Source organism: Paracoccus mangrovi, assembly GCF_042648425.1.
GTDB classification, from domain to species: domain Bacteria; phylum Pseudomonadota; class Alphaproteobacteria; order Rhodobacterales; family Rhodobacteraceae; genus Paracoccus; species Paracoccus mangrovi.
This window is the reverse complement of sequence record NZ_JBHRXJ010000007.1, coordinates 110,840-166,245: the sequence shown is the minus strand read 5'-3', so window position 1 is coordinate 166,245 and position 55,406 is coordinate 110,840. Positions and strand designations below refer to the sequence as shown.

The window sequence follows — 55,406 nt, the reverse complement described above, 5'->3', positions numbered from 1 at the left end:
CCCATTCGAGGTCGATCACGGTGGCACGCCAGCTTTGGGGTTCCGCATCGGCGGGCTCGAGCAAAGCCTTGTCTACCTGCCCGATGTGCTCAGCATCCCCGAAGATGCCTGGCCCATGATCACCGGCTGCGACGTGTTCATCTGTGACGCGCTGCGCCGCGATCCGCATCCCAGCCACGCCCATCTGGCGCAGACGCTGGCATGGTTTTCGCGCGCGGAATGCGGGATGGGCGTGACCACGAACATGCATATCGATCTGGATTACGACGCGGTCCTGCGCGAGACGCCGGAAAATGTCACCCCCGCCCATGACGGCATGAGGATCGAGCTGATATGAGCGCGCTTTTCGACGTCATCCTTCCGGTTTTTCTGGTGGTGGGGTTCGGCTATCTGGTCTGTTGGCGGGGCATGCTGTCCGAGGTGGCGGTCGATGGCGTCATGCGCTTTGCGCAGAATTTCGCGGTGCCGGTCCTGTTGTTCAGCGCCATGGCCAAGCTGGATCTGGGGGCGAATTTCAACCCGCTCTTGCTGATCTCGTTCTATGCCGGGGCGTTCCTGTCCTTTGGTCTGGGCCTTTCGGCCGCCTATTACTGGCTCAAACGCCCGCTTGAGGATTCGATTGCCATCGGCTTTGTCTGCCTGTTCTCGAATTCGCTTCTTCTGGGCATTCCGATCACCGAGCGCGCCTATGGCCCCGACGCGCTTGAGGGCAATTTCACCATCATCGCGATCCATTCGCCGATGCTTTACACATTCGGCATCACGCTGATGGAATTCGCGCGGGCGCGGGGTCAGAACCTTTCGGTGGGCCGGGTCGCGCTGCGGGCGCTGTCGGGGGTGCTGCACACACCGCTGGTCATCGGCATTCTCAGCGGGTTGACCATGAACCTGCTGATTCAGGCCGGGCTGGTCATGCCCGAGGGGTTCTGGGGCGCGGTCGACATGATGGCGCGGGCGGCGCTGCCCTCGGCTCTGTTCGGGCTGGGCGGCGTCCTTTACCGATACCGCCCCGAAGGCGAGATGCGCGCCATCCTGATCTGTTGCGCGGCCTCGCTGATCGTGCATCCCGCGGTTGCCTTTGGGCTGGCCAAGCTCTTTGGGCTGAGCGTGGCGGAAATACGCTCGTCCGTGGTCACGGCCAGCATGGCTCCGGGGGTAAACGCCTATCTCTTCGCCGCGCTTTACGGCGTGGCCAAGCGGGTCGCGGCCTCGGCGGTGTTGCTGGCGACGGCGCTGTCGATCCTGACCATCTGGTTCTGGCTGAGCGTCCTGCCCTGATGCGAAAACGCCGCCCCCGGGGGGCGGCGTTCCGAGATTTCGGGGTCCGGGCCGGATCAGTGCGGGGTCACGCCGCGCAGGCGTTCGGACCGGCGGCGCAGAAACTCGACCGTGGTCAAAAGCGCGATGGAAAAGATCACCAGAAGCGTCGCCACCGCAAGGATTGCCGGGCTGATCTGTTCGCGGATGCCGTTCCACATCTGGCGCGGGATGGTCTGTTGATCGGGACCCGCAATAAAGAGCACGGCAACCACCTCGTCAAACGAGGTGACAAAGGCGAACAGCGCCCCCGAGATCACCCCCGGCAGGATCAGCGGCATGGTGATGCGGAAAAACGTCGTGCGCGGATTGGCCCCAAGGCTGGACGCCGCCCGGTTCAGCGACTGGTCGAACCCGACCAGCGTCGCCGTCACCGTGATGATGACAAAGGGAATGCCCAGCGTCGCATGGGCCAGGATGACCCCCAGATAGGTGCCCGCGAGCTTGCCGCATTCGATGCTGATCCCGAACCAGGTCAGTATTTCGCAGGGGTTCGAATAGAAAAAGAACATCCCCGTCGCGGTAATGATGATCGGCACGATCATCGGCGAAATCAGGATCGCCATGATCGCCCGCCGCCAGGGCATTTCCGGCCGCGACAGGCCAAGCGCGGCCAGCGTGCCCAGCACCGTCGCCAGAATGGTCGAAAACACCCCGATGATGATCGAGCTTTTCGCCGCGCTGATCCATTTGGCATTGTGCCAGGCATCCGACCACCAGCTGGCATCGCGCGCCGCATCGGGGTTGGTCATGCCAAAGGTCAGCAGGCTGTCATACCAGCGCAGGCTATAGCCATCCGGGTCAAAGGACAGCATCTTGTCGGTAAAGGTGAAATAGGGCTCGGCGTTGAAGCTGAGCGGGATCACCACGACGATCGGCGCGATCAGAAAGAAAAAGATCGCGCCACAGATCGTCAGATAGGCATAGTGCCAGATCTTTTCTCCGGTCGAGGCATAGGTCGGAAGCGCCATCTAGATCACCCCAGTTTCAGATTGTCGATGCCGACCAGCCGGTCATAGACCCAATACAGGATCAGAACCCCGCCCAAGAGCATCGCCGCCAGCGCCGCCGCCATGGACCAGTTCAGCGTCCGCGTCATGTGCATGGCGATCAGGTTGGAAATCAGCTGCCCGCTCGACCCGCCGACCAGCGCCGGCGTGATGTAATAGCCGACCGCAAGGATAAAGACCAAAAGCGCCCCCGCCCCCAGCCCCGGCAGCGTCTGCGGGAAATAGATGCGGCGGAACGCGGTCCAGCTTGTCGCGCCCAGGGACCGCGCGGCGCGGACATAGGACGGGTTGATCGTGCGCATTACCGAATAAAGCGGCAGGATCATGAAGGGCAAAAGGATATGCGTCATCGCGATGATCGTGCCGGTCTGGTTATAGATCATCTGCAAGCGCTGGTCGTCGCGGATGATGCCCAGCCAGACAAAGACGTCATTGACCACGCCCTGCTGTTGCAGCAGCACCATCCAGGCGGTCGTCCTGACCAGAAGCGAGGTCCAGAACGGCAACAGCACAAGGATCATCAAGAGGTTCGACTTGCGCATCGGCAGCGTCGCCAGAAGATGCGCGATCGGAAAGCCCAGCACGAAGGTCGTGAAGGTGATCACAAGCGACAGCCACAGCGTGCGCATGAACAGCATAAGATAGACCCGCTGCTGTTCGGCGACGCGCACGATATCGCCGTTCTCGTCGCGGGTCATGTCCATCGCCGCAAGATAGAAATTCGCGGTATAGGGCGACGAGGCCTGACGCATCACCGACCACAGCTGCGGATCGCCCCAATCCTTGTCCATCGCCAGAATGGCGTCGCGATAGGGCGGCTCGATCCCGCCGCGCGCCTTGCGGCCCGCCGCGGTGAACAACGAGCGCGTGCCCGGCATGTCATAGTTGATGCGGGTGCCGACGACGCCGATGCTGCGCGCCTCGGCCGAGCTTTGCAGATCGGCGGCCAGTGCGGCCCAAGCCGCGTCATCGGGCGCGGTGCCCGCCGGGTTTTCGTGAAACCACGCCGAAAGCTGCGGCATATGCGCGGAAAAGCCGTCATTCTTGACCGAGCGTTGCAGCATCTGTCCGATCGGCACCACGAATGTGATCAGCACGAACAAAAGCAACGGCAGCACCAGCAGAAAGGCGCGGCGCCGCGCGCGGCGCGAACTGCGCGCCAAAGCCTTGGCCAGCGGCTGTCCGTCGGCGGTTTTCAGCGTCCCGCCATCGTCAAGGCCGGTGGCCTCAAGCACGACGGCGGCATGTGGGTCGAGCGGGTTGGCCATCTTGATCCTTTACCGGACAAGCACTTGCATCATGCCGCCGCCCGGGATGCCGGGCGGCGGCCCGTGATCAGTTCGCCGCCAGCCAGGCGTTGAAGCGCTCGGCCATTTCGGCGTCGTGATCGGCCCACCATTCCGGGTCATCCATGACGGCGGTTTTCATATGGTCGGGATTGGTCGGCATATGCGGACCCATTTCGGTCTTGCCGTCCTGATAAAGGCCGACCAGCGCCGCCGAGGATTTGCGCGCCGGACCATAGGCGATGTATTTCGCCTGATCGGCCAGCCGCTGGGTGTCGGTGGCGAATTTCAGATATTGCATTGCAGCTTCGGGATTGGGCGAATCCTTGGGGATCGCGAACATGTCCAGATCCATGTACTGGCCGTCCCAGATGATTTCGAAGGGCTTGCCCTCGCCCACCATCGCGTCGAAGAAGCGGCCGTTATAGCCGGTGGCCATCGTCACCTCGCCATCCGCCAGAAGCTGCACCGGCTGGGCGCCGGCTTCCCACCAGACCACGTCCTTTTTGATGGTGTCGAGTTTCGCGAAGGCGCGGTCGACGCCCTCGGGCGTGTCCAGCGTTTCATAGATCGCGTCGGGCGCCACGCCATCGGCGATCAGCGCCAGATACAGCGTGCGCTTGGGGTTCTTGGGCAGGCCGCGCTTGCCGGGGAATTTCGCGGTGTCAAAGAAATCTGCCGCCGTCTTGGGCGGATTTTCGGCGAATTTGGTCGTGTCAAAGGCGATGACCGTGCCCCAGAAGATGTTCGCGACCGCGCATTCCCGCAAGGCGCCGGGGATAAAGTCGTCGGCGGCCGGGGTGCCGTCGGGCGCGGCCGGCAGGTCCTCGGGCTTGATTTCGACCAGCGCGCCCTCGTCGCACAGGCGGATCGCGTCCGACACCTCGATGTCAAAGACGTCGCCGGTGATGTTGCCGGCCTCGATCTGGGCCTTGAGCGGCGTCGCCGGGTTGTCGGCGGCCATCATGTTGACCTTGATCCCGGTCTCTTTCGAGAAGGGGATATTATAGGCCTCGACCTGCGATTTCTCATAGGCGCCGCCCCAGGAGACGACGTTGACTTCCTGGTTCTGGGCCTGCGCCGCGAACCCCAGACCGCACAGGGCCGACGTCAGGATGAGCGTTTTCTTCATGGTTTACTCCCGTTGGATTGTCCCGGCCTTTTGCGGCCGTATTCCTTGACCTGTTGGTATCCGGCCCGTTCGGGCCTTTCTTGGCCGCGGCGGGGCAGTCCCCGCCGCGACAATCGCATCAGTTCGCCGCAAGCCAGGCGTTGAAACGTTCCTGCAACTCGGCATCGTGATCGACCCAGAAATCCAGGTTCGATGCCAGCGCCTGTTTCATGTTCTCGGCGAATGTCGGCAGGTTCGGCCCCATCGGCACATCCGTGCCCTCGATATTGCCGACCAGGGCTGCGGCCGAAACGCGCGGCGGGCCATAGCTGATGAATTCGGCCGCGCGCGCCTGTTGTTCCGGCGCGGTCGAGAAGGCGATGAATTCCTTGGCGGCGTCCAGATCCGGGGCGCCCTTGGGAATGACCCAGCCTTCCATTTCATAGATCTGGCCGTCCCAGACGATCTTGAAGGGTTTGCCCTCGCCCTGCGCCGCGTTGAAGATCCGGCCGTTGAAGGCAAAGGCCATGCTGACCTCGCCATCGGCGAGAAGCTGCGGCGGCTGGGCGCCGGCTTCCCACCAGATCACGTCCTTCTTGATGCTGTCGAGTTTCGCAAAGGCGCGGTCGATGCCTTCGGGCGTGCCAAGCACCTTATAGACCTCGTCCGGGGCGACGCCGTCGGCCATGAGCGCGAATTCAAGATTGAACTTGGCGCCCTTGCGCATGGTGCGCTTGCCCGGAAACTTGGTCAGATCAAAGAAATCCGCCGGGCCGGCGGGTTTGGCATCCGCAAATTTGGTGTCGTCATAGGCCAGCACCATCGAATAGACATCGGTGCCCACAAAACAGTTGGTCACCGCGCCGGCGATGAAATCCTCGGTCGCGGGCAGGCCATCGGCGGTTGGCGTCAGGATCGCGGGGTCGATTTCCTCAAGCAGGCCCTCGTCGCACAGGCGCACCGCATCGGCATATTCGACCGAGGCGACATCGGTGGTGACGTTGCCCGCCTCGGCCTGGGCCTTGATCGGGGTCGCCGGGTTGTCGGCATCCGACACCACGACCTTGATGCCGGTCTTGGCCTCGAAGGGCTTGGCATAGGCTTCGACATGGCTGTTGCCATACGCACCGCCCCAGGACAGCAGATCGACCTGCTTGTCCTGCGCCTGTGCGGTGGCCGCGACGGCGACCAGGGCCGAGGTCAGTATGAGCATGCGTTTCATGGGATCTCCTTGCTTCAACGCGATTTCATTCGACGCGAGTCAGACCGGGTCCAGTGCCCGGGCATCCTCGGGGTGCCAGCCGATGCGGATCGTTTGTTGAGGCGAGAGTTTCACCTGACCCAGCGTGTTGCGATATTTCATCACGAAATCGTCCTGCCCCGCGACTTTCAGCCGGGCACGAAGGATATCGCCCATATAGACCACGTCCTGAACCTGCGCCTCGATGGTATGGGCGTCGCGGGGCATCAGCTCGGGCTTGAACTCGACCCGCTCGGGGCGGATCGAAACGGTCGTCGCCTGTCCGCCTTCGCGGATATTGACGGCGGTGGCGTCGATCAGATCGCCATTGCCCAGCCGCACAAGCGCCTTGTCGCCGTCCAGCTTTTCGATGGTGCCGTGCAGGGCGTTGTTTTCGCCGATGAACCCGGCGACAAAGCTGTTGCCGGGCTGTTCATAGAGGATGGGCGGCGGGGCCAGCTGCTGGATGCGGCCGTCATTGAAGACGGCGATGCGGTCCGACATGGTCAGCGCCTCGCCCTGATCATGGGTGACATAGACCACGGTGATGCCCAGCCGGTCATGCAGCGCCTTGATTTCGAACTGCATATGTTCGCGAAGCTGCTTGTCCAGCGCGCCCAGCGGCTCGTCCATCAGGACCAGCTTGGGATCAAAGACCAGCGCGCGGGCCAATGCGATCCGCTGCTGCTGACCGCCCGAAAGCTGGGCCGGACGGCGATTGACGAACTTGCCCATCTGCACCATGTCCAGCGCCCGGTTGATACGCTGCTCGCGCTCGGCCTTGGACATGCCCCGCACTTCCAGCGGGAAGGACAGATTCTCGCCCACGGTCATATGCGGAAACAGCGCATAGTTCTGAAACACCATGCCGATGCCGCGCTTGTGGGGCGGCACGTCGTTGATGTTCCGGCCGTCCAGCAGGATCTGGCCATGGGTCGCGGTTTCAAAGCCCGCAAGCATCATCAGACAGGTCGTCTTGCCCGAACCGGATGGCCCCAGCATGGTCAGAAATTCGCCCTTGCCGATCGAAAGATTGAGATCTTTGACGACAAGTGTTTGACCGTCATAACTTTTTTGAACGTGATCAAAGACAACGAACGCGTCGCTGCCAGGCTGCGATGTCACGATGCGGGCTCCCTGTTCTATGGTTTTTAGTTCCGCCATTTCAGACTAAGCGGGCGCCGCGACATATTGCAACTGACTTGTTTGGTGAGTGCATGGGACGCAGGCGACGTTTTTCAGGTGGCCTCGCGTCAAGGGCGGCGCCCCTCATGACCTAACGTCAGCCATTGCCGGCGGCAGGGGCCGCGGACGCCCGTCTTCGTCAAGCGCAACAAAGACAAAGGTCGCCTCGGTGACCTTGTGGCGTTCCTCGGCCTCGCGCGAACGGCGCCAGGCCTCGACATGCAGATGCATCGAGCTGCGCCCCTCGCGGATGATGTTGGCAAAGACCGAAACCTCGTCGCCAACCTTGACCGGCTGGTGAAAGGTGAACGAATCGACCGCCACCGTCGCACAGCGGCCGCGCGCGCGCCGGGCTGCGACATTGCCCGCCGCCAGATCCATCTGCGCCATCAGCCAGCCGCCAAAGATATCGCCCGCCGGGTTGGTGTCGGCCGGCATGGCCGTGGTGCGGATCGCCGCATTGCATGTCGGATAGTCGTCGTTCTGCATTCCGGCCGCATCCTTTTGTTGTCACCCGCCGGCCCGGAATGCCGGGCGCGCCGGGGATCAGGTTGGACGCAGGATGCCGCATCCGTCAATGCCCCAGCCGCGCCCTCAACTCGGACGTTGACGGCTGCTCAAGATCGGATCATCGAAGAGCAGCGGCGCCGGTGCGTTGCGCAGTCACGCCCTTCGCGCGTGCCTGTTGCAAGACGCGCGCCGCAGTTCTTGAGAATGAGGAAACTGTTCATCATGCAAAGACGACTTGCGGCCGAAGCACTCGGCACATTCTGGCTGGTCTTCGGTGGTTGCGGCAGCGCTGTGCTTGCCGCGGCCTTTCCCGATCTGGGGATCGGCTTTTTCGGCGTGGCCATGGCCTTTGGCCTGACCGTGCTGACCATGGCCTATGCCGTGGGCGGGATCTCGGGCGGGCATTTCAACCCCGCAGTCACCATCGGCCTGACCGTGGCCGGAAAATCCGACGGCAATGCGATGATCCCCTATATCATCGCGCAGCTGGCGGGGGCGATTCTGGCGGCCGCGGCGCTTTATGTCATCGCCTCGGGCAAGGCCGGCGTGGATCTGGGCGGGTTCGCCGCCAATGGCTATGGCGAGCATTCGCCGGGCGGCTATTCGATGATCTCGGGCTTTCTACTGGAAACCATCCTGACGGCGTTCTTCCTGATCGTCATTCTGGGTTCCATCCATGGCCGGGTGCCCAAGGGGTTCGCGCCCATCGCCATCGGTCTGGCGCTGACGCTGATCCACCTGATTGCGATTCCGGTGACCAATACCTCGGTCAACCCGGCGCGTTCGACCAGCCAGGCGCTGTTCGCGGGCGGTTGGGCCATCGGCCAGCTGTGGATGTTCTGGGTCGCACCGATTCTGGGCGCCGTCATTGGCGCGCTGATCTGGAAGGGCGTGGGCGAGGCGGACTGAATCCCGGTCCGAAAGACGTTGCCGGGCCATGTGGCCCGGCGACATCGGGGGGCTTTCCGCCCCCCGCACCCCCCGAGGATATTTGCGTGAAGAAGAATCCGCCTATCGCGTCAGGGTCCGGCCCGGCGGCTGGTCGCGCGCCGCGTCGACAAAAGCAGGTTGGTTTCCGAGGTCATCACCCCCTCCATGTTGCGGATGCGGCGGATCACCTCGTCAAGTTCCGCAAGTGATTCCGTCGCCAGTTCGACGATCAGATCCCATTTCCCATTGGTCGAATGCACCGCCATGACCGCCGGCAGGCCGGTCAGGCGCGCCGTGATGCGGTCGCCGCCCCGCCCCTCGATTCCGATCATCATCAATCCGCGCACCGGAGCTTCGGAAATATCGGCGCGGGTCAGCACGATGAAGCCGGCGATTTCGCCCGCCGCCTTGAGCCGTTCCAGCCGCAGCCGGACCGTCGCCCGGCTGACCTGTAGCCGGTCGGCCAGTTCCGAGATCGAGGCGCGGCCATCGCGGCGCAATTCCGCGATCAGCCCGTGATCAAGATCGTCCATAATGGCGGTTTATCTTTCCAGATTGGTTCATTGGATACCCAAACTAGTCAATAATTCGATTGAAGTCACCACATCCTGAAATGATCCTTCGGGAAAAGGAGACCAGAGATGACCCGAATTTCCCTTATCGGCGCCCCTGTCGATTCCGGTCAGCGCCGCCGCGGCTGTCTGATGGGGCCCGCCGCCTATCGCGTCGCGGGCATCGACCAGCTGCTGGGCGAGCTTGGCCATGAGGTCAAGGACCTAGGCGACCTGGCCCCCGGCGTGCTGCCCCATGCCAGTTGCGACAATCCCGCCGTCGACCAGCTTGAGGAGACGCTGGGCTGGACCAAGACGCTGCGCAGCCGGGTGTCCGAGGTGCTGGCCGGTGGCCGCATGCCGATCGTGCTGGGCGGGGATCATTCGCTGGCGCTGGGATCGGTTGCGGGGGCAGCCGAACATGCCAATCGCGCCGGCCGGCCGCAATTCGTGCTTTGGCTGGACGCGCATAGCGATTTTCACACGCCGCTGACCACCGTGTCGGGCAATCTGCATGGCACGCCCGTCGCCTATATCGCCGGGCGCAGCGGCTTTGACGCCTTTCCGCCCTTTCCCGCCCCGATCCCGGCCGAGCGCATCTGTCTGTTCGGAATCCGCAGCGTCGATCCGGCCGAACATGCCGCCCTGTTGCGGTATGACATCGCGATGAACGACATGCGCGTGCTGGACGAGCGCGGGATCGTCGCGCCCTTGCGCGAATTTCTGGACCGGGTGCGGGCCGCGAATGGCCTTTTGCATGTCAGTCTGGACGTCGATTTCCTGGATCCGTCGATCGCGCCCGCCGTCGGCACCACCGTCCCCGGCGGCGCCACCTTCCGCGAGGCGCATCTTGTCTGTGAGCTTTTGCATGAAAGCGGGCTGATGACCTCGCTCGATCTGGTCGAGTTGAACCCGTTTCTGGACGACCGTGGGCGGACCGCCAAGCTGATGGTCGATCTGGTCGGCTCACTCATGGGCAAGAAGGTCTTTGACCGCCCCACCCGCAGCTATCATTGAGTATTCCCATGCTGAAACCGTCAAAAACCGCCTTCGTGCCCTTTGTCAGCGTCGAGAACATGATGCGGCTGGTGCTGCATATCGGCATCGAAAAGGTGCTGACCGAGCTTGCCGCCGAGATCGAGGCCGATTTCGCCCGCTGGCCGCTCTTCGACAAGACCCCGCGCGTGGCCAGCCATTCCGATGTGGGCGTGATCGAGCTGATGCCGACCTCGGACGGGGAAACCTATGGGTTCAAATACGTCAACGGCCATCCCTCGAACATGAAGCGGGGTTTGCAGACCGTCACCGCCTTTGGCCTTTTGGCCGATGTGGCGACGGGCTATCCGCTGATGCTGTCGGAAATGACCATCCTGACCGCGCTGCGCACCGCCGCGACCAGCGCGATGGCTGCGAAATGGCTGGCACCCAAGGGGGCCACCACCATGGCGATGATCGGCAATGGCGCGCAGGCCGAATTCCAGGCGCTGGCCTTCAAGGCGATCTGCGGGTTGCGTGAGGTGCGGCTTTACGACATCGACCCGGCGGCCACCGAAAAGGCCGCGCGCAATCTGGCCGGTCAGGGGCTGACCGTCGTACCCTGCAAATCCGCCGAAGAGGCGATCATGGGCGCGCAGATCATCACCACCTGCACCGCCGACAAGCAATATGCCACCATCCTGACCGACAACATGGTCGGCAGCGGCGTGCATATCAACGGCGTCGGCGGCGATTGCCCCGGCAAGACGGAACTGCATCGCGATATCCTGCTGCGCTCGTCGATCTTTGTCGAATACCCGCCCCAGACCCGAATCGAGGGCGAAATCCAGCAGCTGGACCCCGATCACCCGGTGACCGAGCTGTGGCAGGTCATCACCGGTCAGGCCGAGGGGCGCCGCGACGCGCGCCAGATCACGCTGTTCGACAGCGTGGGCTTTGCCATCGAGGATTTCTCGGCCCTGCGCTATGTCCATTCGCGGCTCAAGGGGACCGGCCTTTATCAGGATCTGGACATGATCGCCGATCCCGACGATCCGCGCGACCTGTTCGGGATGATCCTGCGCGCAGAGGCGGCAAGCTCGACTGCGGCCTGACCGGCTTGCGGCGGGGCGCGCCTTGCCGCAATTACGGCCAAACTTCACGAGGTTCCCATGACGCCCATCTTTCCCGGACTGCGCATCGAATCGGCCGAGCTGCGCATCGTCCGCCTGCCGTTGCTGACGCCTTTTGTCATTTCGACCGGGACAATGACGGAAAAGGTGTTTCCGCTTTTGACCCTGAGGGCCGAGGGGCTGGAAGGCTATGGCGAGGGCGTCATGGACACGCTGCCCGACTATCTCGAAGAGACGCAGGCCGGCGCCCTGCCTTTCCTGCGCGAGGCGCTGTTGCCGCAGATCGTCGGCCGCCGTTTCGCCAGCCCGGCGGAACTGGGCGCGGTTCTCGATCCGTGGCGCGGCCACCGGATGAGCAAGGCGATGGTCGAAATGGCGGTCTGGGACCTCTGGACCAAGGCGCTTGGCCTGCCTTTGTCGGCGGCGCTTGGCGGCGTGCGCGACGCGGTCGAGGTCGGCGTCAGCCTTGGCATCGCCGATATCCCGACCACGCTGGACCGGGTGCGCAGCGCGGTCGAGGGCGGTTACCGGCGCATCAAGCTCAAGATCAAGCGCGGGCATGATCTGGACCTGCTGGCCGCCATCCGGGCCGAGTTTCCCAAAGTCAAGCTGACCGTTGACGCCAATACCGATTACCGGATGGCCGATCTGCCGCGGCTCAAGGCGATGGACGAATTCGCGCTGGACTATATCGAACAGCCTCTGGCCTTTGACGATATTCTGGACCACGCGAAAGTGCAGGCGCATCTTTTGACCGCGATCTGTCTGGACGAAAGCATCCGTTCCGCCACCGATGCGCGCCATGCGCTGGTGGCAGAGGCGGCGCGCGTCATCAACATCAAGGTCGGCCGCGTGGGCGGCTTTGGCGCGGCGCGCGCGATCCACGATCTTTGCGCCGCATTCGACGTGCCGGTCTGGTGCGGGGGCATGCTGGAATCCGGGATCGGCCGGGCGCAGAACATCCACCTGGCGACGCTGCCCAATTTCACCAAGCCGGGCGATACCTCATCCTCTAGCCGCTATTTCGCGCAGGATATCGTCAACGAACCGCTTGAGGCCGAGGCCGGGCTGATGGCGGTGCCGCGCCACGGGCCGGGGCTTGGCGTCACGCTGAACCCTGCGGTGCTGGACCGCGTCACCAGCCAGACCGAGGTATTCCGTCCATGAGCGCGATCACCTTTCGCGAGCTTGCCTCGATCGGGGAAATGAAGCGTGCCGAGGATCTGCAACGCGCGGTCTGGGGTCAGGACGACATGCCCGAGAATTCGGACCTGATGCTGGCCTTGCAGCACGAGGGCGGGTTGATCGCCGGTGCGTTCCGGGGTGACGAGATGCTGGGATTCCTGCTGGCCTTTCCCAGCGCCCTGCCCGGCATCCAGCATTCGCACCGTCTTGCGGTCCTGCCACAGGCGCGCGGGCTGCGGCTTGGGGTGGGGCTGAAATGGTTTCAGCGCGACTGGTGCCTTGCGCGCGGGATCACCCATGTGCGCTGGACCTATGATCCGATCCGCGCGGTCAATGCCGGGTTGAACGTGGCGGCGCTGGGGGGGACCTCGGACACCTATCTGAACGACTATTACGGGGTGATGACGGGCATCAATGCCGGGCTGCCCTCGGACCGGATCATGCTGGATTGGCATCTGGACCGCCCCGAGGTGACCGCCCGCGCGGCCGGGCCAGCGGCGGCATCGGCGGCGGGGTCCGGGACTGCGGCCATCATTCCGCCGGCCCGGACGGTCGCGATCCCGCGCGACATCGACGCGCTGTTGCGCAGCGATCCCGATGCGGCGCTGCGGGCGCGGATGGATCTGCGCCACGCGCTGAGCGAAAGTTTTGCCCAAGGGTTGCGCATCACCGGATTCGACACCGCAAGCGCCGCCTATCACCTGGGCTGAATGCGAATGGCGCCGGCAACAGGTCGACCAGCCGCCGCCAAACCCGCCTTACCGAAATCGACAAGCAGGCCGGCACCGCCGGAAATACCAAGGGAGAGAGGTTGAAATGCCAGACCGCGCGCCAAATCTGGGCCAGCGTCTTTTGCGCAGAAAGCCAATTGAAATGTTCCTCGCCCAGTCCCAGGCCCATGGCCAGGGCGGGGAACTGAGACGTTCGATCACGCTGTTTCAGCTGACCATGTTCGGCGTCGGCGCCACCATCGGCACCGGGATTTTCTTTGTGCTGGCCGAACAGGTGCCGGTCGCGGGGCCGGCGGTCCTGTTCGCGTTCCTGATCGCGGGTTTCGCCGCCGGGCTGACCGCGCTGTGCTATGCGGAAATGAGCTCGATGATCCCGGTTTCGGGGTCCAGCTATTCCTATGCCTATGCCACGCTGGGCGAAGGCCTTGCCTTTTTTGTCGCCGCCTGTCTGGTGATGGAATACGGCGTCTCGGCCGGGGCCGTCGCCGTGGGCTGGAGCGAATATCTCCACAACCTGCTTTTGATCACCACCGGCTATGAACTGCCGCGCGCGCTTTTGCACGCGCCGCTGGTGGCCGAGGGCTATTCGCTGAAGCTGGGGGGTGAGGGGTATATCAACCTGCCGGCGGCAATTCTGGTCGGCATGTGCTGTGTGCTGCTGGTGCGCGGCTCGCGGGAATCGGCGCGCGCGAATGCGATCATGGTGATCATCAAGCTGGCGGTGCTGGCGCTCTTTATCGCCATCGCTCTGACCGCGTTCCGGGCCGAGAATTTCACCCCCTTCGCGCCCCATGGCTTTGCCGGCGTCAGCGCCGCCGCCGGGTCGATCTTTTTCACCTTCGTCGGTCTCGACGCGGTTTCGACCGCCGGCGAAGAGGTCGAGAACCCGCGCCGCAACCTGCCGCTGGCGATCATTCTGGCACTGATCATCGTGGTGAGCTTTTATCTGCTGGTCACGCTGGCCGCCCTTGGCGCCCAGCCGCAGGACGCGTTCGAAGGACAAGAGGCCGGGCTTTCGGTCATCTTGCAAAACGTCACCGGCTCGACCATCCCCTCGGCGATCCTGTCGGCGGGGGCGGTGATTTCGGTCTTTTCGGTGACGCTGGTGGTGCTTTACGGCCAGACGCGGGTTCTGTTTGCGATGTCGCGCGATGGCATGCTGCCGCCGATCTTCAGCCGGGTGAACCCCCATACGCTGACGCCGACGGCGAACACGATCATCGTCGGCTGCGTGGTGGCGGCCATCGCGGCCTTCCTGCCCTCGGCGGTGCTGTGGGATCTGACCAGCATGGGGACGCTGGTCGCGTTCACGGTGGTTTCGGCGGGGGTGATCATCCTGCGCTATCGCCGCCCGGACGCGCCGCGCGGCTTCAAGGTGCCGTTCTTTCCGGTGCTTCCGATCCTCAGCATCATCTCGTGCCTTTACCTGATCTCCAGCCTGTCGCTGATCGTCTACAAGCTGACGGCGATCTGGGCGATCCTGGCGGGGATCATGTATATCTTTTACTCCTCGCGGAACTCGATCCTTGAACCGGGATCGGCCGCCAACCCGGATGCCGCCGAATGAAACGCTTTCTGGTCGGATATTCGGCGGACAAGGGCGGGTGCGAGGCGTTGCGCCTGGCCGCGATGCTGGCGCGTTCGGCCGGCGGCCAGGTGATCGTGGCGGTGATCCTGCCGGAAACATGGGACCACCCGTCGCCCGCCATGGTCGATGTGGAATATGCCCAGTTCCTGGAACGGCATGCCGAAAAGACATTGCAACAGGCGCGGGCCGAAATGCCCGCCGGGATCACGGCCGAATTCCTGCATCACCACGCAGCGACGGCCAGCGCCGGCCTGCTGGCGCTGGCCCGCGACATGGCGGCGGATGCGATCGTGCTGGGCTCGTCGCGCAAGGCGCCGATGGCGCGCTTTCAGGAAGGCACCGTCGCCAGCGAGATCCTGCGCAGCGCGCAGGTGCCGGTGGCGCTTGCGCCGCGCGGATATGTGGCCCCCGATGCCGGCCTGTCGCGCATCACCTGCGCCATCTCGGCATCCGGGCATTCGCTTGCGCTGGCGCATGAGGCGGGCCGGATCGCCGAGGGGTTTCACGTCCCGCTGCGGCTGGCGACCTTTATCGTGCGCGACCGCCAGATGTATCCCAGCGGCGCGGGCTATGATGTCGAGAACATGGTCTCGAACAAGTTCCGCGCCCAGGCGCTGGCGGTGCATGACCAGATCCGCGCCGCGTGGGACGGCCCGCTGCCGCCGCAATCCGGGCTGGGCGACGGGCGCACCTGGAAAGAGGCGGTCGCAGATCTGACCTGGCAACCCGACGAGATGCTGGTCATCGGATCAAGCCGGCTGGGCGGGCTGTTGCGGGTCTTTGTCGGTTCGAATTCAGGCAAGGTGCTGCGCCATGCGCCGGTGCCGCGCATGATCGTGCCGCGCATCACCGAATAGGCCTGCCCGAAACGCTTTCCGGCGGCGTTCAGACCGCCAGAAAGCCCCCATCCACGGGCAGGATCGCGCCCGAAATCATCGCGCTGTCATCCGACAGAAGCATGGCGATGCTTTGGGCGACCTCATCGGCCTCGGCAAAGCGGTTCAGGGGGTGGCGCACCATCATCGGCGCGCTTTTCGCCGGGTCCGACCATGCCTCGGCCGCCAGTTCGGTCAGGGTGATCGTGGGCGCGACGGCGTTCACGCGGATGCCATGGGGGCCAAGTTCCTTGGCCAGCACCCGCGTCGCACCGTCCAGCCCGGCCTTGGACGCGGCATAGCACAGATGATCCTGAAAGCCGCGATGCCCAGCAATCGAGGTGATGTTGACGATGGCGCCGCCGCCGCCCGCCGCCACGCGGGCGCGGGCAAATTCCTGACAGGTGATCAGCGCCGCGCGCAGGTTGATGCCAAGCACGGCCTCATAGCCGGCCTCGGTCATGTCGAGCACGCTTTCCAGCACGTTGATGCCGGCGCTGTTGATCAGATAATCGCAGGTCCCGGCCTTGGCCATCGCGGCGCGGGTGGCGGCGGGATCGGCCAGATCGACGGTGATGCTGCGCCCGCCGATTTCCGCCCGCAGGCTGTCAAGATCCGCTGCGGTGCGGCTAAGTGCTATGACCTCGGCGCCGCGCGCGGCCATGACGCGGGCACAGGCGCGGCCGATGCCCTTGCCCGCGCCGGTGATGATGACGGATTTGCCGGAAAACTGCATGGGTCCCTCGTGATATGGATCAGCCGGCAAGCCCGGCCATGGATTGACGGATTTCGCGCGCCGCCTGTTGCAGGCGCAGGAACGCGGCATAGCGCAGGTCATGAACCCGACGGCTGGCCACATCGGGCGCGCAGCTGGTTGCGATGCGCGACATGGCGGGCATGGCGGTCCGCAGGTCGGGATAGACCCCCGCCGCCACCGCGCCCAGCATGGCCGAACCCAGAAGCACCGGCTCGGCGCATTCGGTGATCTCGACCGGGCGGGCGGCCGCATCGGCCAGAAGCTGACGGGTCAGCGGATGCGCCCCCGCCCCGCCCGAAACGCTGATCGTGGCGATGGGTGCGCCATGTTCGGCCTGGGTCTCGATGATCTGGCGCAGCCCGTAACCCAGCCCGCAGATCCCCGCGACATAAAGCGCGACCAGCGAATCCGGGCCGCTTTCCATCCCCTGCCCCATGATGACGGCACGGGCATGGGGATCGGCAAAGGGCGCGCGGTTGCCCAGAAATTCCGGCACCACATGCAGGTCGTCCGCCAGCCGGGTGGCGGCGCTGGCCGAACCCGCAAGCTGCAAGGCCCGGTCGGCCAGCCATTGCGGCAGCGACTTTCCCGCCGCCTGAGCAAGCGCCCCGGCCTCGGCTGTGGCGGGATGCAGCTGGATCAGCTGGTCGATGGCGGCGCCGGCGGCGGACTGGCCGCCCTCATTTAGCCAGGCGCCGGGCACCATGGCGGAATAATAGGGCCCCCAGACGCCGGGGACGAAAGCCGGATCGCGCGTCGTGGTCATGGTGCAGGACGAGGTGCCAAAGACATAGCCAAGACAGGCCGTTGCATCGCCCCCGGCGGCGACCGTGCCCACCCCGCCGGCATGGGCGTCGATCAACCCCGCCGCCACCGCGACGCCGGGGCGCAGGCCCATCTCGGTCGCGGCATCGGCGGTCAGCCCCCGCCCCAGCGCGGTGCCCGGGTCGACCACGCTTTGGCCGATGCGGGCGAAATCCTGATCGGCCAGATCACCCAGACCGATCTGACGGAAATAGCCCGCGTCCCAACGCCCTTCATGCGCCAGATAAGTCCATTTGCAGGTGACCGTGCAGGCCGAGCGGTCCAGCGCCCCGCTGGCCTTCCATGTCAGGAAATCCGTCAGATCAAAGAAATGGACGGCCTGCGCATAGACGTCCGGCCGGTTCTCGGCCAGCCACAACAGCTTTGGCGTTTCCATCTCGGGCGAGATGCGGCCGCCGACATAGCGCAGGACCTCATGGCCCTGCGCGTTGATGCGTTCGGCCTGCCCGACAGCGCGATGGTCCATCCACACGATGATGTCGCGTTCGGGATGGGCGGGGTCGCCCACGGACAGGGTCTGGTCGCCCTGCCCGCGCACCACCAGCGAACAGGTGGCGTCAAAGCCGATCCCCGCGACATCCGCGGGGTCGATCCCGGCGCGGCTGACCGCCTCGCGCACCGAGGCGCAGACCGCGCCCCAGACCTGTTCGCTGGATTGCTCGGCGATGCCGCCATCCTCGCGATGCATCTCGACCGGGCGTTTGGCGGTGGCCAGCAACTGGCCTGCCGCATCAAAAACGCCCGCCCGGGCCGAGCCGGTGCCGACATCCACGCCGATCAGGTATTGGGCCATGCCGCGTCCTTTCGTCCTTGGACCGCGCCCTTAGACGCGGTCGAAATTGGTAGGCAGGACCAGCATATCGCGGATCGTCACCGTGCGCTTGCGGGTCAGCATATAGACGACCGCATCCGCGACCTCTTCGGGGTCCATCAGGCTGCCCGATTCCTTGGCCTTGCGCAGGTTTTCCTCGGGCCAGTCGGCCAGCAGCGCCGAGACAACCGGCCCCGGCGAGACCTGCGCGACGCGCACGCCATGCGGGATCATCTGGCGGCGCATGCCCTGGACGAAGCTGGTGATCGCCCATTTCGAACCGGAATAGACCGGTTCCCAATAGGTGGGGAAATGGCCGGCGATGGAACAGGTGACGATGATGTCGCCGGTCTTGCGCGCGCTCATATGCGGGACGACGTCGCGGACGTTCTTCATCACCGCATTGACGTTGAGGTTCAGCATCCGGTCGATGGCGTCATTCGTCGTCTCGGTCAGGTCGCCGCCGATATAGGTGCCGGCATTGCAGTAAAGAATGTCGATGTGATCGACCTTGGCCAGGATTTCCGGCACCATGGCCGCGCAGCTTTCGGCATCCAGAAGGTTCGTGACCTGCGCGATGGCGCGGGGACCCAGATCCGCGACCAACGCGTTCAGCGCGGCCTCGTTCCAGTCGACCATGACGACCGTCGCGCCCTGATCCAGCAGCGCCCGGGTGGTGGCAAGGCCGATCCCCGATGCGGCCCCGGTGATGACGGCGATCTTGCCTTGAAGCGATTCAGACATACTCTTCTCCTGAAAAATGGGGTGACGGCCGGCTCAGCGCCATTCGCGGCCGATATAGATGGCAAGCAGGATGATGGCGCCCTTGATGACGTCCTGAAGATAGGGGTTGATGCCCATCAGGTTCAGACCGTTGTTCAGAATGCCCAGCAGCACCGCCCCGATCAGCGTGCCAAGGATCAGCCCGCGCCCGCCGGAAATCGCGGTGCCGCCAAGGACGACCGCGGCGATGGCGTCCAGTTCAAAGCCCACGCCGGCATTCGGTTGGCCGCTCATCAGCCGGCCGGTCAGAATGATGGCGGCCAGCGCGGCGGTCAGCCCGGAAATACCATAAACGGCCAGCTTGACCCGCTGGGTCTTGACGCCCGACAGCCGTGCCGCCGTCTCGTTGCCGCCAAGGGCATAGACATGGCGGCCAAAGGGCGTGCGCTGCAACAGAACCCAAGCCGCGGCATAGATCACGACCATGATGATGACCGGCACCGGAACGAAACCCACGCGCCCGACCCCGAACCACGAGATCCAGCCCGGAATGCCGCTGATCGGATAGCCGCCCGAATAGATCAGGCCCAGACCGCGCGCCATCCCCATGGTGGCCAGCGTGACGATGATCGCCGGCATCTTGCCCCATGCGACCAGCACGCCATTGGCAAGCCCGATGCCCAGCCCGATGAAAATCCCGATCACCAGCGCGAGCGGCGCCGGCAAACCCATATTCACCATCATGCCGGTGCCCAGCGTGCCGACCAGCGCCATCACCGCGCCCACCGACAGGTCGATCCCCCCGGTCAGGATCACGAAGGTCATGCCGACCGCCAGAATGCCCACGACCGAAACCTGCCGCAGCACGTTCATGATGTTGCTGAGGCTGAAGAAATTGTCGCTGGCAAAGCCCATCAGGACCGACACGACGATCAGCCCGATCAGCGGCAGCGCCAGCGGCGAATGCAGGATGCGGCCAAGCCCCGCGCCCGATTTTCCGGCCGCGCCGGTGTTTGTGTCATGCGACATGTTCAACTCTCCCGGTCGTGGCATGGGTCATGATGTTTTCGGAATTGATGGCCGCGCCCTCGACCGTGGCCACGATCCCGCCCGAGCGGAAGACGCAGACCCGGTCCGACATGCCGATCACCTCGGGCAGTTCCGAGGACACCATGATGATCGACCCGCCGGCGGCGGTGAATTCGCGCATCAGCGCATAGATTTCGGCCTTTGCGCCGACATCGATGCCGCGCGTCGGCTCGTCAAAGATCAGCACCCGCATGTCGTGGTTCAGCCAGCGGGCGATGACCACCTTTTGCTGGTTGCCGCCCGACAGCGTGTCGACACGCGCATTCGGCCCCTGCGCCTTGACGCGGACCTGCGCCATGGCGGTTTCGGTGCAGGCGCGTTCCTTTTTCAGATCGATGAACCAATGTCCCTGGCGATATTTGCCGTAATTGTTCAGCGAGATGTTCTGAAGGATCGAAAAGCTGGTGATCAGCCCCTGTTCCTTGCGGCTTTCGGGCAAAAGCCCGATCCCCTGCATCAGCCCGTCGGCCGGATCGGCAAAGCGTTTCTCGACGCCGTCCATCCTGAGCCGGCATTGCGCGGCCGGCCAGGCGCCCAGCATGGCCAGCACGGTTTCGGTGCGCCCCGAGCCGACCAGCCCGGCAAAGCCCAGAATCTCGCCCTTGCGCAGGGTAAAGGCGGATACCGGACCGCCCTTTTTCAGCTGCACCTTCTCGACCTCGATGATCGCGGGGGCGGCCGGATCGGCGGCGGGTTTGGGCGGAAAGCTGTTTTCGATGCGGCGGCCGACCATCATTTCGACCAGCCGGTCATTGTCCACATCCGACACCGCACAAGAGGCGACGAATTCGCCATCGCGCAGCACGGTGATGCGGTCGCAGATCTCGAATATCTCTTCGAGGTGATGCGAAATAAAGACGATGGCGACACCCTGCCGGCGCAATTCGCGCATGACCTTGAACAGGTGCTCGACCTCCGAGGGCGTCAGGGTCGCGGTGGGTTCGTCCAGAACAAGGATACGGGCGTTCAGCGACAGCGCCTTGGCGATCTCGACGAATTGCTGTTCGGCCACCGAAAGGCGGTTCACGGGCACGTCCATATCCACATCGACCGCCAGCTGGCGCATGATGTCGCGCGCCCGCACCCGCATCGCCCGGCGATCCAGCAGGCCCAGCGGCCCGCGCAATTCGCGCGCCAGAAACATGTTTTCGACGGCGTTCAGATACGGGATCAGGCTGAATTCCTGAAACACGATGCCGACGCCGGCGGCAATCGCCTCGTCGTAATCGGCGAAATGGCGTTCCGTGCCCTCGATGCGGATCACCCCTTCCGAGGGTTGGATGATGCCGCACAGGATCTTCATCAGCGTGGATTTCCCGGCGCCGTTCTCGCCCAGAAGGGCGTGCACCTCGCCGGCGCGAACCTCAAGATCGACGCCATGCAGAACCTCGATCCTGCCAAAGCTTTTCCTGATACCTGTCAGTTCCAGCATGATGCCCCTCATCTTGTGTGGCGGGAAAAGGCCCGCCCCCACGCGGCGCGCGGGGACGGGAGGCGGGAAGGAACCTTACCAGCTGAATTCAGCCGCGTTCTTGGCGTCGACGACCATCACGTCGATCGGCACTTCCTTCGGCACGACGCGCGCGCCCCATTTCTGTGCCAGCGCCATGGCCAGACCGACGCGGACCTGATCGCGCGGGAACTGGGCCGTGGTCTCGATGAAGGGACCGCCCTCGGCGATGGCCTTGACCGCCTCGGGGGCGCCGTCCACCGATACCAGCTTGATATCCTTGCCCGAGCCCTGAATCGCAGCCAGCGCACCCATGGCGCCACCATCGTTGACCGAGAAGATGCCGGCCAGGTTGGGCTTGGACTGGATCATGTTCTCGACCACACCCAGCGCGACCGAACGGTCCTGACGGCCGTTCTGGGTATCGACCAGCTGGATTTCCGGGAATTCGGCCAAAGCCGCCTTGCAACCCTCGACGCGCTGCAGGATCGGCACGACCGGAATGCCGTCGAGGATCGCGACCTCGCCCTTGCCGCCCAGCGCATCGCCCAGATATTTGCACGACAGATAGCCCGCATCGCGGTTCTTCGAGCCGACAAAGGTGTCGACGGGGCCGTTCGCATTGGCGTCCACCGCCACGACGATGACGCCGGCGGCTTTCGCGGCGTGAACGGCGGCCTCGATCCCGGCGCTGTCGGTCGGGTTCAGCAGCAGGATATCGATGTTTTGCTGCAGCATGTCCTCGACGTCATTGATCTGTTTGGCGACGTCATGGCCGGCATCGGTGACCACCACCTCGGCGCCCAGATCGGCGGCGGCCTCGTTCAGCGCCTCTTGCATCGAGACGAAATAGGGGTTGTTCATTTCCTGAAACGTCATGCCGATTTTCAGCTTGTCCTGCGCCAGAGCCGGCGCCGCCAGCAGCGCAAGGACGGCCGAGGCGGTCAGAAGGGTCGTTTTCATCAGAGATAGCCTCCCAGTTGGATGCGGCAGGAATGCCCTGCCCGTTTCCGGGCGGCGGCTTCGTCGCCCGAATTGGTGAAAGCCGTGCTTGCGGTCGGCCCTATTCCGCCATGACCAGCGCCTTGTTGGCCGCGAAGGTGGTGCGGAATTGCGACGGCGACATTCCCTTGAGCTTGAGGAAATGCCGGTTGAAGTTCGACAGGTTCGAAAACCCGACATCGTAACAGATTTCGGCCACCCGGATGTCGGGATCGGTCAAGAGCATGTGACAGGCCAGATCGACCCGCAACTGGTTGCGATAGCGCACCAGCGTGGTGCCGGTATGGCGCTTGAAGGCGCGCGAGAACGCGCTTTGGCTTTGCCCGACCATCTCGGCCAGATCGCCCTCATCGACCTGTTCGGTCAGATGTTCGCGCAGATGCGACAGCGCCCGATTGATGCCGCTGTCGCTGGTCTGGCCCAGATCCAGCTCGAAGCTGAGGCTGGCCAGCACCTCGGGTTCGGGCGCGCGCGCCAGCTGGTCCAGAATGTCCCAAAACAGCGCCAGGCGGCGCAGGCCCTGCGCCTCGATCAGGCGCTTCATGCGCGGGCGGATGCGGGCGCTGGTATCCTCGTCGAAAAGCAGGCCCCGGCGCGAACGTTCCAAAAGCGGGCGCAGCGCCTCCATTTCCGGCATGGCGGCGACCGAATCCTCGATGAAATCCTCGGGGAACTGGATCACCAGCGAGCGCAGCGGCACCGCCTCGCCGGGGGCGAGATCGCTGATCCAGTTCTGCGGCAGGTTCGGCCCCGTCATGATCAGCTGGCCGGGGCCAAAGCTGCCGACATGGTCACCGATATAAAAGGTGCCGGTGGTCGCGGTCACCAGATGGATTTCGTATTCGGGATGATAGTGCCAGCGCACGGTGCGGAACGGATAGCCATGCATCCACGCGGCGAAGGATTCGCCTTTGCGGATATGGACCAGTTCCAGATCGGGCTGCATTTCCATCCTCCTTGGCACCGTGCGCCGCCGGGTGTGGCGGTCGCCCCCCTCTCCTCGGGTTGGGGGCGCGTGACGGTGACGACAACCATAGGCGCGGGGGTGATACGCGCTCCACATCAGCGCGCAAGAATTAACGATACTTTTTTAACCGGCCCCGCGTGAAAATAGTAGAAGCGTGCGCCCCAGCCGCAAAGCGCCCGCCGCCGCATAGCAGAAAGCCGGCGCCGCATTGCAGCGACACCGGCCCGGCCATAGTGAAAAAATCGTGGTTTTGACGCGGTTTTGTGGCCTAAGCCCGGGAATCCGGCAGAGCTTTCAGCTGTGGATATGCGGCGCGATAGGCCTCATACTTTTTCGCATAGGCAGCGGCCAATGCGGCATCGGGCGCAATTTCGGCGCGAACCGCGGGTGGGGCGAATATGCGTGCGGATGTATCGCCCGTCGCACAGGCCGCCGCCAGCTTTGCCGCACCAAAGGCCGCGCCGAAATCGCCATCCTCGGGTTCCAGCAGCGTAAGCCCGGTGGCCGATGCCATGATCCGCAGCCATGCGCGCGAACGCGCGCCCCCGCCGACGGCATAGGCCGCCTCGATCGGGGTTCCGGCCTTGCGCAGCGCATGGACGCAATCGGCAAAGGCAAAGGCCACGCCCTCCATCACCGATTGCGACAGATCGGCAAGCCCGGTGGCCCGGCGCAGCCCCCAAAAGGCGCCCGTCGCATCGGGATCGTTCAGCGGCGTCCGCTCGCCGGACAGATAGGGCAGAAAGCCGACCGGCGACGGCGCGGCGACATTTTCCGGCACCATAGCCGCCAGTTCGGGCACCGTGCGCCCGGTGATTTCCGAAAGCCAGGTCATGCTGTCGGTGGCCGACAGGATCACCCCCATCTGATGCCATGTCGCGGGCACCGCATGGCAAAAGGTATGGACCGCATCGCCGGTATTGGGCGCATAGGTTTCCGTCGCCGCGAACAGCACCCCCGAGGTGCCCAGCGACAAAAACCCCGTGCCCGGCACCATCACCCCCATGCCGCAGGCGGTCGCGGCATTGTCGCCCCCGCCCCCCGCGACCGGCACGCGCGCCACGCCCCAGCGTTCGGCCAGATCGGCGCGCAGCCTGCCCGACACATCGCTACCCTCGACCAACGTTGGCATCTGCGCGCGGTCAAGGCCCGTCGCGGCCAGCAATTCGTCCGACCAGTCGCGCCGCGCCACATCGAGCCAAAGTGTGCCCGCCGCATCCGACATTTCGCCGACATGCTCGCCCGTCAGCCAAAGCCGCAGGTAATCCTTGGGCAAAAGCACCTTGGCCGTGCGCTCAAAGATCTCGGGCTCGTTCTCGGCCACCCAAAGCAGCTTGGGCGCGGTAAAGCCCGCCATGACCAGATTGCCGGCGATGCCGTGGAAATCGGCCCGCGCCGCCAGTTCCGCGCATTGCGGCCCCGAACGCCCGTCATTCCACAGGATACAGGGCCGCAGCACCTGATCCGCGCGATCCAGCAGCGTGGCCCCGTGCATATGCCCCGAAAGCCCGATGGCCCGCAGCCGCGCCATCGCCTCCGGGTGCTGGCGGGCCAGATCGCCGATGACCTTTTCGGCCCCCGCGATCCAGTCGGCGGGATCCTGTTCGGACCAGCCGGGATGCGGCCGGCTGACGGTCAGGGGCGCATGTGCCACGCCGATGGTCGCGAAATCATCATCCACCAGCATCGCCTTGATGCCGGATGTTCCCAGATCCAGTCCCAGATACATCCCCGTCCCCTTATGCCGGCATCACGATCTGTAGTTTGACATCGGTATCGCGCGCCTCGACCGCACGGTCAAAGCCGGCGATGCTGTCGGCAAAGGGGATCGAGGCCGAAATCAGCGGCTTCAGGTCCACCTTGCCCGACGCGATCAGCGCAATCGCCCGGTCATAGACATTGGCATAGCGGAAAACCGTCTCGACCCGCAATTCCTTGGCCTGAAGGGCGACGATATCGACCGGCACCGGATCGACTGGCATGCCGACCAGCACGATCGCGCCGCCGGGCCGGGCATGGGCCGCCATGCCAAGGATCGCGGGCGCCGCCCCCGAGCATTCAAAGACCACATCCGCGCCCCAGCCATCGGTCGCCTCGGCCACCGCCTCGGCCAGCGGGCGGTTGCGGATATTGACGGTCTCGATGCCGTCATAGGCCCCGATGATGTCCAGCTTGGGCTGCGCCAGATCGGCCACGATCACCCGCGCACAGCCCCCCGCCAGCGCCGCCAGCGCCACCATCATGCCGATGGGACCGGCCCCGGTGACCACCGCCACATCGCCCGGCTGGATACGCGCGCGCAGCGCGGCCTGCATGCCGATGGCAAAGGGTTCGACCATCGCGCCCTCGGCAAAGCTGACATTTTCGGGCAGCTTGTAGGTAAAGGCGGCGGGGTGGATCACCTCGGGGGTCAGGCAGCCATGGACCGGCGGCGTCGCCCAGAAGGTCACCGCCGGATCGACGTTATAGATGCCCAGTTTCGCCGCGCGCGAGGTCGGATCGGGGATCCCCGGCTCCATGCAGACGCGGTCGCCGGGTTTCAGATGCGTGACCTCGGCCCCGGTCTCGATCACGGTGCCGGCCGCCTCATGGCCCAGCACCATCGGCGCGTTGACGATGAAGTGGCCGATCTTGCCATGGGTGTAATAATGCACGTCCGAGCCGCAGATACCGACGGTATGCGTCTTGATGCGGACATCCCTGGGCCCCAGCGTGCCGGGAATGTCGAATTCCCGCAGCGAGAGTTTGCCCTTTTCTTCCAGAACCAGCGCTTTCATCGCGTCCTCCCATACAGCCCGATTGGTTTGATGAATGGGACGGAGCGGCAATGTAAACAGAAACCCGCCGGCGGGGCGTTTCTTTGCCATGGTCGGGAAAAATTCTATCGGAGGCGCGGAAAAATTCACTCAGCCGGGGTGTTTTCCATGCACGGATTCCGCCGGAATCGCGGCCGCGGCGCAAGGGGTGATTCGCGCCGTCGCGATATGTTGGGGGATGTTTTCGGGACGGCCCGCCTTGCCCGGTCCGAACGGTGGCACAAGCGGGCGGCGGCGCACAGGCCCGCGAACGACCCGAATGGGCGGCGCGGGCCACCCGGGCAAGGGCCACGCCCGGATGATGTCACCGGACGCGGCCCTTGCGGCTTATTTCATCAGCCTTGCCTTGATGACCGGCCCGGCGGCGCCGAAATCCATCTGTCCGGCGTGGCGGGCGCGCAATTCGGCCATGACCCGGCCCATGTCGCGGATCGATTCCGCGCCCAGATCGGCAATGGCCTTGTCGATGGCGGCCGCGGCCTCGGCCTCGTCCAGTTGGCGCGGCAGATAGGACTGGATCACCCGGATCTCGTCCTCTTCGCGCTCGGCCAGTTCAAGCCGGCCGCCCTCTTCATAGGCCTTGGCCGATTCCTGACGCTGTTTGACCATCTTGGACAGGATCGCGATCAGATCCGCCTCGGTCAGGCCGCCCTGCTCGCCGCCCTCGGTGCGGGCCGCGATCTCGCGGTCCTTGATCGCCGCCGAAATCAGCCGCAGCGTCGAAAGCCGCGCGGTTTCCTTGGCCTTCATCGCGTCTTTCGTATCGGCCAGAATGCGTTCACGCAGTGCCATCTGATCCCCTTCGCAATATCATCGCGGGGTGGTGCCCGGCTTCGTCCCCGCCGTCAAGCCTTGCCCCACCGGCCGCGCCCGCCCGGCGGGCCGCCCTGCACGCAACCCCGACCCGCGCGCAAAGTTCCGAAACCGGCCCCGTTCCGGCTTGACGCGCGCGCCCCCTTTACCTAGTTTCCCGGCGATTTAGCCGGAGAGTCGCAGATGCCCCAGAAACCGACCGCTTGTCTTGCACTTGCCGACGGCACCGTTTTCTATGGCCACGGCTTTGGCGCCACCGGCGAAGTGGTGGCGGAACTGGTCTTCAATACCGCCATGACCGGCTATCAAGAGATCATGACCGATCCCAGCTATGCCAGCCAGATCGTCACCTTCACCTTCCCCCATATCGGCAATACCGGCGTCACCGCCCAGGACGACGAAGCCGCCGAGCCCGTCGCGTCCGGCATCGTGGTGAAATGGGACCCGACCGAGCCTTCGAACTGGCGCGCCAGCTCGGATCTGGTCGACTGGATGGCGCGGCGCGGCCGCATCGGCATCGGCGGCGTCGACACCCGCCGCCTGACCCGCGCAATCCGCCAGCAAGGCGCCCCGCATGTCGTGCTGGCCCATGATCCGAACGGGAATTTCGATATCGCCGCCATGGTCGCCCGCGCCCGCGACTGGAAGGGGCTGGTGGGCCTTGACCTCGCGCGCGAAGTCAGCTGTCAGCAAAGCTATCGTTGGGACGAAGGGCTGTGGTCCTGGCCCGGGGAATTCGACCGTCCCGACACCGCGCAGCCGTTTCGCGTGGTGGCCGTGGATTACGGCGCGAAACGCAATATCCTGCGCTCGCTGGCGCAAAGCGGTGCCGAAGTGACGGTCCTGCCCGCCACCGCCACCGCCGAGGATGTTCTGGCCCATAACCCCGAAGGGGTGTTTTTGTCGAACGGCCCGGGCGATCCGGCCGCGACCGGCGAATATGCCGTGCCGATGATCCGCGAATTGCTGGCCCGTGACATGCCGATTTTCGGGATCTGCCTTGGCCATCAGATGCTTGCGCTGGCCCTTGGGGCCAAGACCGTCAAGATGAATCACGGTCATCACGGCGCCAACCATCCGGTCAAGGATGTCGAGACCGGCAAGGTCGAGATCACCTCGATGAACCACGGGTTCGCCGTCGATGCCCAGACCCTGCCCGATGGCGTGATCGAAACCCATGTCAGCCTGTTCGATGGCAGCAATTGCGGGCTGCGCATGACCGGCAAGCCGGTGTTTTCGGTCCAGCATCACCCCGAGGCCAGCCCCGGACCGCAGGACAGCGCCTATCTCTTCGAGCGTTTCGCCGGGGCCATGCGCGAACGCCGCGCCTGACCTTACGTCAACCGGCTGAAACCACGACACGATTAACCGCTTCTTAACCTTGGCCATGCCAAAGAGGATCGACCTGATCCAGAAGCGGAATCGTGCATGGCCGGCGCAGCCCTCATCCAGCCCATCCCCCTTCGGGCCTTGCCAGCCGATCCAAAGGCGGTGGGGGGATCCGTCCCCTTCCCGGCCAGCGCGCCCGCGCAACTGGTTGCGCCACGCGACATCCGCCCCCTGGGCCAGATCCTGATCGAGGATGGCGCGGTCGATCCCCACAACCTGATGAAGGCGCTGGTCATGCGCCAGCGCCAGGCCGTCCGGCTGGGGGAAATCCTGCTGGCCAATGGCTGGGTCCAGGAAGAGGCGCTGACCCGTGCGCTGTCGCGGCAATGGCGGTCCAGCATCGTCGATCTGGCGGCGCTGCCACCCGATCCGCGTCTGGTCGATCAGATCGGGGCGAATCTTTGCCTGTCGGCCGGTGTCGTACCCTGGCGGCGGATCGGGGGCGTGACCTTTATCGCCACCGCCCGCCCCGAGGATTTCGCCGGCTTCCGCGACACCCTGCCAAAGCGGTTCGGCGCGGTGCGCATGCTGCTTTGTTCGGAAACCGCCGCGCGCGAGGCGATACTGGCCCAGCGCCGGACGACCCTGATCCGGCAGGCCGAAACCCGCGTCCCGGCCAAGGAAAGCTGCCGGACACGCAACGAACGCCGCACCGGCCGTATCGCCACGATCCTGATCGCGGTCACCCTTTTGGGACTGATCCTGGCGCCGATCGCGGTGATCGCGGTGGTGACGGCCTGGGCGCTGCTGGCCCTGATCGCGTCGAGCGGTCTCAAGGCCTTGTCCTTCTGGGCGATCCTGCGCCAGACCGCGCGGCGTTCGGCGCAAGACCGCGCCATCGGTCAGGGGCGCGCCACCCCGCCCGAAATGACCGCGCCGCTGCCGGTGATTTCGGTCATGGTGCCGCTCTTTTCCGAGGCGGATATCGCCGACAAGCTGATCGGCCGGCTGTCGCGGCTGGATTACCCGCGCGAATTGATGGATATCCTGCTGGTGGTCGAGGAAACGGACAAGATCACCTGTCAGGCGCTCGAGGACGCGGCCCTGCCCCGCTGGATGCGGGTGGTCAAGGTCCCGGACGGCCCGATCCGCACCAAGCCCCGTGCCCTGAACTATGCGCTGAACTTCTGTCGTGGCACGATCATCGGCATCTGGGATGCCGAGGACCGGCCCGAGCCCGATCAGCTGCACAAGGTCGCGCGCGGCTTTCATTTCGCCGCGCCCGACGTCGCCTGCCTGCAAGGGGTGCTGGATTATTACAACCCGCGCACCAACTGGCTCGCGCGCGCCTTTACCATCGAATATGCCGCGTGGTTTCGCGGCACGCTTGCGGGTGCGGCCGCGCTGGATCTGGTCGTGCCGTTGGGGGGGACGACGCTGTTCTTTCGCCGCGACCGGCTGGAAGAGATCGGCGCCTGGGACGCGTGGAACGTGACCGAGGATGCCGATCTTGGCGTGCGTCTGACCCGGCGTGGCTATCGCACCGAAATGCTCGACACCGTCACCCACGAAGAGGCCAATTGCCGTCTTGTGCCCTGGGTCAAGCAAAGGTCGCGTTGGCTCAAGGGGTTTGCCATGACCTGGGGCGTACATATGCGCGACCCGGTCGGATTGTGGCGCGATCTGGGCAGCCGGCGTTTTCTGGCCCTTCAAGTGCAGCTTTTCGCCTCGGTCTCGCAATATCTGCTGGCGCCGGTGCTATGGAGCTTCTGGTTGCTCAGCCTTGGCCTGCCGCATCCGATGCGCGAGCTTTTGTCCGAAAAGCTTGGCGGTCATGCCATCACGGCCCTGTTCGGGGTTTTCATCCTGTCCGAACTGCTCAGCATCGCCATCGGCATGTGGGCCGTGCGCGGGCGGGCGCATCGCCACCTGTTGCCCTGGGTGCCGACGCTGCATCTGTATTTCCCGCTGGGCTGTCTTGCCGCCTGGAAGGCGATCTATGAGGTGGTGATGAAACCCTTCTACTGGGACAAAACCCAGCACGGCATTTTCGACGCCGCACAGGAAGAGCGGCCCATTTCCACGGGACCGACTGTGACCGAGGGGCGGCTGGTCCCCTATCCGACAGCGGGCAACGCGGCACCTGTCGACGGTCACCACGCGATGGGCACGGTTGCTTGCGACACCGAGGACAGCCGGGACAGGGCGCCAACGCTGATCCCGATGCTGGGCGAGGTGGGCTAACGCCGGCCTAGGGCGGATCCGCGCGGATCCGCCATCCGGGTGCTATCCCATCGTCGCGGGGGCGCGCGCCCGCACTGGCCTAGGGCCTGGCGGTGGCGGGTTCCGGTCCGGGATCTGTCTGGTCCCCGTCCTCTTGCTCCGCGCCTTCCTGGTCGCCGTCTTTCTGGTCGCTGACTTCCGCCTGCATGGCCGCATCGATGATCGCGCCGGCCGCTTCGACCGTCTCGCTCAGCATGGCCGCCAGCCGCTCAAGGCTTTCCACGCCCACCTCGCGCAGCAAAAATGCCTGCCCGCCCTTGCCCAGACTGTCCATATCCAGCGGCTTTTCGGTCAGCAGGCGGCCGGAGCATTGCAGATTCCAGAGAAATCTGCGCGCCGAGGCCAAAACACGCGCCGGCTCGTCCCCGATCAGCCCGCCACGTACCCCCGCGCGCAGCTGCGCCTGCGCGGCCCGCGCCGGTGCGGCCGTGCGCAGCGCAAGCGATTGGGCCAAAAGCTCGATATCCTGCAAGCGCCCGCGCCCGATCTTGGCCTCCCATGCGCCATCCGGCGCTTTGGCGGCAAAGATCCGGGCACGCATGTCGGCCAGATCCGAAAGCACGGCCGGCGCCCGGCCCCGGCGTTCCAGAACCTCGACGCGCAACGCCTCGACCTCATTGCCAAGCGCATGCGCATCGGCCCCACATGTGCCCACGACCCGCGCCCGGGTCAGCGCAAGATGTTCCCATGTCCAGGCCTCGGTCATCTGATAGTCGCGAAACGACTGGACAGAGGTCGCGACCGGCCCCTGCCGACCCGAGGGGCGCAGCCGCATATCGACCTCATAGAGACGCCCGGCCGAGGTCGGCGCCGAAAGCGCGGTGATCATCGCCTGCGTCAGCCGCGCATAATAGGGCCGCGTCGCCAGGGGCTTTGGCCCATCCGATCCGTCCTGACCCGCCGCGTCATAGATCACGATCAGATCCAGATCCGAGGCCGCATTCAACTGCCGCGCACCAAGCGATCCCATCCCAAGCGCGACGGCCCCGCGCCCGGGTGCGGGCCCATGCCGGCGGGCAAATTCATCGGCCACGACCGGAAACAGCGCCGCCACGGCGGCATCGGCGATATCGGCATATTGGCCGCCCGCCTCTTCGGCGCCGATCAGACCGCGCAGGTGATGCACCCCGGTGCGGAACTGCCATTCATGCGCCCAGCGCCGGGCCGCATCCAACGCACGTTCATAGCCGCCATCGGGCGCGGCCAGAACGGTGGCAAGGTTATCCTCAAGCTGGCTGCGCAGCCCCGCCGCGCCGGGCCATTCGGAAAAGAAACTGCCGCCCAAGACGGCGTCCAGAACCTCGGGTTGCTGGGCCAGATAATTCGCCAGCCCCGGCGCCGTGCCACAGATATCGGCGATCAGCTCGATCAGCTGCGGATTGGCCTCGAAGAGCGAGAAAAGCTGCACCCCGGCCGGCAATCCGGCCAGAAAACTGTCGAAACGGGCCAGCGTCTCGTCCGCATGATCGGCACCCGTCAACCGGGTCAAAAGCTCTGGCTCGATCCGGGCGAAAACGGCCCGGGCGCGTTGCGTCCGCAGCGCCGGGTAACCGCGCCAGCGTTCCACCATGGCCTCGGCCTCGGCGGAAAGCGGGGGCCGGCTGCCGCGATCCGAGGGCGCGAAGAAATCGCCGGTCAGCGCCTCGACCCGCTCAAGCCGCGTGGCAAGGCGGGCCGACCAGGCGCCGGTATCGGCCTCACCCATCATGCGGGCGACGATGTCGATCCCCTCGGACGCGACCGGCACGGAATGGGTCTGGGCATCGTTGACCATCTGGATGCGATGCTCGATCTCGCGATGTTCACGGTAATGATCGGTCAGTTCCCGCGCCACCGCCTCGGGGACCCACCCCTTTTCGGCCAGCCGGGCCAGGCCCTCGACGGTGCCGCGCACCCGCAGATCGGGGTCGCGGCCGCCGGCGATCAGCTGCCGGGTCTGGGTGAAAAACTCGATCTCGCGAATCCCCCCCTGTCCCAGCTTCATATTGTGGCCGGGCACCGCGATGCGGCCATGCAGCCCCTTATGTTCGCGAATGCGCAGGCGCATGTCATGCGCATCCTGGATGGTGGCGAAATCCAGATGCCTGCGCCAGACAAAGGGCCGCAATTCGCGCAGGAACCGCTCGCCCGCCGCAAGATCGCCGGCACAGGCACGCGCCTTGATATAGGCGCTGCGTTCCCAGGTCCGGCCCTCGGCCTCATAATAAGCCAGCGCGGCCGAGATCGAGATGCAGACAGGCGTCACCGCCGCATCCGGGCGCAGCCGCAAATCGGTGCGGAAAACATATCCCTGATCAGTGTTGTCAGACAGGATCGCCGCCGCCTTGCGCGTCGCCCGGATCAGGCTGGCGCGCGCCTCATGCAGATCGTCGGGGGCATAGGCGCTGTCGTCATAAAGAACGATCAGGTCGATATCCGAGGAATAGTTCAGCTCACCCGCGCCCATCTTGCCCATGGCAAGCGCGACGATCCCGCCCGCATCCGCCGAGGTTTCGGGCAGTTTGCGGCGCGCCTGCTCGGCCGCGACATGAACGCGCAGGGCAAGATCGGTGGCACGGTCGGCCAGACCCGTCAACGCGCCGGTAACCTGTTCCAATTGCCAGACCCCGCCCAGATCGGCCAGCGCCGCCCAAAGCGCCACGCGGCGCTTGGCCCGGCGCAAGGCTGGGCCCAGTTCATCGGCGGAAAGCGTCTCGAAACCGGCGGTTTCGCGGTCCACGACATCGTCATGCCGCAAGGCATCGCCGAGCCAGTCGGCCTCGCGCTGGATCAGACCGGCCAGATAGGGGCTGCATCCCGCCGCCCCCCTGATCAGGTCGCCCAGACGCGGATCGGCGATCCCCGTCTCCTCAAGCGCGGACTGTCCGCGGTCGCGGTCTGCGGGAATGGGAAGGCGGGTGATGCGGTCGGCGAAATCCATGCGCGCAGCCTAATCGCGGCGCCGGCAAGGTCAATCCGGACAAATTCGCCGCGCGCCGGGACGACGCGAACCCCCATGACGAAAATTTCCGGGAACTTCTTGCGGTTTCCAAGCTTGGCGAGTGGAAATTCTGTTGTTAGGCTTTGCCGGAATATTGCCACGATCCAGTAGTTTTCATTCGCACCCCATGCGCGCACCGACCGACATATATCGCCCCCTGCGTGACGCGCGCATGCTGCACCCGGCTTTCCAGGGGGCTGCTGATGCGACATAGCCTGCCGCATGCACCGCAATTCTATGTGACGGCGCCTCAGCCCTGTCCCTATCTGCATGGCCGCGCCGAACGGAAACTGTTCACGGCGCTGGCCGGTGATTCGGCCAATGAGCTGAACAACACCCTGTCCCGTCAGGGCTTTCGCAGATCCCAGAACGTGCTTTACCGGCCCAGTTGCGAAAGCTGTGTGGCCTGCATGTCGGCGCGTATCCGGGTTTCGGGCTTTTCGCCGTCGCGCACGCAGCGCCGCGCGCTGCGCAAGAATGGCCATCTTCGGCGGCTGGCGACCAGCGCCTGGGCGACCGAGGAACAATACGACCTCTTCCGGTCCTATCTGGATGAACGTCACGCCGATGGCGGCATGGCCGATATGGATATCTTCGAATTCGCCGCCATGATCGAGGAAACGCCCGTCCGCACCCGTGTGATCGAATACCGCACCGGTTCGGGCGATGGCTCGGCGCCCGATCAGGACCGGCTGGCCGCCGTCTGTCTGACCGATGTGCTCGATGACGGGCTGAGCCTAGTCTACAGCTTTTACGATCCCGCCTTGGAAAGCGCGAGCCTGGGGACCTATATCATCCTCGACCATATCGAGCTGGCGCGCAGCGCCGGCCTGCCCTTTATCTATCTGGGCTATTGGGTGCCGGGCAGCCGCAAGATGGATTACAAGGCGCGTTTCTCGGCGCTGGAAATCTATAAGGGCGGCGTCTGGCAGCCGATCGGCGACCCGGAACAGCACAGTTCCGACATTCATCCGCTGTCCATCGATCCCATCGTCGAACAGGTCGCGCGGATTACGCTGCCGCAGAACCGCAGATAATTACCGAAAATCGCGCGAACAGGAAACAATGTTTCCCAAAACGCCCCTGCGGGGTCATTTTATTGGATAATCGGCATTGACCGCTGCTCGCGCTGCCCATAGTTTCCTGCGGCGCAGCATGGCCCCGGCCAGCCGCGTGTCACTTACAGATGGAGAATGGGCATGTCCCGAGAAATGACCGGTGCAAGGATGGTTATCGAAGCTCTGCGCGATCAGGGCGTCGACACCGTATTCGGCTATCCGGGCGGGGCGGTACTACCCATCTATGACGAGATTTTCCAACAAAACGACATCAAGCATATTCTGGTCCGCCACGAACAGGGCGCCGTCCATATGGCCGAAGGCTATGCCCGGTCGACCGGCAAGCCGGGGGTCGTGCTGGTCACGTCGGGGCCGGGGGCGACCAATGCGGTCACCGGCCTGACCGATGCGTTGCTGGATTCGATCCCGATCGTCGTGTTGACCGGGCAGGTTCCGACCTTTCTGATCGGCACCGACGGCTTTCAAGAGGCCGATACCATCGGCATCACCCGGCCCTGTACCAAGCATAACTGGCTGGTCAAGGAAACCGACGAGCTGGCGGCCACCATCCACAAGGCGTTCCATATCGCGACCTCCGGGCGCCCGGGACCGGTGCTGATCGACATCCCCAAGGATGTGCAATTCGCCACCGGCGGCTATGTCGGCCCCAAACAGATCGAAACGCCCAGCTATCAGCCCGCGAAAAAGGGCGACATGAGCGCGATCACCCGTCTGGTCGAACTGATGGAAAAGGCCGAGCGGCCGATCTTTTACACCGGCGGCGGCGTCATCAATTCTGGCACGGCCGCCAGCCAGCTTTTGCGCGAACTGGCCGATGCGACGGGGTTTCCGGTCACCTCGACCCTGATGGGGCTGGGCGCATATCCGGCATCGGGCAAGGGCTGGATCGGCATGCTGGGCATGCACGGCCTCTATGAGGCGAACATGGCCATGCATGATTGCGACCTGATGATCGCGGTCGGCGCGCGCTTTGACGACCGGATCACCGGACGTGTCGCGGATTTCAGCCCCGGCTCGGTCAAGGCCCAGATCGACATCGACCCCAGCTCGATCAACAAGATCATTCATGTCGACCTGCCGATTGTCGGCGATGTCGGCCATGTGCTTGAAGACATGCTGAAAATCTGGAAATCGCGCGGGCGCAAGACCAATGCCGAAGGGCTGCGGACATGGTGGGCGCAGATCGAACAGTGGAAGGCCGTGAAATGCCTTTCCTATCGCAACTCGGACAAGGTCATCAAACCGCAATACGCGCTTGAGCGGCTTCAGGCGCTGACGGCGGCAAAGCGGCCCTATTTCACCACCGAGGTCGGCCAGCATCAGATGTGGGCGGCGCAGTTCCTGCATTTCGAGGATCCGAATCACTGGATGACCTCGGGCGGGCTGGGGACGATGGGGTATGGTTTGCCGGCCTCGATCGGGGTGCAGGTCGCCCATCCCGACGCGCTGGTCATCAATGTCGCGGGCGAAGCCAGCTGGTTGATGAACATGCAGGAAATGGGCACCGCGGTGCAGTTCCGCGCGCCGGTCAAGCAATTCATCCTGAACAACGAACGCCTGGGCATGGTCCGGCAATGGCAGCAATTGCTGCATGGCGAACGCTATAGCCAAAGCTGGTCGGAAAGCCTGCCCGATTTCGTCAAGCTGGCCGAGGCATTCGGCTGTGCGGGGCGCACCGTTTCGGATCCGGCCGAACTGGACGCGGCCATTCAGGAAATGATCGACTATGACGGTCCCTTCATCCTGGATGTATTGGTCGAGAAACATGAAAACTGTTTCCCGATGATCCCTTCGGGCAAGCCGCATAACGAAATGCTGCTGGGCGAGGCCTCGACCGATGGCGCCATCACCGGCGCCGGCGGCGCCCTGGTGTGATTTGAGAAAAGCGAGACGAACATGGCAGCACTGAACATCCAAAAGGGCGCGACCAGCCATTCGGCCTATGACCTGCGCGACCCCAATTCCCAGACCATCGAAAGCCATACGCTTGCGGTTCTGGTCGATAACGAGGCTGGCGTGCTGGCGCGCGTCATCGGCCTGTTTTCAGGGCGTGGCTACAATATCGACAGCCTGACCGTGGCCGAGGTCGATCACCTTGGCCACCGTTCGCGCATCACCATCGTGACGCGCGGCACGCCCTCGGTCATCGAACAGATCAAGGCCCAGCTTGGCCGTATCGTCCCCGTCCACGAGGTCCATGACCTGACCGTCGAGGGCAACAGCGTCGAGCGTGAGCTGGGTCTGTTCAAGGTATCGGGCAAGGGCGAAAAGCGGGTCGAGGCGTTGCGGATTGCTGAAATTTTCCGCGCGAGCGTCGTGGATTCGACGTTGGAAAGCTTTGTTTTCGAAATTACCGGAACGCCTGAAAAACTGGATGCGTTCGCGGATCTGATGCGGCCGTTGGGCCTGTCGGATCAGGCCCGGACCGGCGTCGCCGCACTCGCGCGCGGCGCATAATCGCAATCAGCGGGTGGCCGCAAGCCTGAGCGGCTGCCCCGGCTGCGCGATATCGACATTCGAGACGACGCGCAGGGCGGGCTGATTCGCGGCGGCGGGTTCGCCCATGCCGCGCAGCAGGTCGGGCAGATCGGACCGCCGGTTTCCCGAAACCGGTGCAACCGCGCGCGCATGGCGCAGATCGTTGACGGTCTCGTATTCCAGTTCAACCAGATCGCCCGCATCGGGCCAATCGCACGCGAAAGCCAGGTTGTCGCGACCCTGCAGATAGGCCAGGGAACCGTGATCTTCGCACCAGATCACGGCCTTCTCCTTAGCCGGACTGCTCCACAGAATGACCCCGATCATAGATGCTCCTTAACCAATTTTGTTGGGCAAAGACCGCCCCAGCAATACACAAGCAGGTAACTATCGGCAGAGTCCCGCCCATGAAAGCAGTTTTTCACCAACTACTCTTGAGTTACGTAAGGTTAACGCGGCAGAAAAAATTTGAAAACGATGAACTTGCCGGTTGAGCCGGGAAAATGCGCAAATTTTGCATTTAATATCAATGTGCGCCGGACAGCCTGCCGACCGGTGCAGCAAGGCAACAGTCTGGCAGTTTTTATTGCACGCGTCCCGCACGATAGTCGGACATGGCCCGGGTGACCTGTGCCATGCGCGCGGCGTTGGACGGATGCGTGCCTAAAATTTTATCACCGGGATCGGGGATTCTGGCGAAAAACTGCGCGCCGTGTTCGGGATCGAACCCGGCGTTCAGCGCAATGATGGCGCCCAGATAGTCGGCCTCAAGCTCCCAATCCTTGGAATAGAAACGAGAACCGAACTGTGCGCCGATGTCCTGCGCGTTCTGGATCGCGTCGGAATTGCCGCCATAGGCGCTGGCCAGCCCGCCCAGGATCACCGCCCCCATCGCCGCCGCGCTGGATTTGCGGTTGATATGACCCAGAATGTGGTGGCTGGCCTCGTGCCCGACGACGAAGCCCAGCTCATCGGCATTCCGCGCCTCGCCGATCAGGGACAGGGTAAAGCCGATGATCGGCCTGCCCGTCGAATCGATGGTCTGAAAGGCGTTGGGTTCCAGTCCCGGGCGATCGTCGACGACGAACTGGAAATCGCAGTTGATCGGCTGGGTGCGGCGCTGGACGCATTCGCGTTCGACGGCCGGCTCCATGCGCCGGATCACCGCGACAAAGGACCGCGCCGAGGTCCGCGCATCGCGCGGCAGATCGGGCGACGGCGCGACATCCACGGTCGGGCGCGGCACCGGCACACCCTGCGGCTGCTGAACCGGCGCGACCGCACACCCCGCCAAAGCCAGCACAAATGCCGCCGTCAGCCAACCCTTGATCATCTGCCCTGCCCTGTCCGTACGCACCGATACCGCGGTTGCCCGCCTGCTTTCGCAACACTCTAGCCGCGGCCTTGGCCCATCGCAAACCGCTGTCTTGCCGCCCCCCTCATATCACGCGATTGTTGTGAAAGACTGAATCGGAGGGATCACCATGTTCACCATCGAGCACGACTTCGATGCCACCGTCATCACCCTGATCGACGAGCTTTCGGAGGATGCCGCCGGCAGCCGCCCCCTGAACGAGGATGTCGTGATCCAAAGCTTCGACGACCGCATCATCGTCGAACAATACGACCCAGACACCGGCGAGCTGGCGCAGATCGTCCTGACCATGGAACAGCTTGAAGAATTGCGCGCCGCGCTGAACCTGCCCGAGGGGAATTACCGGCTGGAACGCCGCTAGTCGATCCGAAACAGCTTGTCACGCCCGCTGGCCCCGCGCAACAGGACCAGCCGCGTTTTCGCGATCCCCAGCGCCTTGGCCAGCAACTTGATGACGGCGGCATTGGCCTTGCCGCTTTCGGGGACGGTGGTGACCATGACGCGAATCGCCTCGCCCTCAAGCGTGACGGCATTGCGCGAGGCGCGTGGGGTCACGCGCACCGCGATCACAGCCCCGGGTTGCGCAAGGTGGCTCAGTTCGGTCATGGTCCCTTGAACCTTTGACGGGGCGAAAAATCAATGGCGACCGGTTTTTTCCATGATGAGCTGACGCTGTGGCATGGGGGCGGGGATTACGCGCTGACCCTGCCTGTGGGCCATCACGTTCAGCCCGGCGGCGGTCTGGCCGAAAGCCCGGAAAGCAAGCGCCGGCTGGTAAATCTTTTGCATGTGACCGGGCTCATGCGCGAGTTGGCGCTGCAATCGGCGCCCCCTGCCCCGCGCGAGGATCTGTTGCGGGTTCATCCCGCCGGCTATCTGGACCGGTTCAAGGCGCTGTCGGACGCGACCGGCGGTGAAATCGGCCATCATGCCCCCTTTCTGAAGGGCGGCTATGAGATCGCGGCGCTGTCGGCGGGCCTTGCCACGGCGGCGGTCACGCAGGTGCTTTGCGGCGATCTGGAAAATGCCTATGCCCTGTCGCGCCCGCCGGGGCATCATTGCCTGCCCGAGACGCCCAATGGCTTTTGCCTGCTGGCCAATATCGCCATTGCCATCCGCGCGGCAAAGGCACGGGGGCTGGCGCACCGTTTCGCGGTCGTGGACTGGGATGTCCATCACGGCAACGGCACCGAGGCGATCTTTCTGGACGATCCCGATGTCCTGACCCTGTCCCTGCATCAGGACCGGAATTATCCGCTGGATACCGGCGGCGAGGATATCCGGGGCGCGCACGCCAGCAATATCAATATCCCCCTGCCGCCGGGTTGCGGCCATGCCTCGTATCTTGAGGCGTTCGAGCGCATCGTCCTGCCGGCGCTGGCGCGTCACCGGCCCGAAATCATCATCGTCGCCTGTGGTTACGATGCCTCGGCGCTGGATCCGCTGGGGCGGATGCTGCTTTCGGCCGAAAGCTTTGGCGCCATGACCCGCGCCCTGCGACAGGCGGCGGCCGATCTGTGCAAGGGCCGGCTGGTGCTGGTCCATGAGGGCGGCTATTCCGAGGCCTATGTGCCCTTTTGCGGCCACGCCGCCATCGCCGCGCTGGCCGGCTCGTCCATCGAGGCGGTCGATCCGGTCGCCGATACCCTTGCAACCCGCCAGCCCGATGCGCGTTGGGTCGGTCATGTTTCGGCCCATCTGCGTGATCTGGCCGCCTATTTCGAGGTCTGAATGCAACATATCGATCCCGCCACGCTGCATTTCCTGCGCCATCGCCGCTCGCACCCGCCCAAGCTGCTGAGCAACCCGCCGCCCGCGCGGACCGAGTTGATGAAGCTGCTGGAGCTGGCCGCGCGCGTGCCCGATCACGGCAAGCTGGAACCATGGCGCTTTGCGGTGCTGGAACGCGCCGTGCTGGACCGGCTGGCGCCGCTGCTGGCCGCCGATGTCGCGGCACAGGGCGGCGACGAGGCGGCGGTGGCAAAGGCCCGCTCGGCCTTTGCCTCGCCCCTGATCGTGGCCGTGATCTTCAGCCCGGTGGACAGCCCCAAGGTGCCGGAATGGGAACAGTTCCTGTCCTCGGGCGCGGTCTGTCTTGAGCTGGTCAACGCGGCGCTGGCGGCCGGCTATGGCGCCGCATGGCTTACCGGCCCCGCCGCGCAGCCCGAATTCGCGCGCGCGCATCTGGGCGTGACCGGGGATGAACGCGTGGTCGGGTTGATCCATATCGGCCAGCGCGGCGCCGCCCCGCCCGAACGCCCGCGCCCCGATATCGCGGCCAAGACGGTGTTTCTGGCATGATCCTGCGCGCTCTGTTTCTGGCCTGGGGCGATCTGACGCGGCCGCGCATCTTTGGCGTGGTTGCGCTTGGCGTCGGGCTGACGCTGGTGATGTTCGTGCTGTTGCAGGCCGGGGCGTTCTGGGCGATCCGCCTTTTCGCGCCCGAAACCCTGACCCTGCCCTGGATCGGCGCGGTTCCGCTGGCCCCGGCGCTGTCCTGGAGCTCGCTGATCCTGCTGCCGCTGATGAGCATATTTCTTATGGTTCCGGTCGCGGCGGGCTTTTCGGGGCTTTTCGCCGAACGGGTCAGCGAGGTGGTCGAGGAAATCCACTATCCCCAGGCCCGGGGCCTGCCGGTGGCGTTCTGGGACGGGCTGTGGGAATCGCTGGCGGTGATGGGGGCGGTGATCGCGGTGACGCTGATCACGCTGATCCTGACCCCGTTTCTGGGGCCGCTGGCGTCACTGCTGTATTTCGCCGGCAACGGCTGGTTGCTGGGGCGCGAGTTCTTTCAGATGGCGGCGCGGCGCCACCTGCACGAGCCACAGGCCAGCGCGCTGCGCCGTGGCCTCACCACCCAGACCACGCTCTTGGGTGTGCTGATCGCGGTGATGCTGACGGTGCCGCTTTTGAACCTGCTGGGACCGGTGATGGCGGCTGCGGCCTTCACCCATCTGTTCCATCTCAGTTCCGGCCAAGGTTCTGGGACCAACCCTCGATATCGGCGCGGGTAATGACCCCGCCCAGGATGATATAGGCGATCACGCCCCAGATCAGGCCGGCGATCACCGTGGCCCAAAGCATCTTTTTCTTGAGCTTGGGTTCATGGGGCGCGCCGGCCGGGGTGCCGGGCGTGACCTCGCCCATCTCGGCCTGACTTTTCTGGCCGATCGGCAACAGCACGAACAGAACCAGAAACCACAGCACCGCATAAAGGACGATTCCCCCGGTCAGATTCATCAGACCTGCTCCAGCTCGATAAGGGTGCCGTTGAAATCCTTGGGATGCAGGAACAGCACCGGCTTGCCATGGGCGCCGATCTTCGGCTCGCCGGTGCCAAGAATGCGGGCGCCCTGGGCCTGCAAACGGTCGCGAGCGGCCAGAATGTCGTCGACCTCGTAACAGATATGATGGATGCCACCCGACGGGTTCTTGTCCAGAAAACCACGGATCGGGCTTTCCTCACCCAGCGGGTAAAGCAGCTCGATCTTGGTATTGGGCAATTCGATAAAGACGACCGTCACGCCGTGGTCCGGCTCATCCTGCGGCGGGCCGACATGGGCGCCCAGAACATCGGCATATTGGGCGGATGCCGCTTTCAGGTCGGGCACGGCGATGGCCACATGGTTCAGACGTCCGATCATATTTCCCTCCGTCGTTTGGGCTCTTCTAAGACCTCGGGGCGACAGGGGAAAGGAAAAGAAAACTGCGTTAACGGCTTATTAGGCATATGGCGCGAATCTGGGGGCAGACGGTGATTCCCAGGTTAGGATTTTACGATGATGGAACAGGATAGGATCGGAACGGATACACTTCCCACCTGGCGGGCGAACCTGCCGGACCGACCGCTGGCCGGACTGACTGTACTGGTGATCGAAGATTCGCGCGTCGCCTCCGAGGCGGTGCGCCTGCTCTGCCTGCGCTCGGGCGCACGCATCCGCCGGGCCGACAGCATTCGCACCGCCCTGCGGCATTTGCAGACCTATCGCCCCGGCGCGGTGATCGTGGATATGGGGCTGCCCGATGGCAACGGCGCCGACATGATCGCGACCATCGCCAAGGCCAATCCGCGGGTGCCGGTCGTGCTGGGCATTTCGGGCGACCCGAACAACCGCGCCGCCGCCATGGCCGCGGGGGCGGACGGCTTTCTGGACAAGCCCATCGAAAGCCTTGCCGTGTTCCAGGAGGCGATCCTTTCCGCCTTGCCCCCCGATGCCCGCCCCAAGGGGCTGCGGGTGCTGCCCGATGACATGATCGCGGCCGATCCCGGCGCATTGCGCGACGATCTGGCCCATGTGGCCGAGGTGCTGTCGCTGGCCGACGATACCGCCGCCATCGACTATATCGTCCGCTTTCTGGCCGGGGTGGCGCGTTCGGCCCATGACCGCATGCTTGAGGATGCGGCGACCACGCTGGCCCGTGACCATTCCGAAGGCAAGGCGCTCGCGACCGATCTGGCGCGGATCAGCGGGCTGGTACAGGACCGGCTGGCCTCGGTTCAGGCGTCCTGATCCGGGGCGCCCGGCCCGATGCCTTGCGCAATGGCGGCGGCGGTCAACGCCGACAGGCTTTGCCTCTGGCGCCCCTCGGCATCGAAATTCCCGGGGGCAAGCCATGCGTCATGGGCGCGGGCAAGCGCGGGCCATTCGCTGTCAATGATCGCGAACCAGGCGGAATCGCGATTGCGGCCCTTGGTGATCATGTGCTGGCGAAAGACGCCTTCAAAGGTAAAGCCATAGCGCCGCGCCGCACTGCGCGAGGGTTCGTTCAGTGCGTTGCATTTCCATTCGACCCGGCGATAGCCGGCGTCAAAGGCCCAACCGATCATCAGCGATATCGCCTCGGTCGCGGCCGGGCTGCGTTGCAAGGTCGGCGCGATCTCGATATGGCCGATCTCGATCACGCCATTGGCCGGATCGATGCGCAGGAATGAGGCAAGCCCCCCGATCCGCCCCGTGCGCCCATCGCGCATAGCGTAAAAGAACGGATCCGCCCCGGCGGCCATGGCCACCTGCCAGTCGCGATAGGTTTGCAGATCCGGGAAGGGACCATAGGGCATGTAATCCCAAAGCCAGTCCTGTCCCCGATTGGCGGCAAACAGATCCTCGGCATGCCGGTCGGGGTCCAGCCGCTCCAACACGACATGGCGCCCCGCGATCTGATCGGGTCCGGGGCGCGGGGGCACGGTAAACCCGGTCACGACGGGGCCGATGGGGCGTTCGGTCATGGCGATGATCCCTGTCTGGATCAGGCGAGCATCCCTGGATCGCCGCCAAGGTCAAGACCCGGAAAAATCGCCTGTTCCAGCGCATCGCGTTCGATGCCGAACATCCCCCGCATCGCCCATGCCGCATAGGCGCGGATGTCGCGCGTGGGCATCAGGTCGCGATCGGCATAAAGCTGACCTTCGCCCAACCCCGGCCAGTCGCCATAGGCGCGTCCGCCCCGGATCGCGCCCCCCGCCATCAACAGCGCGCCACCGGTGCCGTGATCGGTCCCGCCCGAGCCATTTTCGCGCACCGTGCGCCCGAATTCGGTCATCGCCAGCACCGTGGTCTGGCCCCAGTTCTGGCCCAACCCGTCGCGCAAAGCCAGAATCGCCGCGACCAGCCGGTCCAGCGCCCGCCCCAGAAGCGGCTCTTGCGTGGCATGGGTGTCCCAGCCCGCGATCGAAAAGGCGGCGATGCGGCTTTCGCCATTCAGCCGGCTGGCGGCAAAGGCACCAAGGGCGGTGGCATCGGCGGTCGGGCCGGCGATCCGGTCCATGCGCGGGGCATCGGCGCCGATCTCGACCGCGTCGCGGGCCGCGTCGCGAAACAGCGGATCGTCATGATAGACATGTTCCAGCAGCATCTGCGCCTGCGGCGACAGGCTCAGCGCGGCGCGCGGCGCCCAGCTGAGATGCGCGGCCTCGCCCGACAGGATCTTCATCTGCTCGACGCCGACGGAATAGGCGGTCTCGGCCTTTGCGCCGGGGGTCACCTGCAACAACCGGTTCAGCCAGCCGCCGATACGCCGGTCCACCGGCAGATCGTTCCCCGTTCCGGCCTCAAGCACGTCCTGACCGTCGAAATGGCTGCGCTTGTCGCGATAGGGGGTCGACACCGCATGCGCAAAGGCCAGCTCCCCCTTTTGCCACAGGGGCATCAGCGGTTGCAGCCGCGGATGCAGCGCATAAAACCCGTCCAGATCCAGCGCGCCGTTTTCCGGCCCCGTGGAAATGCCGCGGCGCAGTTTGCGCAGCATCGGGTCGCCATAGGGCTGGATCGCGTCCAGCCCGTCCATCGCCCCGCGCAGGATGATCACGACCAGCCGGTTATCGCCCGGCAGGGCCGCGAAGGTCATCGAACTCATCAACGGATGCGCCGCGGCCGAACAACCGATCAGCGCGGTTCCCTTGAGAAAAAGACGGCGGTCCAGGTTCAGCATCTGTCCCCTCCTATCGCCGGTTGAAATCGCCAGAGGCCAGGATCAGCGCGACCCCCTCGGCCGCGCTTTCGGCCTTGGGCACCGCCCAGGCCAGCTGGTCGGACTGGGTGCCGCGAAACGTCGTTTCAAGCAGCCTGCGCGGATCAGGCATGTCATCGAGCATCTGGCGCGGCATGCGCAGCGACCAGTTGATGCGCGCCGCCAGAAGCTGGGGCGCGATCCAGGCCTGACTGTCCTCGGGCCAGCCATCGGGACCGTTCTGCCGCGCCCAGGGCTGTCCCATCGCGGTCATCGGATCAAAGGTCATGCGCGCGTTCTGCGGATGCTCCAAAGCGGCGATCCGTTCGCCCGTGATCCCCAGGGCCCGATAGCATGCGACCAGATAGTCAAAGGGCTGGCGCACCTTCTGGCGCAGGGTTTCGGCCAGCGCCGGATGCGTGACCAGCACGCGATAAACCTGCGGCAGATCCCCCTGCGACGCCTGCCAGACCCCGGTCAGGTCCCGCACCAGATCCTCGGGCGGGTCGTCCGACACGAAATGCACCGCCAGCTTGCGCGAGATATATTGCGCCGTTTCCGGCCGGCGGGCGATGTCGGTCAGCGCAGAGCGGATATCGTCCAGCCCACCGCGCCGGCCACCACCATAGCTTTCGCCCAGCACCGATTCGGCCCCCGGCTCGGCGAGTTGCGGGCGATAGGAAAAGCCGTCGGCCGGGGTAAAGGCCAGCCCGGTCAACAGCTCGGCCAACTGACGGACGTCCTTTTGGCTATAGCCCGCACCAACCCCAAGGGAATGCAGCTCCATCGCCTCGCGGGCAAGGTTTTCGTTCAGGCCAAGGGCCTTGTTCCGGTTGCGCTTGGCCGCGATCGAATTGGGTCCACGGCTTGAGGTCTGGTTCAGATAGACCAGCATCATCGGATGCGTGTCGGCGGCAAAGAACATGTCCTCGAACCGGCCGTTCACATGCGGACGGATCGCCTCGTCGACAAAGGCGACGGCCAAGGGGTTCTGCCCCGCCCCGGCGGGTCGCACGGTGAAATGATCGGCCCAGAACTGCACCAGCCTTTCGCCGAAACCGATCGGATCGTCGACGGCACGGATAATCCGGGATTGCAGATCCGCGACCATCATCCGGCCCAGCGTGCGGTTGAAATCCTTGGATTTTTCGATGTCTTCCTGACCACCCTCCTTGCGGGCCTTGGTCAGGTCGCGCAGGCGCACCATCAATTCGCTGGCCCGCGCGGTGGTCATGGCATCAGGCCCCGGACCAGCCTTGGCCGGACCGGACAGCACGGCTTCGACATTCTCGGGCGGCGGCATCAGCGGCGACAGGCCATAGCCCAGCCGGATCGCCGCCAGTTCGGGAAATCCAAACGTCATGCAAAACCTTTCACGACAGGAACCACCAGGGTTTCGGACATGCTTATCACATGGCCCATGCGAAAGGTCAGATCACGGTTTATTCAAATGCTGCAAAACGGCAAGGCCCCGCCGAAGCGGGGCCTGCATCCGGGCATCTCTGCGCGGTCTTATTCCTTAGGCAGGGCGCGCAGCCGCAATTCGCGCAGCTGTTCGTTGGTGGGTTCGCTGGGCGCGCCCATCATCAGATCCTCGGCGCGCTGGTTCATCGGGAACATGATGACCTCGCGGATATTCTGTTCATCGGCCAAAAGCATGACGATGCGGTCGATCCCCGCCGCGCAACCGCCATGGGGCGGCGCGCCATAGCGGAAGGCCTTGACCATGCCGCCGAACCGCTTTTCGACCTCGTCATGGCCATAACCGGCCAGTTCAAAGGCCTTGAACATGATTTCCGGCTTGTGATTGCGGATCGCGCCCGAGATCAGTTCATAGCCGTTGCAGGCCAGATCGTATTGATAGCCCTTGACCGAAAGCGGATCGCCCGACAGCGCGTCAAGCCCGCCCTGCGGCATCGAGAAGGGGTTGTGCGAAAAGTCGATGCGACCGTCCTCGCCCTTTTCATACATCGGGAAATCGACGATCCAGGCAAATTTGAACTGGTTTTCGTCGGTCAGGCCCAGCTCGCGGCCGATCTCGTTGCGGGCGCGGCCGGCAACGGCCTCGAACGCCTCGGGCTTGCCGCCCAGGAAAAAGGCCGCGTCGCCCTCGCCCAGACCCAGTTGCAGGCGGATGGCTTCGGTTTTCTCATCCCCCAGAGCCTTGGCGATGGGGCCGGCAGCCTCGGTCGAGCCGTCCTCGGCCTTGCGCCAAAAGATATAGCCCATGCCCGGCAGACCCTGCTGTTGGGCAAAGGCGTTCATGCGGTCGGCGAATTTGCGCGATCCGCCCGTGGGCGCGGGAATGGCGCGGACCTCGGTCCCGTCCTGTTCCAGAAGCTTGGCAAAGATGCCAAAGCCCGAGCCGCGGAAATGGTCGGAGACCACCTGCATCTCGATGGGGTTGCGCAGGTCGGGCTTGTCGCTGCCATATTTCAGCATCGATTCCGCATAGGGAATGCGCGGCCAGTCGGCATCCACCGGGCGGCCATTGCCAAAGGTCTCAAACAGGCCCTGAATGACCGGCTGGATGGCCGCGAACACGTCTTCCTGATCGACAAAGGACATTTCCAGGTCGAGCTGATAAAAATCGGTAGGGCTGCGGTCGGCGCGCGGATCCTCGTCACGGAAACAGGGCGCGATCTGGAAATAGCGGTCAAAGCCCGCGACCATGATCAGCTGCTTGAACTGTTGGGGGGCCTGCGGCAGGGCATAGAACTTGCCCGGATGCAGACGCGAGGGCACCAGAAAGTCGCGCGCGCCTTCGGGCGACGAGGCGGTGATGATCGGGGTCTGGAATTCGGTGAACCCCGCCCCCCACATCGCGTCCCGGATCCATTTGATCACCCGCGACCGCAGCATGATGTTTTCATGCAGGCTGTCGCGGCGCAGGTCGAGAAAGCGATAGGCCAGACGGGTTTCCTCGGGATAGTCCTGATCGCCGAACACCGGCAGAGGCAGGTCGTCCGACGCGCCCAGCACCTCCATGTCGGTGGCATAGACTTCGATCTCGCCGGTGGGCAGCTTGGGGTTCACAAGGCTGGCGTCGCGCAGCTTGACCCGGCCATCGATGCGGATCACGGTTTCGGCGCGCAGCTTTTCCAGCGCGGCAAAGGCCGGGCTGTCGCTGTCGGCGATGACCTGGGTGATGCCGTAATGGTCGCGCAGGTCGATGAACAGCACGCCCCCATGGTCGCGGACACGGTGGACCCAGCCGGACAGGCGGATCTCGGATCCGGCATTCGCGGCGGTCAACTCGCCGCAGGTATGGCTGCGATAGGCGTGCATGATCGGCTCCTTGCTCACATCGCGCCGATACAAACCGCCAAGCCCGCAAAGTCAAGGCGGCATCCGAGTTTCGCTTGACACATGGGGCGCGCGGCCTTGCACTGGCCCGGCCGTTTGATCGGGGGAGCGATGCTTTATCTAATCCTCAAGGCCGCCATCTCGGGCATTCTGGTCGCCGCCGCATCCGAGGTCGCGCGCCGCCATGCCGGGATCGGCGCGCTGATCGCCTCATTGCCGTTGGTATCGGTGCTGGGCATGATCTGGTTGTGGCGCGACACCGGCGATCCCGACAGGCTGGCCGATCATGCGCAGGCGACATTGTGGTATGTGCTGCCATCGCTGCCGATGTTCGTGCTGATCCCGGCCATGCTTCGGGCGGGGTTCGGCTTCTGGATCAGCCTGGGCGCCGGCTGTCTGCTGACTTTCGGCCTTTACCTGATGACGATGCGGGCGCTGCACTAGCGCGCAGATCATGGCCTAGAACGGACGCACCACCGCGCCCGACCAGAAATAGGCCCCCATGCCGACCGTGAAAAGCACGTTCCCCGCGATCCCGTGCAGGATCCAGGCCGAGGGAAAGCCCCGCAACAGATAGGCGCGGGCGAATATCCAGCCCCCGATCAGCGTCAGCACCGCGACGACGATGGACCAGTACATCAGATGCGCGAATGAAAACACCGCCGCATTGACGGCGACCGCCGTGCCGCGATCGGGAAACAGGCTGCCGAAACGGTGAAAGAACAGCGGCCGAAAGATCAGCTCCTGCGGCAAGGCCGAGATCAGCGGATAAAGCAGCCAGATCACCCCCAGAAACCGCAGCCGTTCCGGGGTCAGCGGCCGGGCGTAATCGGGCTGGGTGATCTGGATGATCGCCCAGCCCACAAGCCCGACGATCAGCCCGAAAAACAGCACCTGCCAGACCGGCACCCGGCGAAAGCCCGCAATCAGGCTGCGCCATTCAAAGCCGCCGGTCCGCCACAACAGCACCAGCCCCGCCAGCGTAAGGACGAAGAGCGCCAGAAACATCGAGCGCGGCGGCAGAAACAGCGCAATCGCCAGCGGCGCCCCGATATAGAGCGCCGCGAACTCGGCCCATAACAGGCCGCGGCTTATTGCATGCGCTGGTTCAGCCATGCGCGCCATTGCCCCGGAGAACCGGCAAAGACGTTCAGATCGACATTGCCACCGATGCCCGGCACCCGCCCAGTCCCGGTATATTGCCAGAAGCTGTACCGCTGACCGGGATAGGTCAGGCGGGGGTGGCCCGCGACCGAACGCAGCCAGAATTCCTCGGGCCAGCTGCCGAGGTTGTTGTCACGATAGAAATCGACCGTGGTATAGATGATCGGGCGCTGGCCGTAATAGCGATGCAGGATATCCTTGAAGATCTTGGCCTCGCGCAGGACCTCCCAGCTGGGCGGACGGTGCGGACAGGTCTTTGAGGCCGTCCATTCCAGATCCAGCACCGGCGGCAGCGCGCCGCGTTCGCGCGGCACATTGGCGATGAACCATGCCGCCTGTTGCGCGCCCGAGCGGCAGAAATAGAAATAGTGATAGGCGCCGCGCGGGATGCGGGCCTGTGCGGCCTCGTACCAATAGCGGCGGAAATTCGGGTCGGCATGGTCGCCGCCCTCGGTCGCCTTGATAAAGGCAAAGCTCACGCCCGAACTGCGCACCCGGCCCCAGTTGATATCCCCCTGATAGCGCGAGATGTCGATGCCATGGACCTGATGGTCATAGGGATGGCCGCCGACCCATGCGTGGGGGGCGCTGTCGCCGAATTGCGGGCCGCTGCCCTGTCCCACCATCACCGCCGGGCCGCGCGACCCGCCGCCACCGCCGCAAGCCGTCAGCGCCGCCAGCGCCAGAACCGCGAATACCTTGCCAAGAACCTTCATTGCTGCCCTCTGCCCACACGCCGCGTTTCCGGCGCTTTGCCCCCTTATGACAGAGGCGGATGAAAAGTCACTCTGGCGTGACAATCACGAATTTGTCAGGATTGCGACAGATCCGAAAGCAGACAAAAGACGACCACAAGAACTGATGGATAATTTGCAGACGTCGCGCATCACCCTGCGCCCCTTTGTTGCCGCCGACGCGACCCAGGCCTTTGCCTGCATGAGCGAGCGCCTGTCGCCCTATACCGCCTGGCAACCGCCGCGCAGCCGCGCCGAATTCCGCCGCATCTGGGAAGGCTGGATCGAGGGCGCACGCGCCGGAACCGAGCTGTGCATGACCGCACGTCATACCGAGACCCGAAAATTCATCGGCCTTGCCGGGTTGAAGCGGATCACCAGCGGCCGGCCCGAAATCGGCATCTGGGTGCGCACCGAATTGCAGGGGCGCGGCCATGGCCTTGAAATGGTCCAGGCCCTGATCCGGCGCGGCAGCGGGCGGTTTTCGCCCGACCATTTCCGCTATCCGGTAGCGCTGGACAATCGCCCCAGCCGCCGCATCGCCGAGCGGCTGGGCGGCACCATCGTCGGGCGGTATCGGACCGACATCTATGACGGGGTGATCTATGCCATCCCGCCACTGACCTAGCCGCCTAGGTCGCCAGCATCCAAAGCGCGACCCCCGCCAGCAGCGCGCCGGATATCAGGTTCATCCGCCGCGCCGCGACGGCATCCCTGAACCCGGCCGCAAGCCGGTCCCCGGCCAGCGTCCAGAGCGCAAAGGCGGCAAGGTTATTCAGGGTGAAAACCGTGCTGATCCAGCCGATGGCGCCCAGATCCCCGGCCCCCGCCGCGCCCAGAAACTGCGAATACATCAGCGCGATGATCGCATAGGCCTTGGGGTTGAGGATCAGAAGGATCGCGCCATCGGCAAAGCCCGCCGGACGGGCGATGGCCGCGCCGCCATATGCCCCGGCCCGCAAGAACCGCAGCGCGAGGATCAGCACATAGATGCCCCCCACCCATTTCAGCGCCAGAAACAGCGCCGGCCCCCGCGCAAGAATGGCCGCAAAGCCAAGCCCGATGGCAAAGGTCACGATCCACGTCGCCAGATGATAGCCCAGATTGGCCCGGATCGTGGCGCGAAAGCCAAAGCGCGCGCCATTGGCGGCAAAGAACAGGTTCCCCGGCCCCGGACTATAGGCCAGGGGCAGCAGAAACAGGATCAGCGCAAGCGTGGATTGGGTCATGGGGAATTTCCGGCTATGGGGTGGAAACCGGAATTCCATGGATCGCCGCATCGTCGCGATCCGTTTCTTGCGCCCCAATCCTTGCACCCCGAACCGGCCCGGAACCTGCGCCCCGCGCTGATCGGCTGGCTCAGTTCACATCCGGCAGCATCTTGCCCGGGTTCATGATCCCCTGCGGATCCAGCGCCGTCTTGATCGCGGCCATGACCCCGATCGCATCGCCATGCTGGGCGCGCATCAGGGGGCGCTTGCCGATGCCCACGCCATGTTCGCCGGTGATGGTGCCCCCCACCGCCAGCGCGCGTTCCGCCATGCGGGTGGCGACGCGTTTGGCGGCGGCCAGCTCATCGGCATTGCCCGGCATGATCAGCATCTGCGAATGGAAATTGCCGTCGCCGACATGGCCGACCATGGGGCCGATCAGACCGGCCTCGCGGATATCCTCGGCCGCGGCGGCAACGGCGGCGGGCAGATGCGACATCGGCACACAGATATCGGTGACCACCGCCGTGGCGCCGGGGCGCAGCGCAAGGCAGGCGCGATAGGCGCCGTGGCGCATCTTCCACAGCGCGGCGCGTTCCTCGGGCGTGGTCGCCCAGTCAAAGCCGGTGCCGCCGAATTCGGCCGCCAGCTCGCCGAAACGCTGGGCATCCTCCCGGACGGTGACGGGCGAGCCGTGGAATTCGACCATCAGATGCGGGCCTTCGTGCAGATGCGTGCCGGCATATTGGTTAAAGGCGCGCGCCGCATCGCCATCGACAAATTCGATCCGCGCCATCGGAATGCCCGACTGGATCGTCGCGGTGACGCATTCGACCGCCTGATCCAGCGTCGGGAAACCACAGACCGCCGAGGCGACCTCTTCGGGTTGGCCATGCAGGCGCAGGGTCAATTCGGTGATGATGCCCAGCGTCCCCTCGGATCCGACGAAAAGCCCGGTCAGGTCATAGCCGGCGCTGGATTTCGCCGCCCGCGTGCCGGTGCGGATCACCGTGCCGTCGGCCAGGACCACCTCAAGCGCAAGCACATTGTCGCGCATGGTGCCATAGCGCACGGCGGTGGTGCCGCTGGCGCGCGTCGCGGCCATGCCGCCAAGGCTGGCATTGGCGCCCGGATCGACCGGAAAGAACAGCCCCGTGGCCCGCAGCTCGGTATTGAGCGCCTCGCGCGTGACGCCGGGCTGGATGCTGACCTGCATGTCCTCGGCCCGCACATCGAGCACGCGGTCCATCTTCATCATGTCGACGACCAGCCCGCCCTGCACCGCCAGCGCATGCCCTTCGAGCGAGGTGCCGGTGCCCCAGCCGATCACCGGCACGCCATGCGCGTGACAGATCGCCAGCACCCGCGACACCTCGTCGGTCGAGACCGGCCATGCCACCGCATCGGGGGGCGGCGCGGTGTGAAAGGTCTCGGACTGGCCGTGCAGATCGCGGTCGGCGGCACCGACCGAGAAACGTGCGCCCAAAAGCGCGGAAAGGGCATCGATGGCCGGCGCGGGGATCGGCATGGGGGACCTCCTGGGATGACAGGGAATTGATAGTCCCGCCGCCGCCCCAAGGGCAAGCGCAACGGCTGGACGCAGGCGCCGCTTTGTGATCGGCTGGGAACAGGGACAAAGCGGCGGCATGGCGGACAGGCAAGACGGAACATCAAAGGGTTGGGGTCGACAGGGCCTGCGGCATCTGCGCGCTCATCTGGCGCGGGGCTGGCGCGTGCTGGTGACGCGCGGCCCCGGCCAGATCGAGTTCTGGATCATCGCCCTGCTGATCGGGATCTGCGCCGGGCTGGCGGCGCTGGTCTTTCGGCTGGGGATCGGCGCGTTGCAGCATCTGGCCTATGGCACCGACGACATGACCATGGCCTCGGTCGCGGGGCGGCTGCCATGGTGGTGGGTGCTGATCGTGCCGATCATCGGCGGCTTTGTGGTCGGGCTGATCCTGGACCGTTTCACCCCGGACGGGCGCGTGCGCGCCGTCGCCGACGTGATCGAGGGCGCGGCGCTGGACGGCGGCCGCGTCGAAACGCGCGAGGGGCTGGCCTCGGCCGCCGCCTCGATCATCACGCTGGGCACCGGCGGCAGTTCCGGGCGCGAGGGGCCAGTGGTGCATCTGGCCGGCGTCATCTCGACCTATGTCGCCAACCGCATCAACGCCAGCGCGATGACCGGGCGCGAGCTTCTGGGCTGTGCGGTCGCGGGCGCCGTCGCCGCCAGCTTCAACGCCCCCATCGCCGGCGCGCTTTTCGCGCATGAGGTGATCCTGCGCCATTTCGCCAGCCGCGCCTTTGCGCCCATCGCGATTTCGGCCGTGGCCGGCACGGTCATCAACCGGCTGCGCTATGGCGGGCTGACGGAATTCGACCTGCCCCGCACCAACGCGCTTGGCTTTTATGTCGAGCTGCCGGCCTTTGTGGTTCTGGGGCTGATCTGTGCGCTGGTGGCGGCGGCGATGATGGCCGCGATCTTTCGCGCCGAAACCATCGCCAACCGGATCATGGCGCGCACGGGCTGGCCGCGCTGGTGGCGGCCGACCATCGCGGGCGCGATGCTGGGGCTGATCGCGATCCCCTTTCCCCATATCATCGGCGTCGGCTATGAGACGACGGCCGCGGCGCTCAAGGGCGATCTGGGGCTGTGGACGGTGATCGTTTTCGCGCTGATCAAGGCCGTCGCGGTGGCGATCACGCTGGGCGGGCGCATGGGGGGCGGCGTGTTCTCGCCGGCGCTGGTCATGGGGGCGCTGACAGGGCTGGCCTTCGGCATCATCGCGACCGGGCTTGCGCCGCAATATTCGGGCAATATCGGCATCTATGCGCTGGCTGGCATGGGCGCGGTCGGCGCGGCGGTGCTGGGGGCGCCGATCTCGACCGCGATGATCATCTTTGAAATGACCGGCGACTGGCAGACCGGGATCGCGGTGATGACCACGGTGTCGCTGTCATCGGCGCTGGCATCACGGCTGGTCCACCGTTCATTCTTTCTGACCCAGCTTGAGCGGCGCGGCATCCGCATCGCCGAGGGGCCGCAGGTCTGGTTGCCGCAAAAGATGCGGGTGACGGCGGTGATGCGGGCTCTGGGCACCCGCGACGCGCCCTCGGCCGATCTGTTGCGCAATATGGTCGCCGCCGGGCAATGGATCGCCGAAGGCGAAAGGCTGGATTTCGCGCTGCGCCGTTTCGACGAGGCGGGCGCGGCCTTTCTGCCGGTGATCCAGCCCGCCCGCGACGGCGCTGAACCCGAAATTCTGGGCGCGCTTTACCATGTCGATGCGCTGCGCGCCCTGAACACCGCCCTGGCCGCAGCCGCAGCCGAAGAGCACGGCTAGGCCGCGCCCCTCAGGCCTCCATCAGGCTCCGTCAGGCCCCGGACCCGAACATCCCCCGGACCGCCCCGATCAGCGGCGAGATGACGTAATTCGCCACCGGGATCAGGATCAGACCGAGGATCAGACCGAAAACCCCGTCAAAGAACGCCGTCACCGCCCAATTGACCAGACCGGCCGCCTGCGGCATGGCATGGGCCGCAGCCTCGGCCATGTCGTGGATCCATTGATAGGGCTGGTGCTGGCCCAGCTCGTGCATGCCGTGGATGACGATCTGGCCGCCGACCCAGATCATCGCCGCCGTGCCCACCACCGTCAGCACCTTCATAAAGGGCGGCATGAAGCGCACGATGCCGCGCCCAAGCCCCGCCGTGACGCCGCCCCGCTCGGCCAGATGCAGGCCGAAATCGTCGGCCTTGACGATCATCGCGACGAAACCATAGACGGCGACGGTGATTCCGATAGCCACCAGGATCAGGATGATCGCCTTCATCCAGATCGGATCGCTGGCCGGAATTGCGGCCAGCGCGATGGTCATGATTTCGGCCGACAGGATGAAATCGGTCTTGATCGCGCCCTTGACGCGCTCTTCCTCAAGGCCGGCGCCGCCCTCGGGCGTCTTGACCAGATGCGGGTCGTTGCCGTGATCGGCCGCGAGCGCATGCCAGACCTTTTCGGCACCCTCGAAACACAGATAGGCCCCGCCCACCATCAGCAAAGGCGCGATCGCCCAGGGCGCGAATGCCGACAAAAGCAGCGCGATGGGCAAAAGGATCACCAGCTTGTTGAAAATCGAGCC

Annotated in this window: 54 protein-coding genes (2 of these 54 running past the window's edge); 22 read left to right on the top strand and 32 right to left on the bottom strand. The window is 64.9% G+C overall.

Annotation, left to right across the window (positions count from 1 at the left end; all coding sequences use genetic code 11):
• Both ACFOMH_RS11460 and ACFOMH_RS11455 read left to right on the top strand, forming a co-directional pair.
• A protein-coding gene (locus ACFOMH_RS11460) for an MBL fold metallo-hydrolase (RefSeq protein ID WP_377744601.1) crosses the window boundary here: on the top strand, window positions 1-337 show its final stretch. 464 nt of this gene lie to the left of the window's left edge; only the last 337 of its 801 coding nucleotides appear in the window; its start codon lies off the left edge, out of view; it ends in the stop codon at window positions 335-337.
• On the top strand, window positions 334-1,278 hold the full coding sequence (locus ACFOMH_RS11455; protein WP_374423071.1) for an AEC family transporter: 945 nt from the start codon (window positions 334-336) through the stop codon (window positions 1,276-1,278). The genes ACFOMH_RS11460 and ACFOMH_RS11455 overlap by 4 nt, the downstream gene beginning before the upstream one ends.
• A gap of 56 nt (window positions 1,279-1,334) precedes the next feature.
• On the opposite strand, the gene ACFOMH_RS11450 is transcribed toward ACFOMH_RS11455, so the two are convergent.
• From ACFOMH_RS11450 to ACFOMH_RS11425, 6 genes are all read right to left on the bottom strand, one after another.
• Window positions 1,335-2,288, bottom strand: coding sequence for an ABC transporter permease (locus ACFOMH_RS11450; RefSeq protein WP_374423069.1), 954 nt, complete (start codon window positions 2,286-2,288; stop codon window positions 1,335-1,337).
• Window positions 2,289-2,293: 5 nt separating this feature from the next.
• Entirely contained in the window at window positions 2,294-3,595 is a 1,302-nt protein-coding gene (locus tag ACFOMH_RS11445) for an ABC transporter permease (protein ID WP_377744599.1), read from the bottom strand.
• A 67-nt stretch (window positions 3,596-3,662) separates the two neighbouring features.
• Complete coding sequence (locus ACFOMH_RS11440) at window positions 3,663-4,745, bottom strand: ABC transporter substrate-binding protein (RefSeq protein ID WP_377744597.1); 1,083 nt, start codon at window positions 4,743-4,745, stop codon at window positions 3,663-3,665.
• Window positions 4,746-4,863: 118 nt separating this feature from the next.
• Entirely contained in the window at window positions 4,864-5,946 is a 1,083-nt protein-coding gene (locus tag ACFOMH_RS11435) for an ABC transporter substrate-binding protein (protein ID WP_374423063.1), read from the bottom strand.
• 39 nt (window positions 5,947-5,985) lie between these two features.
• A complete protein-coding gene (locus ACFOMH_RS11430) occupies window positions 5,986-7,089 on the bottom strand; it encodes an ABC transporter ATP-binding protein (protein WP_377744595.1) in 1,104 nt (367 codons plus the stop codon).
• Between the two features lie 144 nt (window positions 7,090-7,233).
• Window positions 7,234-7,638: an acyl-CoA thioesterase gene (locus tag ACFOMH_RS11425; RefSeq protein ID WP_374423059.1), complete on the bottom strand. Its 405-nt coding sequence runs from the start codon at window positions 7,636-7,638 to the stop codon at window positions 7,234-7,236.
• Window positions 7,639-7,881: 243 nt separating this feature from the next.
• Here ACFOMH_RS11425 and aqpZ point away from each other — a divergent pair, with 243 nt between their 5' ends.
• The gene (gene aqpZ, locus ACFOMH_RS11420) at window positions 7,882-8,568 is read left to right on the top strand and encodes an aquaporin Z (RefSeq protein WP_377744594.1); all 687 of its coding nucleotides are present in this window, start codon (window positions 7,882-7,884) and stop codon (window positions 8,566-8,568) included.
• 110 nt (window positions 8,569-8,678) lie between these two features.
• On the opposite strand, the gene ACFOMH_RS11415 is transcribed toward aqpZ, so the two are convergent.
• Window positions 8,679-9,122, bottom strand: a complete 444-nt coding sequence (locus ACFOMH_RS11415; RefSeq protein ID WP_374423057.1) for an Lrp/AsnC family transcriptional regulator — start codon at window positions 9,120-9,122, stop codon at window positions 8,679-8,681.
• A 108-nt stretch (window positions 9,123-9,230) separates the two neighbouring features.
• Between ACFOMH_RS11415 and rocF the strand changes: the two genes are divergently transcribed.
• From rocF to ACFOMH_RS11385, 6 genes are all read left to right on the top strand, one after another.
• Window positions 9,231-10,157, top strand: a complete 927-nt coding sequence (rocF, locus tag ACFOMH_RS11410; protein WP_374423056.1) for an arginase — start codon at window positions 9,231-9,233, stop codon at window positions 10,155-10,157.
• 8 nt (window positions 10,158-10,165) lie between these two features.
• Complete coding sequence (locus ACFOMH_RS11405) at window positions 10,166-11,230, top strand: ornithine cyclodeaminase (RefSeq protein ID WP_377744592.1); 1,065 nt, start codon at window positions 10,166-10,168, stop codon at window positions 11,228-11,230.
• Window positions 11,231-11,287: 57 nt separating this feature from the next.
• Window positions 11,288-12,415, top strand: coding sequence for an o-succinylbenzoate synthase (menC, locus tag ACFOMH_RS11400; RefSeq protein WP_377744590.1), 1,128 nt, complete (start codon window positions 11,288-11,290; stop codon window positions 12,413-12,415).
• The gene (locus ACFOMH_RS11395) at window positions 12,412-13,143 is read left to right on the top strand and encodes a GNAT family N-acetyltransferase (RefSeq protein WP_377744588.1); all 732 of its coding nucleotides are present in this window, start codon (window positions 12,412-12,414) and stop codon (window positions 13,141-13,143) included. The genes menC and ACFOMH_RS11395 overlap by 4 nt, the downstream gene beginning before the upstream one ends.
• Window positions 13,144-13,306: 163 nt before the next feature.
• The gene (locus tag ACFOMH_RS11390) at window positions 13,307-14,731 is read left to right on the top strand and encodes an amino acid permease (protein ID WP_377744587.1); all 1,425 of its coding nucleotides are present in this window, start codon (window positions 13,307-13,309) and stop codon (window positions 14,729-14,731) included.
• Window positions 14,728-15,609, top strand: a complete 882-nt coding sequence (locus ACFOMH_RS11385; protein WP_377744585.1) for a universal stress protein — start codon at window positions 14,728-14,730, stop codon at window positions 15,607-15,609. The genes ACFOMH_RS11390 and ACFOMH_RS11385 overlap by 4 nt, the downstream gene beginning before the upstream one ends.
• Before the next feature lie 28 nt (window positions 15,610-15,637).
• Here the strand turns inward: ACFOMH_RS11385 and ACFOMH_RS11380 are convergent, their stop codons facing one another.
• From ACFOMH_RS11380 to ACFOMH_RS11335, 10 genes are all read right to left on the bottom strand, one after another.
• Window positions 15,638-16,363 carry an SDR family oxidoreductase gene (locus tag ACFOMH_RS11380; RefSeq protein WP_374423047.1) on the bottom strand — a complete coding sequence of 242 codons (726 nt, stop codon included), beginning with the start codon at window positions 16,361-16,363 and terminating at the stop codon, window positions 15,638-15,640.
• A gap of 19 nt (window positions 16,364-16,382) precedes the next feature.
• Window positions 16,383-18,002: an FGGY-family carbohydrate kinase gene (locus tag ACFOMH_RS11375; protein WP_377744583.1), complete on the bottom strand. Its 1,620-nt coding sequence runs from the start codon at window positions 18,000-18,002 to the stop codon at window positions 16,383-16,385.
• Between the two features lie 30 nt (window positions 18,003-18,032).
• Window positions 18,033-18,764: an SDR family oxidoreductase gene (locus ACFOMH_RS11370; RefSeq protein WP_374423043.1), complete on the bottom strand. Its 732-nt coding sequence runs from the start codon at window positions 18,762-18,764 to the stop codon at window positions 18,033-18,035.
• 33 nt (window positions 18,765-18,797) lie between these two features.
• Window positions 18,798-19,772 carry an ABC transporter permease gene (locus tag ACFOMH_RS11365; RefSeq protein ID WP_374423041.1) on the bottom strand — a complete coding sequence of 325 codons (975 nt, stop codon included), beginning with the start codon at window positions 19,770-19,772 and terminating at the stop codon, window positions 18,798-18,800.
• Entirely contained in the window at window positions 19,762-21,264 is a 1,503-nt protein-coding gene (locus ACFOMH_RS11360; RefSeq protein WP_377744581.1) for a sugar ABC transporter ATP-binding protein, read from the bottom strand. Before ACFOMH_RS11360 ends, ACFOMH_RS11365 begins: the two co-directional genes overlap by 11 nt.
• Window positions 21,265-21,339: 75 nt before the next feature.
• Entirely contained in the window at window positions 21,340-22,245 is a 906-nt protein-coding gene (locus ACFOMH_RS11355; protein WP_377744579.1) for an ABC transporter substrate-binding protein, read from the bottom strand.
• A 100-nt stretch (window positions 22,246-22,345) separates the two neighbouring features.
• Complete coding sequence (locus tag ACFOMH_RS11350) at window positions 22,346-23,230, bottom strand: helix-turn-helix domain-containing protein (protein WP_374423035.1); 885 nt, start codon at window positions 23,228-23,230, stop codon at window positions 22,346-22,348.
• A gap of 289 nt (window positions 23,231-23,519) precedes the next feature.
• Window positions 23,520-24,980: a xylulokinase gene (gene xylB / locus ACFOMH_RS11345; protein ID WP_377744577.1), complete on the bottom strand. Its 1,461-nt coding sequence runs from the start codon at window positions 24,978-24,980 to the stop codon at window positions 23,520-23,522.
• Between the two features lie 10 nt (window positions 24,981-24,990).
• On the bottom strand, window positions 24,991-26,028 hold the full coding sequence (locus ACFOMH_RS11340; RefSeq protein WP_374423031.1) for an NAD(P)-dependent alcohol dehydrogenase: 1,038 nt from the start codon (window positions 26,026-26,028) through the stop codon (window positions 24,991-24,993).
• Between the two features lie 366 nt (window positions 26,029-26,394).
• The gene (locus ACFOMH_RS11335; RefSeq protein ID WP_374423030.1) at window positions 26,395-26,859 is read right to left on the bottom strand and encodes a GatB/YqeY domain-containing protein; all 465 of its coding nucleotides are present in this window, start codon (window positions 26,857-26,859) and stop codon (window positions 26,395-26,397) included.
• A 204-nt stretch (window positions 26,860-27,063) separates the two neighbouring features.
• Between ACFOMH_RS11335 and carA the strand changes: the two genes are divergently transcribed.
• Complete coding sequence (gene carA / locus ACFOMH_RS11330; RefSeq protein WP_377744575.1) at window positions 27,064-28,212, top strand: glutamine-hydrolyzing carbamoyl-phosphate synthase small subunit; 1,149 nt, start codon at window positions 27,064-27,066, stop codon at window positions 28,210-28,212.
• Window positions 28,213-28,308: 96 nt separating this feature from the next.
• Window positions 28,309-30,453 carry a glycosyltransferase family 2 protein gene (locus tag ACFOMH_RS11325; RefSeq protein ID WP_377744573.1) on the top strand — a complete coding sequence of 715 codons (2,145 nt, stop codon included), beginning with the start codon at window positions 28,309-28,311 and terminating at the stop codon, window positions 30,451-30,453.
• 79 nt (window positions 30,454-30,532) lie between these two features.
• Here ACFOMH_RS11325 and ACFOMH_RS11320 read toward each other — a convergent pair whose 3' ends face one another.
• Window positions 30,533-33,412 carry a [protein-PII] uridylyltransferase family protein gene (locus ACFOMH_RS11320; protein WP_377744571.1) on the bottom strand — a complete coding sequence of 960 codons (2,880 nt, stop codon included), beginning with the start codon at window positions 33,410-33,412 and terminating at the stop codon, window positions 30,533-30,535.
• A 263-nt stretch (window positions 33,413-33,675) separates the two neighbouring features.
• Between ACFOMH_RS11320 and ACFOMH_RS11315 the strand changes: the two genes are divergently transcribed.
• The 3 genes from ACFOMH_RS11315 (at window position 33,676) to ilvN (ending at window position 37,008) form a co-directional block, all read left to right on the top strand.
• Complete coding sequence (locus ACFOMH_RS11315) at window positions 33,676-34,509, top strand: arginyltransferase (RefSeq protein WP_374423021.1); 834 nt, start codon at window positions 33,676-33,678, stop codon at window positions 34,507-34,509.
• A gap of 162 nt (window positions 34,510-34,671) precedes the next feature.
• Window positions 34,672-36,426 (top strand): acetolactate synthase 3 large subunit, encoded by a 1,755-nt coding sequence (locus ACFOMH_RS11310; protein WP_377744570.1) that lies wholly within the window; start codon window positions 34,672-34,674, stop codon window positions 36,424-36,426.
• Window positions 36,427-36,447: 21 nt separating this feature from the next.
• On the top strand, window positions 36,448-37,008 hold the full coding sequence (gene ilvN, locus ACFOMH_RS11305) for an acetolactate synthase small subunit (protein WP_377744568.1): 561 nt from the start codon (window positions 36,448-36,450) through the stop codon (window positions 37,006-37,008).
• 6 nt (window positions 37,009-37,014) lie between these two features.
• On the opposite strand, the gene ACFOMH_RS11300 is transcribed toward ilvN, so the two are convergent.
• Both ACFOMH_RS11300 and ACFOMH_RS11295 read right to left on the bottom strand, forming a co-directional pair.
• Complete coding sequence (locus ACFOMH_RS11300; protein WP_377744567.1) at window positions 37,015-37,356, bottom strand: hypothetical protein; 342 nt, start codon at window positions 37,354-37,356, stop codon at window positions 37,015-37,017.
• Window positions 37,357-37,612: 256 nt separating this feature from the next.
• Entirely contained in the window at window positions 37,613-38,362 is a 750-nt protein-coding gene (locus tag ACFOMH_RS11295) for a M48 family metalloprotease (protein WP_377744565.1), read from the bottom strand.
• Between the two features lie 151 nt (window positions 38,363-38,513).
• On the opposite strand from ACFOMH_RS11295, the gene ACFOMH_RS11290 reads away from it, so the two are divergent.
• Window positions 38,514-38,765, top strand: coding sequence for a hypothetical protein (locus ACFOMH_RS11290; RefSeq protein ID WP_377744564.1), 252 nt, complete (start codon window positions 38,514-38,516; stop codon window positions 38,763-38,765).
• Here ACFOMH_RS11290 and ACFOMH_RS11285 read toward each other — a convergent pair.
• Window positions 38,762-39,010, bottom strand: coding sequence for a DUF167 domain-containing protein (locus tag ACFOMH_RS11285; protein WP_374423011.1), 249 nt, complete (start codon window positions 39,008-39,010; stop codon window positions 38,762-38,764). The two genes, ACFOMH_RS11290 and ACFOMH_RS11285, sit on opposite strands and share 4 nt — an antisense overlap.
• A gap of 33 nt (window positions 39,011-39,043) precedes the next feature.
• Between ACFOMH_RS11285 and ACFOMH_RS11280 the strand changes: the two genes are divergently transcribed.
• From ACFOMH_RS11280 to ACFOMH_RS11270, 3 genes are read left to right on the top strand one after another with little or no spacing between them, the layout of a single operon-like run.
• A complete protein-coding gene (locus ACFOMH_RS11280; RefSeq protein WP_377744562.1) occupies window positions 39,044-40,135 on the top strand; it encodes a class II histone deacetylase in 1,092 nt (363 codons plus the stop codon).
• A complete protein-coding gene (locus ACFOMH_RS11275) occupies window positions 40,136-40,705 on the top strand; it encodes a nitroreductase family protein (protein ID WP_377744560.1) in 570 nt (189 codons plus the stop codon). It abuts the gene before it with no gap.
• Window positions 40,702-41,418: an EI24 domain-containing protein gene (locus tag ACFOMH_RS11270; RefSeq protein ID WP_377744558.1), complete on the top strand. Its 717-nt coding sequence runs from the start codon at window positions 40,702-40,704 to the stop codon at window positions 41,416-41,418. Before ACFOMH_RS11275 ends, ACFOMH_RS11270 begins: the two co-directional genes overlap by 4 nt.
• On the opposite strand, the gene ACFOMH_RS11265 is transcribed toward ACFOMH_RS11270, so the two are convergent.
• The gene (locus tag ACFOMH_RS11265) at window positions 41,369-41,644 is read right to left on the bottom strand and encodes a DUF1467 family protein (RefSeq protein WP_374423003.1); all 276 of its coding nucleotides are present in this window, start codon (window positions 41,642-41,644) and stop codon (window positions 41,369-41,371) included. The two genes, ACFOMH_RS11270 and ACFOMH_RS11265, sit on opposite strands and share 50 nt — an antisense overlap.
• Window positions 41,644-42,048 (bottom strand): methylmalonyl-CoA epimerase, encoded by a 405-nt coding sequence (mce, locus tag ACFOMH_RS11260; protein ID WP_377744557.1) that lies wholly within the window; start codon window positions 42,046-42,048, stop codon window positions 41,644-41,646. The genes ACFOMH_RS11265 and mce overlap by 1 nt, the downstream gene beginning before the upstream one ends.
• Before the next feature lie 138 nt (window positions 42,049-42,186).
• Between mce and ACFOMH_RS11255 the strand changes: the two genes are divergently transcribed.
• On the top strand, window positions 42,187-42,915 hold the full coding sequence (locus ACFOMH_RS11255) for a response regulator (RefSeq protein ID WP_374423394.1): 729 nt from the start codon (window positions 42,187-42,189) through the stop codon (window positions 42,913-42,915).
• Here ACFOMH_RS11255 and ACFOMH_RS11250 read toward each other — a convergent pair.
• The 4 genes from ACFOMH_RS11250 to aspS form a co-directional block, all read right to left on the bottom strand.
• The gene (locus ACFOMH_RS11250; protein WP_377744556.1) at window positions 42,903-43,631 is read right to left on the bottom strand and encodes a GNAT family N-acetyltransferase; all 729 of its coding nucleotides are present in this window, start codon (window positions 43,629-43,631) and stop codon (window positions 42,903-42,905) included. The two genes, ACFOMH_RS11255 and ACFOMH_RS11250, sit on opposite strands and share 13 nt — an antisense overlap.
• Window positions 43,632-43,651: 20 nt before the next feature.
• Window positions 43,652-44,833: a DUF1501 domain-containing protein gene (locus ACFOMH_RS11245; RefSeq protein WP_377744554.1), complete on the bottom strand. Its 1,182-nt coding sequence runs from the start codon at window positions 44,831-44,833 to the stop codon at window positions 43,652-43,654.
• Window positions 44,834-44,843: 10 nt separating this feature from the next.
• On the bottom strand, window positions 44,844-46,214 hold the full coding sequence (locus ACFOMH_RS11240; RefSeq protein WP_377744552.1) for a DUF1800 domain-containing protein: 1,371 nt from the start codon (window positions 46,212-46,214) through the stop codon (window positions 44,844-44,846).
• 149 nt (window positions 46,215-46,363) lie between these two features.
• Window positions 46,364-48,139, bottom strand: coding sequence for an aspartate--tRNA ligase (gene aspS, locus ACFOMH_RS11235; RefSeq protein WP_377744551.1), 1,776 nt, complete (start codon window positions 48,137-48,139; stop codon window positions 46,364-46,366).
• A 129-nt stretch (window positions 48,140-48,268) separates the two neighbouring features.
• Between aspS and ACFOMH_RS11230 the strand changes: the two genes are divergently transcribed.
• The gene (locus tag ACFOMH_RS11230; RefSeq protein WP_377744549.1) at window positions 48,269-48,601 is read left to right on the top strand and encodes a DUF3147 family protein; all 333 of its coding nucleotides are present in this window, start codon (window positions 48,269-48,271) and stop codon (window positions 48,599-48,601) included.
• A 15-nt stretch (window positions 48,602-48,616) separates the two neighbouring features.
• Here the strand turns inward: ACFOMH_RS11230 and ACFOMH_RS11225 are convergent, their stop codons facing one another.
• Both ACFOMH_RS11225 and ACFOMH_RS11220 read right to left on the bottom strand, forming a co-directional pair.
• Window positions 48,617-49,273 carry a CPBP family glutamic-type intramembrane protease gene (locus tag ACFOMH_RS11225; RefSeq protein WP_377744547.1) on the bottom strand — a complete coding sequence of 219 codons (657 nt, stop codon included), beginning with the start codon at window positions 49,271-49,273 and terminating at the stop codon, window positions 48,617-48,619.
• On the bottom strand, window positions 49,249-50,037 hold the full coding sequence (locus ACFOMH_RS11220) for a glycoside hydrolase family 25 protein (RefSeq protein ID WP_374422989.1): 789 nt from the start codon (window positions 50,035-50,037) through the stop codon (window positions 49,249-49,251). The genes ACFOMH_RS11225 and ACFOMH_RS11220 overlap by 25 nt, the downstream gene beginning before the upstream one ends.
• 145 nt (window positions 50,038-50,182) lie before the next feature.
• Here ACFOMH_RS11220 and ACFOMH_RS11215 point away from each other — a divergent pair, with 145 nt between their 5' ends.
• Window positions 50,183-50,683, top strand: coding sequence for a GNAT family N-acetyltransferase (locus ACFOMH_RS11215; RefSeq protein WP_377744545.1), 501 nt, complete (start codon window positions 50,183-50,185; stop codon window positions 50,681-50,683).
• A 4-nt stretch (window positions 50,684-50,687) separates the two neighbouring features.
• On the opposite strand, the gene ACFOMH_RS11210 is transcribed toward ACFOMH_RS11215, so the two are convergent.
• Together ACFOMH_RS11210 and ACFOMH_RS11205 are read right to left on the bottom strand one after the other, a co-directional pair.
• Window positions 50,688-51,284, bottom strand: a complete 597-nt coding sequence (locus ACFOMH_RS11210) for a LysE family translocator (protein WP_377744544.1) — start codon at window positions 51,282-51,284, stop codon at window positions 50,688-50,690.
• Between the two features lie 130 nt (window positions 51,285-51,414).
• Window positions 51,415-52,794 carry an FAD-binding oxidoreductase gene (locus ACFOMH_RS11205; RefSeq protein WP_377744542.1) on the bottom strand — a complete coding sequence of 460 codons (1,380 nt, stop codon included), beginning with the start codon at window positions 52,792-52,794 and terminating at the stop codon, window positions 51,415-51,417.
• A gap of 118 nt (window positions 52,795-52,912) precedes the next feature.
• Here ACFOMH_RS11205 and ACFOMH_RS11200 point away from each other — a divergent pair, with 118 nt between their 5' ends.
• The gene (locus ACFOMH_RS11200; protein ID WP_377744541.1) at window positions 52,913-54,610 is read left to right on the top strand and encodes a chloride channel protein; all 1,698 of its coding nucleotides are present in this window, start codon (window positions 52,913-52,915) and stop codon (window positions 54,608-54,610) included.
• Between the two features lie 31 nt (window positions 54,611-54,641).
• Here ACFOMH_RS11200 and ACFOMH_RS11195 read toward each other — a convergent pair whose 3' ends face one another.
• On the bottom strand, window positions 54,642-55,406 hold the 3' portion of the coding sequence (locus ACFOMH_RS11195) for a DUF808 domain-containing protein (protein WP_377744539.1). Its footprint extends 204 nt past the window's final position; 765 of the gene's 969 nt are visible here — the last part of the coding sequence; the start codon falls outside the window, past its right edge; the stop codon is at window positions 54,642-54,644.

Bases quoted from the DNA above. Each gene is read 5' to 3' on its own strand.
- ACFOMH_RS11455 (WP_374423071.1), top strand. From the start codon at position 334: ATGAGCGCGCTTTTCGACGTCATCCTTCCGGTTTTTCTGGTGGTGGGG.
- ACFOMH_RS11450 (WP_374423069.1), bottom strand. From the start codon at position 2,288: ATGGCGCTTCCGACCTATGCCTCGACCGGAGAAAAGATCTGGCACTAT.
- ACFOMH_RS11445 (WP_377744599.1), bottom strand. From the start codon at position 3,595: ATGGCCAACCCGCTCGACCCACATGCCGCCGTCGTGCTTGAGGCCACC.
- ACFOMH_RS11440 (WP_377744597.1), bottom strand. From the start codon at position 4,745: ATGAAGAAAACGCTCATCCTGACGTCGGCCCTGTGCGGTCTGGGGTTC.
- ACFOMH_RS11435 (WP_374423063.1), bottom strand. From the start codon at position 5,946: ATGAAACGCATGCTCATACTGACCTCGGCCCTGGTCGCCGTCGCGGCC.
- ACFOMH_RS11425 (WP_374423059.1), bottom strand. From the start codon at position 7,638: ATGCAGAACGACGACTATCCGACATGCAATGCGGCGATCCGCACCACG.
- aqpZ (WP_377744594.1), top strand. From the start codon at position 7,882: ATGCAAAGACGACTTGCGGCCGAAGCACTCGGCACATTCTGGCTGGTC.
- ACFOMH_RS11415 (WP_374423057.1), bottom strand. From the start codon at position 9,122: ATGGACGATCTTGATCACGGGCTGATCGCGGAATTGCGCCGCGATGGC.
- rocF (WP_374423056.1), top strand. From the start codon at position 9,231: ATGACCCGAATTTCCCTTATCGGCGCCCCTGTCGATTCCGGTCAGCGC.
- ACFOMH_RS11405 (WP_377744592.1), top strand. From the start codon at position 10,166: ATGCTGAAACCGTCAAAAACCGCCTTCGTGCCCTTTGTCAGCGTCGAG.
- menC (WP_377744590.1), top strand. From the start codon at position 11,288: ATGACGCCCATCTTTCCCGGACTGCGCATCGAATCGGCCGAGCTGCGC.
- ACFOMH_RS11395 (WP_377744588.1), top strand. From the start codon at position 12,412: ATGAGCGCGATCACCTTTCGCGAGCTTGCCTCGATCGGGGAAATGAAG.
- ACFOMH_RS11390 (WP_377744587.1), top strand. From the start codon at position 13,307: ATGTTCCTCGCCCAGTCCCAGGCCCATGGCCAGGGCGGGGAACTGAGA.
- ACFOMH_RS11385 (WP_377744585.1), top strand. From the start codon at position 14,728: ATGAAACGCTTTCTGGTCGGATATTCGGCGGACAAGGGCGGGTGCGAG.
- ACFOMH_RS11380 (WP_374423047.1), bottom strand. From the start codon at position 16,363: ATGCAGTTTTCCGGCAAATCCGTCATCATCACCGGCGCGGGCAAGGGC.
- ACFOMH_RS11375 (WP_377744583.1), bottom strand. From the start codon at position 18,002: ATGGCCCAATACCTGATCGGCGTGGATGTCGGCACCGGCTCGGCCCGG.
- ACFOMH_RS11370 (WP_374423043.1), bottom strand. From the start codon at position 18,764: ATGTCTGAATCGCTTCAAGGCAAGATCGCCGTCATCACCGGGGCCGCA.
- ACFOMH_RS11365 (WP_374423041.1), bottom strand. From the start codon at position 19,772: ATGTCGCATGACACAAACACCGGCGCGGCCGGAAAATCGGGCGCGGGG.
- ACFOMH_RS11360 (WP_377744581.1), bottom strand. From the start codon at position 21,264: ATGCTGGAACTGACAGGTATCAGGAAAAGCTTTGGCAGGATCGAGGTT.
- ACFOMH_RS11355 (WP_377744579.1), bottom strand. From the start codon at position 22,245: ATGAAAACGACCCTTCTGACCGCCTCGGCCGTCCTTGCGCTGCTGGCG.
- ACFOMH_RS11350 (WP_374423035.1), bottom strand. From the start codon at position 23,230: ATGCAGCCCGATCTGGAACTGGTCCATATCCGCAAAGGCGAATCCTTC.
- xylB (WP_377744577.1), bottom strand. From the start codon at position 24,980: ATGTATCTGGGACTGGATCTGGGAACATCCGGCATCAAGGCGATGCTG.
- ACFOMH_RS11340 (WP_374423031.1), bottom strand. From the start codon at position 26,028: ATGAAAGCGCTGGTTCTGGAAGAAAAGGGCAAACTCTCGCTGCGGGAA.
- ACFOMH_RS11335 (WP_374423030.1), bottom strand. From the start codon at position 26,859: ATGGCACTGCGTGAACGCATTCTGGCCGATACGAAAGACGCGATGAAG.
- carA (WP_377744575.1), top strand. From the start codon at position 27,064: ATGCCCCAGAAACCGACCGCTTGTCTTGCACTTGCCGACGGCACCGTT.
- ACFOMH_RS11325 (WP_377744573.1), top strand. From the start codon at position 28,309: ATGGCCGGCGCAGCCCTCATCCAGCCCATCCCCCTTCGGGCCTTGCCA.
- ACFOMH_RS11320 (WP_377744571.1), bottom strand. From the start codon at position 33,412: ATGGATTTCGCCGACCGCATCACCCGCCTTCCCATTCCCGCAGACCGC.
- ACFOMH_RS11315 (WP_374423021.1), top strand. From the start codon at position 33,676: ATGCGACATAGCCTGCCGCATGCACCGCAATTCTATGTGACGGCGCCT.
- ACFOMH_RS11310 (WP_377744570.1), top strand. From the start codon at position 34,672: ATGTCCCGAGAAATGACCGGTGCAAGGATGGTTATCGAAGCTCTGCGC.
- ilvN (WP_377744568.1), top strand. From the start codon at position 36,448: ATGGCAGCACTGAACATCCAAAAGGGCGCGACCAGCCATTCGGCCTAT.
- ACFOMH_RS11300 (WP_377744567.1), bottom strand. From the start codon at position 37,356: ATGATCGGGGTCATTCTGTGGAGCAGTCCGGCTAAGGAGAAGGCCGTG.
- ACFOMH_RS11295 (WP_377744565.1), bottom strand. From the start codon at position 38,362: ATGATCAAGGGTTGGCTGACGGCGGCATTTGTGCTGGCTTTGGCGGGG.
- ACFOMH_RS11290 (WP_377744564.1), top strand. From the start codon at position 38,514: ATGTTCACCATCGAGCACGACTTCGATGCCACCGTCATCACCCTGATC.
- ACFOMH_RS11285 (WP_374423011.1), bottom strand. From the start codon at position 39,010: ATGACCGAACTGAGCCACCTTGCGCAACCCGGGGCTGTGATCGCGGTG.
- ACFOMH_RS11280 (WP_377744562.1), top strand. From the start codon at position 39,044: ATGGCGACCGGTTTTTTCCATGATGAGCTGACGCTGTGGCATGGGGGC.
- ACFOMH_RS11275 (WP_377744560.1), top strand. From the start codon at position 40,136: ATGCAACATATCGATCCCGCCACGCTGCATTTCCTGCGCCATCGCCGC.
- ACFOMH_RS11270 (WP_377744558.1), top strand. From the start codon at position 40,702: ATGATCCTGCGCGCTCTGTTTCTGGCCTGGGGCGATCTGACGCGGCCG.
- ACFOMH_RS11265 (WP_374423003.1), bottom strand. From the start codon at position 41,644: ATGAATCTGACCGGGGGAATCGTCCTTTATGCGGTGCTGTGGTTTCTG.
- mce (WP_377744557.1), bottom strand. From the start codon at position 42,048: ATGATCGGACGTCTGAACCATGTGGCCATCGCCGTGCCCGACCTGAAA.
- ACFOMH_RS11255 (WP_374423394.1), top strand. From the start codon at position 42,187: ATGGAACAGGATAGGATCGGAACGGATACACTTCCCACCTGGCGGGCG.
- ACFOMH_RS11250 (WP_377744556.1), bottom strand. From the start codon at position 43,631: ATGACCGAACGCCCCATCGGCCCCGTCGTGACCGGGTTTACCGTGCCC.
- ACFOMH_RS11245 (WP_377744554.1), bottom strand. From the start codon at position 44,833: ATGCTGAACCTGGACCGCCGTCTTTTTCTCAAGGGAACCGCGCTGATC.
- ACFOMH_RS11240 (WP_377744552.1), bottom strand. From the start codon at position 46,214: ATGACGTTTGGATTTCCCGAACTGGCGGCGATCCGGCTGGGCTATGGC.
- aspS (WP_377744551.1), bottom strand. From the start codon at position 48,139: ATGCACGCCTATCGCAGCCATACCTGCGGCGAGTTGACCGCCGCGAAT.
- ACFOMH_RS11230 (WP_377744549.1), top strand. From the start codon at position 48,269: ATGCTTTATCTAATCCTCAAGGCCGCCATCTCGGGCATTCTGGTCGCC.
- ACFOMH_RS11225 (WP_377744547.1), bottom strand. From the start codon at position 49,273: ATGGCTGAACCAGCGCATGCAATAAGCCGCGGCCTGTTATGGGCCGAG.
- ACFOMH_RS11220 (WP_374422989.1), bottom strand. From the start codon at position 50,037: ATGAAGGTTCTTGGCAAGGTATTCGCGGTTCTGGCGCTGGCGGCGCTG.
- ACFOMH_RS11215 (WP_377744545.1), top strand. From the start codon at position 50,183: ATGGATAATTTGCAGACGTCGCGCATCACCCTGCGCCCCTTTGTTGCC.
- ACFOMH_RS11210 (WP_377744544.1), bottom strand. From the start codon at position 51,284: ATGACCCAATCCACGCTTGCGCTGATCCTGTTTCTGCTGCCCCTGGCC.
- ACFOMH_RS11205 (WP_377744542.1), bottom strand. From the start codon at position 52,794: ATGCCGATCCCCGCGCCGGCCATCGATGCCCTTTCCGCGCTTTTGGGC.
- ACFOMH_RS11200 (WP_377744541.1), top strand. From the start codon at position 52,913: ATGGCGGACAGGCAAGACGGAACATCAAAGGGTTGGGGTCGACAGGGC.